At 39.7% G+C, this 57,671-nt stretch carries 47 protein-coding genes (1 of these 47 running past the window's edge); 25 read left to right on the top strand and 22 right to left on the bottom strand.

The window, feature by feature from the left end; all coding sequences use genetic code 11:
• From ACL9RF_RS13075 to ACL9RF_RS13060, 4 genes are all read right to left on the bottom strand, one after another.
• Window positions 1-528 carry the beginning of a BamA/TamA family outer membrane protein gene (locus tag ACL9RF_RS13075; RefSeq protein ID WP_422801081.1) on the bottom strand. Its footprint begins 1,788 nt before the window's first position, so the window shows 528 of its 2,316 coding nt (coding positions 1-528); its start codon is at window positions 526-528; its stop codon lies off the left edge, out of view.
• On the bottom strand, window positions 518-5,803 hold the full coding sequence (locus ACL9RF_RS13070) for a translocation/assembly module TamB domain-containing protein (protein ID WP_422801080.1): 5,286 nt from the start codon (window positions 5,801-5,803) through the stop codon (window positions 518-520). The genes ACL9RF_RS13075 and ACL9RF_RS13070 overlap by 11 nt, the downstream gene beginning before the upstream one ends.
• Before the next feature lie 340 nt (window positions 5,804-6,143).
• Window positions 6,144-7,637, bottom strand: a complete 1,494-nt coding sequence (locus ACL9RF_RS13065) for a TlpA family protein disulfide reductase (RefSeq protein WP_422801079.1) — start codon at window positions 7,635-7,637, stop codon at window positions 6,144-6,146.
• Window positions 7,638-7,698: 61 nt separating this feature from the next.
• Window positions 7,699-8,760 carry an aldose epimerase family protein gene (locus ACL9RF_RS13060; protein WP_422801078.1) on the bottom strand — a complete coding sequence of 354 codons (1,062 nt, stop codon included), beginning with the start codon at window positions 8,758-8,760 and terminating at the stop codon, window positions 7,699-7,701.
• A 198-nt stretch (window positions 8,761-8,958) separates the two neighbouring features.
• Between ACL9RF_RS13060 and ACL9RF_RS13055 the strand changes: the two genes are divergently transcribed.
• Genes ACL9RF_RS13055 through ACL9RF_RS13045 form a run of 3 tightly spaced genes read left to right on the top strand, consistent with a single transcriptional unit; the run spans window position 8,959 to window position 13,150 of the window.
• Complete coding sequence (locus ACL9RF_RS13055) at window positions 8,959-10,305, top strand: deoxyguanosinetriphosphate triphosphohydrolase (RefSeq protein WP_422801077.1); 1,347 nt, start codon at window positions 8,959-8,961, stop codon at window positions 10,303-10,305.
• A gap of 32 nt (window positions 10,306-10,337) precedes the next feature.
• Entirely contained in the window at window positions 10,338-12,449 is a 2,112-nt protein-coding gene (locus ACL9RF_RS13050; RefSeq protein ID WP_422801076.1) for a DNA topoisomerase 3, read from the top strand.
• Window positions 12,450-12,457: 8 nt separating this feature from the next.
• Window positions 12,458-13,150 carry a hypothetical protein gene (locus ACL9RF_RS13045; RefSeq protein WP_422801075.1) on the top strand — a complete coding sequence of 231 codons (693 nt, stop codon included), beginning with the start codon at window positions 12,458-12,460 and terminating at the stop codon, window positions 13,148-13,150.
• Between the two features lie 39 nt (window positions 13,151-13,189).
• Here ACL9RF_RS13045 and dctA read toward each other — a convergent pair whose 3' ends face one another.
• Complete coding sequence (gene dctA, locus ACL9RF_RS13040; protein WP_422801074.1) at window positions 13,190-14,437, bottom strand: C4-dicarboxylate transporter DctA; 1,248 nt, start codon at window positions 14,435-14,437, stop codon at window positions 13,190-13,192.
• A 227-nt stretch (window positions 14,438-14,664) separates the two neighbouring features.
• On the opposite strand from dctA, the gene ACL9RF_RS13035 reads away from it, so the two are divergent.
• From ACL9RF_RS13035 to ACL9RF_RS13025, 3 genes are all read left to right on the top strand, one after another.
• A complete protein-coding gene (locus ACL9RF_RS13035; protein ID WP_422801073.1) occupies window positions 14,665-15,648 on the top strand; it encodes a hypothetical protein in 984 nt (327 codons plus the stop codon).
• A gap of 94 nt (window positions 15,649-15,742) precedes the next feature.
• The gene (locus tag ACL9RF_RS13030; protein WP_422801072.1) at window positions 15,743-16,180 is read left to right on the top strand and encodes an energy transducer TonB; all 438 of its coding nucleotides are present in this window, start codon (window positions 15,743-15,745) and stop codon (window positions 16,178-16,180) included.
• A gap of 18 nt (window positions 16,181-16,198) precedes the next feature.
• Window positions 16,199-17,008: a suppressor of fused domain protein gene (locus ACL9RF_RS13025; RefSeq protein ID WP_422801071.1), complete on the top strand. Its 810-nt coding sequence runs from the start codon at window positions 16,199-16,201 to the stop codon at window positions 17,006-17,008.
• 93 nt (window positions 17,009-17,101) lie between these two features.
• On the opposite strand, the gene ACL9RF_RS13020 is transcribed toward ACL9RF_RS13025, so the two are convergent.
• From ACL9RF_RS13020 to ACL9RF_RS13005, 4 genes are all read right to left on the bottom strand, one after another.
• On the bottom strand, window positions 17,102-17,875 hold the full coding sequence (locus ACL9RF_RS13020; RefSeq protein WP_422801070.1) for a succinate dehydrogenase/fumarate reductase iron-sulfur subunit: 774 nt from the start codon (window positions 17,873-17,875) through the stop codon (window positions 17,102-17,104).
• Between the two features lie 43 nt (window positions 17,876-17,918).
• On the bottom strand, window positions 17,919-19,853 hold the full coding sequence (locus tag ACL9RF_RS13015; RefSeq protein WP_422801069.1) for a fumarate reductase/succinate dehydrogenase flavoprotein subunit: 1,935 nt from the start codon (window positions 19,851-19,853) through the stop codon (window positions 17,919-17,921).
• Window positions 19,854-19,878: 25 nt separating this feature from the next.
• The gene (locus ACL9RF_RS13010; RefSeq protein ID WP_422801068.1) at window positions 19,879-20,664 is read right to left on the bottom strand and encodes a succinate dehydrogenase cytochrome b subunit; all 786 of its coding nucleotides are present in this window, start codon (window positions 20,662-20,664) and stop codon (window positions 19,879-19,881) included.
• Between the two features lie 784 nt (window positions 20,665-21,448).
• Complete coding sequence (locus ACL9RF_RS13005; RefSeq protein ID WP_422801067.1) at window positions 21,449-22,042, bottom strand: porin family protein; 594 nt, start codon at window positions 22,040-22,042, stop codon at window positions 21,449-21,451.
• An 88-nt stretch (window positions 22,043-22,130) separates the two neighbouring features.
• Between ACL9RF_RS13005 and ACL9RF_RS13000 the strand changes: the two genes are divergently transcribed.
• The 6 genes from ACL9RF_RS13000 (at window position 22,131) to pruA (ending at window position 26,811) form a co-directional block, all read left to right on the top strand.
• The gene (locus ACL9RF_RS13000) at window positions 22,131-22,346 is read left to right on the top strand and encodes a hypothetical protein (RefSeq protein ID WP_422801066.1); all 216 of its coding nucleotides are present in this window, start codon (window positions 22,131-22,133) and stop codon (window positions 22,344-22,346) included.
• The gene (locus tag ACL9RF_RS12995; RefSeq protein ID WP_422801065.1) at window positions 22,346-22,693 is read left to right on the top strand and encodes a tRNA-binding protein; all 348 of its coding nucleotides are present in this window, start codon (window positions 22,346-22,348) and stop codon (window positions 22,691-22,693) included. Before ACL9RF_RS13000 ends, ACL9RF_RS12995 begins: the two co-directional genes overlap by 1 nt.
• A gap of 1 nt (window position 22,694) precedes the next feature.
• Window positions 22,695-23,168: a nucleoside deaminase gene (locus ACL9RF_RS12990; RefSeq protein WP_422801064.1), complete on the top strand. Its 474-nt coding sequence runs from the start codon at window positions 22,695-22,697 to the stop codon at window positions 23,166-23,168.
• Window positions 23,169-23,270: 102 nt separating this feature from the next.
• Complete coding sequence (locus tag ACL9RF_RS12985; protein WP_422801063.1) at window positions 23,271-23,879, top strand: superoxide dismutase; 609 nt, start codon at window positions 23,271-23,273, stop codon at window positions 23,877-23,879.
• 223 nt (window positions 23,880-24,102) lie between these two features.
• Window positions 24,103-24,972: an AraC family transcriptional regulator gene (locus tag ACL9RF_RS12980; protein ID WP_422801062.1), complete on the top strand. Its 870-nt coding sequence runs from the start codon at window positions 24,103-24,105 to the stop codon at window positions 24,970-24,972.
• A gap of 204 nt (window positions 24,973-25,176) precedes the next feature.
• Window positions 25,177-26,811, top strand: coding sequence for an L-glutamate gamma-semialdehyde dehydrogenase (gene pruA / locus ACL9RF_RS12975; protein WP_422801061.1), 1,635 nt, complete (start codon window positions 25,177-25,179; stop codon window positions 26,809-26,811).
• Between the two features lie 76 nt (window positions 26,812-26,887).
• Here pruA and metQ read toward each other — a convergent pair whose 3' ends face one another.
• From metQ to ACL9RF_RS12940, 7 genes are all read right to left on the bottom strand, one after another.
• Complete coding sequence (gene metQ / locus ACL9RF_RS12970) at window positions 26,888-27,700, bottom strand: methionine ABC transporter substrate-binding lipoprotein MetQ (RefSeq protein WP_422801060.1); 813 nt, start codon at window positions 27,698-27,700, stop codon at window positions 26,888-26,890.
• Between the two features lie 44 nt (window positions 27,701-27,744).
• Entirely contained in the window at window positions 27,745-28,398 is a 654-nt protein-coding gene (locus ACL9RF_RS12965; RefSeq protein ID WP_422801059.1) for a methionine ABC transporter permease, read from the bottom strand.
• 30 nt (window positions 28,399-28,428) lie between these two features.
• Window positions 28,429-29,184 carry a methionine ABC transporter ATP-binding protein gene (locus tag ACL9RF_RS12960; RefSeq protein ID WP_422801058.1) on the bottom strand — a complete coding sequence of 252 codons (756 nt, stop codon included), beginning with the start codon at window positions 29,182-29,184 and terminating at the stop codon, window positions 28,429-28,431.
• A 258-nt stretch (window positions 29,185-29,442) separates the two neighbouring features.
• Entirely contained in the window at window positions 29,443-30,483 is a 1,041-nt protein-coding gene (recA, locus tag ACL9RF_RS12955; protein ID WP_422801057.1) for a recombinase RecA, read from the bottom strand.
• Window positions 30,484-30,556: 73 nt separating this feature from the next.
• Window positions 30,557-31,222 (bottom strand): endonuclease III, encoded by a 666-nt coding sequence (nth, locus tag ACL9RF_RS12950; protein ID WP_422801056.1) that lies wholly within the window; start codon window positions 31,220-31,222, stop codon window positions 30,557-30,559.
• A gap of 108 nt (window positions 31,223-31,330) precedes the next feature.
• Window positions 31,331-31,516 (bottom strand): hypothetical protein, encoded by a 186-nt coding sequence (locus tag ACL9RF_RS12945; RefSeq protein WP_422801055.1) that lies wholly within the window; start codon window positions 31,514-31,516, stop codon window positions 31,331-31,333.
• A gap of 74 nt (window positions 31,517-31,590) precedes the next feature.
• Window positions 31,591-33,216: a S8 family peptidase gene (locus ACL9RF_RS12940; protein ID WP_422801054.1), complete on the bottom strand. Its 1,626-nt coding sequence runs from the start codon at window positions 33,214-33,216 to the stop codon at window positions 31,591-31,593.
• A 217-nt stretch (window positions 33,217-33,433) separates the two neighbouring features.
• Here ACL9RF_RS12940 and ACL9RF_RS12935 point away from each other — a divergent pair, with 217 nt between their 5' ends.
• The gene (locus ACL9RF_RS12935) at window positions 33,434-35,587 is read left to right on the top strand and encodes a S9 family peptidase (RefSeq protein WP_422801053.1); all 2,154 of its coding nucleotides are present in this window, start codon (window positions 33,434-33,436) and stop codon (window positions 35,585-35,587) included.
• A gap of 15 nt (window positions 35,588-35,602) precedes the next feature.
• Window positions 35,603-36,169, top strand: a complete 567-nt coding sequence (locus tag ACL9RF_RS12930) for a YceI family protein (protein ID WP_422801052.1) — start codon at window positions 35,603-35,605, stop codon at window positions 36,167-36,169.
• 201 nt (window positions 36,170-36,370) lie between these two features.
• On the opposite strand, the gene ACL9RF_RS12925 is transcribed toward ACL9RF_RS12930, so the two are convergent.
• Window positions 36,371-36,553, bottom strand: a complete 183-nt coding sequence (locus ACL9RF_RS12925) for a hypothetical protein (protein ID WP_422801051.1) — start codon at window positions 36,551-36,553, stop codon at window positions 36,371-36,373.
• Window positions 36,554-37,132: 579 nt separating this feature from the next.
• Here ACL9RF_RS12925 and ACL9RF_RS12920 point away from each other — a divergent pair.
• The 4 genes from ACL9RF_RS12920 (at window position 37,133) to argC (ending at window position 40,761) form a co-directional block, all read left to right on the top strand.
• Window positions 37,133-37,834, top strand: a complete 702-nt coding sequence (locus ACL9RF_RS12920; RefSeq protein WP_422801050.1) for a GNAT family N-acetyltransferase — start codon at window positions 37,133-37,135, stop codon at window positions 37,832-37,834.
• A gap of 144 nt (window positions 37,835-37,978) precedes the next feature.
• Entirely contained in the window at window positions 37,979-39,166 is a 1,188-nt protein-coding gene (argG, locus tag ACL9RF_RS12915) for an argininosuccinate synthase (protein WP_422801049.1), read from the top strand.
• The gene (locus ACL9RF_RS12910) at window positions 39,166-39,615 is read left to right on the top strand and encodes a GNAT family N-acetyltransferase (RefSeq protein WP_422801048.1); all 450 of its coding nucleotides are present in this window, start codon (window positions 39,166-39,168) and stop codon (window positions 39,613-39,615) included. Before argG ends, ACL9RF_RS12910 begins: the two co-directional genes overlap by 1 nt.
• Before the next feature lie 123 nt (window positions 39,616-39,738).
• On the top strand, window positions 39,739-40,761 hold the full coding sequence (gene argC, locus ACL9RF_RS12905; RefSeq protein ID WP_422801047.1) for an N-acetyl-gamma-glutamyl-phosphate reductase: 1,023 nt from the start codon (window positions 39,739-39,741) through the stop codon (window positions 40,759-40,761).
• 66 nt (window positions 40,762-40,827) lie between these two features.
• Here the strand turns inward: argC and ACL9RF_RS12900 are convergent, their stop codons facing one another.
• Window positions 40,828-43,377, bottom strand: a complete 2,550-nt coding sequence (locus tag ACL9RF_RS12900; protein WP_422801046.1) for an ATP-dependent Clp protease ATP-binding subunit — start codon at window positions 43,375-43,377, stop codon at window positions 40,828-40,830.
• Window positions 43,378-43,688: 311 nt separating this feature from the next.
• Between ACL9RF_RS12900 and ettA the strand changes: the two genes are divergently transcribed.
• The 7 genes from ettA (at window position 43,689) to ccoS (ending at window position 52,219) form a co-directional block, all read left to right on the top strand.
• A complete protein-coding gene (ettA, locus tag ACL9RF_RS12895) occupies window positions 43,689-45,371 on the top strand; it encodes an energy-dependent translational throttle protein EttA (RefSeq protein WP_422801045.1) in 1,683 nt (560 codons plus the stop codon).
• An 11-nt stretch (window positions 45,372-45,382) separates the two neighbouring features.
• The gene (locus ACL9RF_RS12890; RefSeq protein ID WP_422801044.1) at window positions 45,383-46,576 is read left to right on the top strand and encodes a PAS domain-containing sensor histidine kinase; all 1,194 of its coding nucleotides are present in this window, start codon (window positions 45,383-45,385) and stop codon (window positions 46,574-46,576) included.
• Between the two features lie 4 nt (window positions 46,577-46,580).
• Window positions 46,581-47,642, top strand: coding sequence for a response regulator (locus ACL9RF_RS12885; RefSeq protein ID WP_422801043.1), 1,062 nt, complete (start codon window positions 46,581-46,583; stop codon window positions 47,640-47,642).
• 200 nt (window positions 47,643-47,842) lie between these two features.
• Window positions 47,843-48,256 (top strand): lactate dehydrogenase, encoded by a 414-nt coding sequence (locus ACL9RF_RS12880; RefSeq protein ID WP_422801042.1) that lies wholly within the window; start codon window positions 47,843-47,845, stop codon window positions 48,254-48,256.
• A gap of 26 nt (window positions 48,257-48,282) precedes the next feature.
• The gene (gene hemN / locus ACL9RF_RS12875; RefSeq protein WP_422801041.1) at window positions 48,283-49,638 is read left to right on the top strand and encodes an oxygen-independent coproporphyrinogen III oxidase; all 1,356 of its coding nucleotides are present in this window, start codon (window positions 48,283-48,285) and stop codon (window positions 49,636-49,638) included.
• Window positions 49,639-49,649: 11 nt separating this feature from the next.
• Window positions 49,650-52,046, top strand: a complete 2,397-nt coding sequence (locus ACL9RF_RS12870) for a heavy metal translocating P-type ATPase (RefSeq protein WP_422801040.1) — start codon at window positions 49,650-49,652, stop codon at window positions 52,044-52,046.
• Between the two features lie 11 nt (window positions 52,047-52,057).
• Window positions 52,058-52,219 carry a cbb3-type cytochrome oxidase assembly protein CcoS gene (gene ccoS / locus ACL9RF_RS12865; protein ID WP_422801039.1) on the top strand — a complete coding sequence of 54 codons (162 nt, stop codon included), beginning with the start codon at window positions 52,058-52,060 and terminating at the stop codon, window positions 52,217-52,219.
• Window positions 52,220-52,229: 10 nt separating this feature from the next.
• On the opposite strand, the gene ACL9RF_RS12860 is transcribed toward ccoS, so the two are convergent.
• From ACL9RF_RS12860 to ACL9RF_RS12845, 4 genes are read right to left on the bottom strand one after another with little or no spacing between them, the layout of a single operon-like run.
• Window positions 52,230-53,207, bottom strand: a complete 978-nt coding sequence (locus ACL9RF_RS12860) for an FAD:protein FMN transferase (protein ID WP_422801038.1) — start codon at window positions 53,205-53,207, stop codon at window positions 52,230-52,232.
• 8 nt (window positions 53,208-53,215) lie between these two features.
• Window positions 53,216-55,420 carry a PepSY domain-containing protein gene (locus tag ACL9RF_RS12855; RefSeq protein ID WP_422801037.1) on the bottom strand — a complete coding sequence of 735 codons (2,205 nt, stop codon included), beginning with the start codon at window positions 55,418-55,420 and terminating at the stop codon, window positions 53,216-53,218.
• A gap of 5 nt (window positions 55,421-55,425) precedes the next feature.
• A complete protein-coding gene (locus tag ACL9RF_RS12850) occupies window positions 55,426-55,911 on the bottom strand; it encodes a DUF2271 domain-containing protein (RefSeq protein ID WP_422801036.1) in 486 nt (161 codons plus the stop codon).
• Window positions 55,912-55,916: 5 nt separating this feature from the next.
• Entirely contained in the window at window positions 55,917-57,404 is a 1,488-nt protein-coding gene (locus ACL9RF_RS12845; protein ID WP_422801035.1) for an ankyrin repeat domain-containing protein, read from the bottom strand.
• Window positions 57,405-57,671: the final 267 nt, after the last annotated feature.

Genomic DNA, 57,671 nt, shown 5'->3' with positions numbered 1-57,671 from the left:
AATATCCTTGCCGATATGGGAGAGGGAGTCTATGCTATAGTTGATGGCGTTTATGCGATAAATTTTACGCGGTACCGGATAGTAGGTTACACTTCCGAATTTCCCATCTATGCTGGTATCCGAAGTAACGGTTGTATTAAAGAAACCCAAGTTTTCCAACCTATTGCGGAGCAGGTTCTCATTATACTCGCGATTTACTGTGCTTAACAATACCGGTGCTTCCCCGCGTTTCTTGATAAAACGACGTACAAAATTTCGAGACGTATCGTAACCACCACCGAAATTCCACATCATAAGCTTCCAACGTACCCCCAATAACTTTTTGTTCGGTTTAGGAATTAATAAAGCCTCCAGGTTATCCTCATATGATTTCTTTCTATCTTTATTAATTGCAGAGTCCAAAATTAACTCTACTTTGCCTTCAGTATATATTTTTTCCCCTTCGGGCAAATATTTAGTTGTGCTACATGCACTAACAAGCAATACTATACTACTTACGATTACAAAGGCTATAGCACTATTTTTCATATTGTCTCCTTTCATCTTCCTCATTTCTTACGGCCGAGAACGCCACCACCTTATTTTGTTTGTTAGAGGTAGTATCCTTATGTGTCGAATCTGGCTTCGAATTATTCAGCTGCTCCTGTTTCTCTCTTTCCTGAGCCCTTTTGCGGTACGCAGGGTTATGAATCATTAAACTATCGCGAATTACACGCCTTACACTATCACGGTAAGTCGAGTCGACATCCATTCTTTCCACATCAAAACGCTTTCTAAAGTTGCTATTGTCTGGGTTATAGTATTGCGATAAAGCCTTAGAGCTCATAAACAACTCCTTAAATTTATTGTAGCTCATGTTTACAATAAAACCTATACCCGTTTCTACAAACTGCCCCTGTAAGGTTGCCTGGTATTGGTTTTTGCGGTATACCCTTGCAAAGTAACGCCCATCTTTAGACAGCTGATAATCCAACGATATATCACCAGCTATATTACTCGGGTTTTCCCCTGGTCGCGTATTGCCTTCCACCTCAAAGTTAGAGCCGATAGTTATTTTTAACCTATCGTCGAACAACATTTTGGAGATGCCCACATTCAAGTCCGTACGGTTTTGTCCGGATCCTGTGAGGTAATCTTGTTCCGATTGTAAGTTAAAATCCAGTTCTACACCCTTAATTAAGTCAGAAGCTAGGTTGTTTAGCTGGCTGGTTAAGAAAGAGCTTACCGAACTCCGTGCGATACCTTCGACACCGCCACCACCAGAAAGACTCTCAAAAGGATTAGCCGACATAAACCTACCCATAATAATCAAGGAGAATACCTGCTTATTTAACTCCGCAGGGTCATTGCGCAAGGCATCCAGAGCAATATTAACCTTAGAAACCACATCCTGTGAGGCGATAGCCTTATCTTCATCCAGTTCAATATCAAAGGCCAAGTCTGGTTTAAACAACTCGCCAGCTAAATTAAGTTTAACATTAAACGGAATACGTTGCTTGTATAAGTTCTGGCTTTCCGAACCAATCTGGTTGCTAATAAGTTCCAACGTCGGGAATTTTCCTTTGTACAATGCAGTAATATTCAAACGAGCATCCAAAGGATCCCCATTAAAGACAATAGTACTACCTTTCTGGAAGTCAAATTCTTTTTTTATAGGTCCAAAGCTGAAGGAGTAATTTCCTTTTTCCACCGTGAATGTTCCAGACATGGTAATCTTTTCGCTGGCATCGATGGCAGCATTGATTTCCGCAACCCCCTGAATATTTAAGGCATCTTGCGTTCCTTCATCGATTATAACCCTAAACTTCGCATCTCTACTCGTCGTAAGGTTCAAAGTCAGGTCAATTCCTTTTAAATGCGTTACCGTCGTCATAGAGTCCAGCTTCGCAAAAACGTTGCTCGCAACGGTATCACTTTTGTTAACAAACTTTACCACACCATCACGCTGTGCAACACCTGGATTTTCGTTGGGCACGATAAATGAAAAATCCGTATTCTCATTCGCCGATATATTACCATCAATTTCAGGCTTATCCAAATTTCCGCGGATACGTATACTAGAGGTAACATACAGTTTACCATAAAATAGATCATTGTTTTCACGCGTTGAATTGACAACGGCAAAATTGTCTGTCGTCAGATTCAAGTTAAAATCAAAATCACTATACGTTTTTGTTAGTATAGAACCGTTTAATGTAGCCGAATTATTTTTGGCATCCTTAAGTAGAAACTGGCGGAACGAAAGACCTTGATCATTAAAATATATCTTCTGGTTGTCCATTAAGAAGTCAGCATTTAACATAGCCACATTCAATCGCGCTTTTGTAAAGGTAAGATCGCCATTGATTTTAGGGGCATTTAAGGTTCCCGACAGGTTTAATACACCACTTAAATCACCCGTGCTATTCTGCAGCTGTCCGAAGCTAAAGGCTTCGATAGTTTTTATTTTCAGCGGCTTAAGGTTTAAGGAAGCCGTAAACGTAGCCTCCGTATTAGGTACTGCAATGTATTCACCCAATAGCTGCACATCGTTACCATTTTCCGTAATCCGTATATCTGCAGCATAAGTATTTTCTTTTTCATTGTTTACCTTAATCAACACATCACCAACAGTATCCTTACCGAAGAAAAATTGCTTAATGGCTATATCCGAAACAAATACAGGGGAGCTTTCAAATCTTGAAACAGTGGCCTTACCGTTGATACCACCACCAATGTTAAGCATCTCCGATTCCAACATTTTGGAAAATGTTTCAATCCGGAAGTTCGTAAAATCAAGATCTATAGGAGCGTTTAAGGTGCTGTCTTGCGAGTTTATACGCAGCTGCTGCCCCTTATTGCTCAACACGAAATTATGCGCTCTGACACCGTCTTTACCAAAGCTAAGCTGGTTGTCGGAAGCAATATTCCACTTGTCGTAGTTCAACATTAACCCATCCTCAAAAAGGCGGAGCATATAATTGCTTTCTTTTACCGACATTTGCGCCCCCAGGTGATACCGATCTTTGAGCTGCTTATCTTTAATCCACAGTCCAAAATCAAGGTTATTTTCAATAACTTTCCCACTGAAAGTGGTATTGTTCAGCTCTATATTATTTATTTTAATTTTATCAATAAGGGCAGAATAATACATGGTACTATCAACCGTAATAACCTCCATGCCCAGTTCTTTCACCTCAATACCATCATACAATAGCGACGGGGCCATCAGTTTGGCCATAATACTTTTTTCCTTGCTATCGAAGGTACCATCTAGGGAAATATCACTCATCTTCTCCAATTGCGGAAGGAAATCACGGATGAAACGCGAGTTGGTTAATGCTGCAGAAAATTCGAAACGCTGATCTTCATATGCTGTAGCTTGGGGAGGTTCATTTTTAGGGTTATAATATACACGTGCAATATCCTGTATGGCGGCACCCAATTCGGTAAGTTTATATTTACCCACCATATGAGCCTTCAGCAGTTCAGAGTTTAGGACCAGCAAATTACGGGCACTGTCTGATCTTGCAAGCAAGGTTATGGTATCCAATGTAAAGCGAGCATCATTGTACGCAATAGACGACTGGCTTATTTTTAGGGAACCATTAAGGTAGTTCATATCAGCAGTTTCAAAATCGGCAACAATACGACCATGGTAACGTAGATTCTGATCCATAAGCTTGAGATGCTGCAGATTTACCGAATCGATCAACATATCCATTTTTACCTTAGGATACTTATTATGCATATTGGCTGCCATATCCATATTAAAACGGATATTAGGGTCTGTACTTTTAATATTACCCGCAATATCACCATCTGCTGCGGTAAAATCCAGGTTAATGTTATGGTACGAATAGCCCATAGCATCTAAGCGGTTTAGTACCCCCTTCACATCGGCCTGCATATTTTTAGGGTTTAACCCTTTTCCTTTAACCTGTGCCTCAGCAGATATCAGGCCAAGTACAGAATCCTGGTGCAATAGATTGCCGAGGTTAAAATTATCTAAGGAAACGAAAGCATCGTAGGTGGTATCTCTGGCCGCCATATTAAGAAAACCATTGACTGTAGCGTTACCTTTTTCGGTATTTAGCCTAAGGTCTGCATTAAAACCAGTCATTCCACCTTTAAAAGTTCCAGCCAAAGAAATGGCGTTCGGAAACTGTATAGGCATATCCTTAGGCAGCATAGTAGGAGCTATCAAGCGGTCTAAATCACGCTTCCCCGTCGTCAATTTCTTTAAATCTAGGTCAATAAACATCTTATCGGGGTCAGGAAGCCCCTTAATATGCGCACGCGCGATTATATGCGTATTATTCAGCGTTTTAAACTCAATGTTTGGAATGCTAAGATTATTGACTTTTCCAACCACGCGGCCGTTGATATAAAACTTTTTGCTGAGTAAGGGTTTCATTACCTCCATCTGCTCCAGATCCGGTGCAAAGAAGCGTATATCCGACATATCAATCACACTTTTATTGATCTTAGCATCAATCTGCATAAGGCCAAGATCTTTATTCAAAGCATCCAGCGATGGGTAAGACAGTTGGATATAATCGCGAATAATAGTTTTAGGGGTTTCAGCTAATAAGTTTTTTAGGACAGCACCTGTATTATTGTATACAAAATCTGCTTTCAACTGTTTAATCTGGAAACCAGAATGGTCCTTTGCCGTCAGGTTTTTCAATGACCCAGAGATCGAATCCGAGGCGTAATAAAGGTCGTCCAAGGCACCTGCTAAATCCGAAATATCGATGTTGAAATAATCAAAACCCTTCATGCGAGGTTGATTGTTGTCCTTAAAAGCAACATGAGTTTTATTGATGCTTAATTTATCCGTAGAAACCACCCAATTAACAGGAGTAGTGTCAGCTTGAGATTTAGGTTTCGGCGTTGTTTTTCCGAGCGTTACGTACGCGTCCGTACCCTCCAGCATAACCGCCTTCAGTTTAACCACCTCCTTATTTAAATCGATCTGGTCGACATTCGCCGATAGATTTTTGATATCAAATTTAGTGTCTATAGCACTTTCGGAGTTTTGATACTTCACATAAATATCCTTCAGCAATAAAGTCTCTGTTGCCAAGTTCGGGAGGAGCGAAGCTGTGGCCTCCTTATTAACCGGCACGCCAAAATTTTCAGGCTTTGGTGCTGTCAAAGAATCTGCTAAGGCCCATTGTTTTACATACGCCGTAAGGCCTTCAATATTAATTTTGGGCAAGTTAAAAGACATGTTGCTATTTAAGTCAAACGTCTTTATACGCGTATCAAAATGTTTTAACCAAACATCTGCCGAAGTACCAATCATATCGTCGTGATACGCAAAACGTATACGATCTAATTTAACCTTGTCCAGGTTGATCACCAAAGCCGAGGTGGTATCCTGCGGTTTAGGATCTTTTTCTTGTTCTGAGGCAAAGGCTTTAACAATATAATCAAAGTTAAATTCTCCATTTGGTGCGGTACGTTTTATCTTAGCCGTGATACCTTCAAGTTCAATTTCTTGTACCTGTACCGTATTTTTTAGCAATTTAAACATATCAATATCTACCGCAAGTTTTTCACCCGCAATTAGGGTGTCTCTCGATTGATCTTCAAAATATACATTTTCCAAGACCAGTTTTTTGGGGAAGGTAATATGTACATATCCGATATTAACAGGAGTACCAATTTTATTTTCAAGGTAATGGGTAACCTTACCAACAACAAAGTTTTGAACCGATGGTAAACGAATTAAAAATATGAGTAAAAGTAATAGGGCTATTACTGAACCTACTACCCATAAGAATATGCGAATAAATACGCGTGCAAATCTATTCAAACCTAAAATTTATAATGTATGATTCCTAAAATAGAAACGTAAAAATAATGTAAATGTTTGCTATTATTTAAATTTTGTTACTTGAATTTCAATAAAAATGTAGTTTAACATTTATAAAAAAGTAGGAATAGGGTAAAATAAAGGTTAGATTATCTACCAAGTTAAACATTAGCCATCTTTTTCCTATAGAAATATTTCGAAATGACTTCCACATACTGTGTTTTGAATGTCGGCATAGTAGAGGTAAGTTACGCAGCGAATACTGAAATAAAAGTTGAAAAAAGCAATGCCCCCAAAAAGTTAAACACCTTCTGGGGGCATTGGCAACACATCTTAACCGTTAACCTTTTCTTGCTAATTCGATTTTTGTTTCCATTTCATTGACAATTTTTTCCACATCTGCCGATCCACCAGAAGCTTCGAAGCGAATAAAGCCCTCTTTGTCGATAACCACCTTATGTGGAATACCCTTCACCCCATATGCCGTAGTAATAGCCTTACTGCGGTCTTTCATTTCATCAAATAAAACGTGGAAGGTATAATTATTTTCGGTAATAAAGTTTTCCACCAGTTCCTTATAATTCTCCTCACGCTGCCAAGTGTCTATAAACAAGAAAGCGACCTCCTTATCCTCCTGATACTTGTTTACGGCAGCCTGCATCCCCGGAAACGAAATCTTACAGGGCCCACACCAGGTAGCCCAGAAGTCTATAACCACGACCTTACCCTTATAATCTGCCAAAGACACCGTTTTGCCATCACGATCTAAAAGAGCAAATTGAGGAGCTTCTTTTTTGATCATTTCACCCTTGTATTTAACGATTAATGCCTCCTTGGCCTGTTTATTGAAGCTGACAAGATAATCGTTGAAGTCCGCTTTATTATGGTTTAGTTTGGAATAGAGTTCGGTCATTTCCTGCAGCATACCCTCGTTTTTACCATTCTTGAGCATAAACTTCTCCAGCAACAAAAAAGCGTTAAGCTCTTTTCCTTGTTTTGCTATCGCTTTTGCCAGGTAAAGATTCAGGACAGGATTGTAGGTTGTATTCGGAGCCTTCGCAAATAAACCCTCTACTACCATAACCGCATTGTCAGGCTGCTCATCAGCAAGTAAAGCCTGGGCATAAAGTCCCGCTATTCCACTAAAATACTGCGCATCTAAACTTTTATTTTCTGCCTCATTGGTAGCGGTAAAAGCCTTTTCAGTTTTCGCATAAGCCATGGCTAACAGGGGTAACACCTGCTTACTTTGATTTATTTTAGAAAGCTCATTACCTAAGGTATAAGCATTAGCAATAGCGTTTGTAGATCCCTTAATATCCTCCACTAAAGCATTGGCTTTGCTGTTATTATTTTCTTTAAAATATAAAACGGCAAGTTTTACTTTACCTTGATCAATAATTGCTTGCTCTTTGGCTGTATAAGTTGAAGCGGAGAATTTTTTCAGCCAGGCATTATAGGCCAGTTCTGCAGCAGAAGCCGATTGATCTGTTTTTTCGAAGATAGCATTAAAAGCCTGCTGCCGTGCTGCGATGCCTTTAGGAAAACGCTTTGTAATCGATGCTTGGATTGCGTTAACCTTATCTTCCTTGCCAAGGTATTGGTACAGCCTGCCCGCCAGGCTAACAAAATCCTCATTTTTACTGGCCGCTAAAGCATTCGCTTCTATCTCCAGCTGTTTTTTAGACTCCTCGTCCCCCTTTGCAGCTAAGGCATTAATTTCTTTACCGATTTCCTCCAGAGAGATATTTTTTTTCTTTGCTAACTGTGCATTTGCTGTTTGTAGTGTTAATCCTGCAGCAAACAGATATAGCAGGGCTGTATTTTTTTTCATGAGGTTAAATTAGAATAGTGCAAGTATAACAGCTTTTTTCGTTTTGAAACTACATTTCACCTTATTTAACAAGGCCAAATTTATAAATGGTCGTACTCTCAAAAACAGCTCCTGGTTTTAAAACGACACTCGGAAAGTTGGAGCGGTTGGGGCTATCCGGAAAATGCTGTGTTTCTAAGCAGAATGCAGACTGTGAAAGATAGCGGTTGCCCGATTTCCCTGTATCCTTGCCGGAAAGGAAATTTCCGGTATAAAACTGAATACCAGGTTCTGTCGTGAAAACATCAAGCTTTATGCCTGAAACCTCCGAGTATACGGTGGCGGCAACTTGCGTTAGGGGTTGTTTATTAACAAAAGTATGGTCATAACCATGCCCACGTTGTATTTGCTCGTCTTCAGGATTTAGTGCCTCTACAATTTTCCTGGCCAGTCTAAAGTCGAATGCTGTCTCGTCAACAGGCGACTCAAACCCGAAAGGAATAGCATGTTCGTCTATAGGCAAATACGTTTCGGCCGGTATTTCAACCATATGACTTAAAATATCGCCGTCGCCTTCCCCGTTAAGATTAAAGTAAGTATGGTTAGTTAAGTTCACCACAGTTGTTTTATCTGTTGTCGCCCTGTAATGGATAATTATTTCATTATCATTGCTCAATTCATAACTTACATGCACATTTAACGTTCCCGGAAAGCCCTCCTCCCCATCGGGAGAGGTATAATAAAAGTCAACTTTTTTTTGCATGCTCACCTGGCGGTCCCAAACTTTATTGTGAAAGCCCTGGGGGCCACCGTGCAAACTGTTCGGGCCATTGTTCTGCTGTAAGGTATAAGTCTTGCCCTCGAGTTCAAAGCGGCCATTAGCAATCCGATTGGCATAGCGCCCAACACTGGCACCGTGATACTTTTCATCGGCGGCGAAATAGTCGTGGATACTTTTAAACCCCAATGCCACATCGATTAAATTTCCATTTTTATCAGGTACAAGAATACTCACAATACGTGCACCAAAGTCTGTAAAGGCAACTTCCATACCGGTTCTATTCTTCAGTGTAAATAGATGGGTGTTTTTCGCGTTTACTTGTCCTTCAAAGTCAATATGTTTCGGAAGCGTATAGATTGTCATAATAGTCAGGATTTAATACTTAAAAATACAAATAAAAAAAGGGATACAAAAGTTATAGGTCGTATTTTTTAATGCTAAATTTATAATGTCGAATTTTTCTAAGGGCAGGTAGGCAGGCTAAGGGCCGATCTTTATGGCGCGGCACCGACTGTTCTATTCGAGAAAATGTATATTTGTGTTTGAAAACCCAAAAATTTAATGAACTGGAAACAACTGTTATCTGCAAAAAGGTGGGGATATGAACTCCGTGAAATCAACGAACAATTTGATGCGCGATCTGAATTCCAACGCGATTACGATCGGTTGATATTTTCGTCACCATTCCGACGTTTACAGAATAAAACACAAGTATTTCCTTTGCCGGGAGCGGTTTTTGTTCATAATAGGCTTACCCATAGCCTAGAGGTCGCGTCGGTGGGGCGGTCTTTAGGTCGTTTATTTTACAACCGCATAAAAAAGGTTAACCCGGATATCGACCACGAGGTGCCCTTTTTGCAAGAGGTTGGGAATATAATTTCGGCAGCATGCCTGTCGCATGATTTGGGAAACCCTGCTTTTGGGCATTCCGGTGAAGCTGCGATATCTTCTTTTTTTACCGAAGGGAAAGGGCAGAAGTACCAAGATAGGATGAGCAGAGAGCAATGGGAAGATTTAACACATTTTGAAGGTAATGCCAACGCTTTACGTATTCTTACGCACCCTTTTCGGGGTAAAGACCCTAAAGGTTTTGCCTTAACCTATACCAGTTTGGCTGCGATTGTGAAATACCCCTGTGCCGCTATTGATGGCCATGTTACCGGTATACATCACCGTAAGAAGTATGGTTTTTTTGAAACGGAAAGGCAGACTTTTGAGAAGATAGCGCAGGAATTGGGGTTAAAAAAAGACCCTGGTAATGCCAATGGCTATGTGCGGCACCCTCTAGTATATTTGGTGGAGGCTGCAGACGATATATGTTATAATATCATCGATTTGGAGGATGCCCATCACCTGAAAATCCTAAGTTACGAGGAGATTGAGCAACTGCTACTTCCTTTATGTGGAGCTGAGGACTTGAAAAAACGCCTTGCCGATCTTGATGATCGTGCTAGTCGGGTATCCCTACTACGTGCTAAAGCCATAAACACCTTAATAAATGGTTGTGTAGAAGTTTTCGTAAGGGAGCAGGAGCGGTTTTTGAACGGTACCTTTGATAAGGCACTCCTGGATGCTTTGGCACCCGATATTGTAACGCAGTTGAAGGTTATATCCGATATATCGGTCAGAAAAATTTATAATGCTCCTGCAGTTGTGCAGATAGAAATTGCAGGGTTTAAGGTTATGAACGCTCTTTTGGAGGAATTTATTCCGGCCTATACCAAAACGAGGAAAACCATGTTTGACAAAAAGGTGGTCGCCATGATACCACAGCAATTTCATACCGACCAGGACGATACTTACGCTAAAATCAGAGCCGTATTGGACTTTGTGTCTGGCATGACCGATATTTACGCAATGGATCTGTACCGCAAAATTCAAGGAATATCTATTGCCTCTTTGGATTAAAAGCAGGCAGTAGGAAATTTTTATTTTAACGCATGAAATTAGTAATAGCAGAAAAACCTTCGGTTGCGAGAGATTTGGCACGTGTAATGGGAGCGAAGGAGGTAAAGGATGGTTATATGGAAGGCAACGGTTTCGCTTTTACCTTTGCCTTTGGGCATTTAGTGCAGTTGTGTACACCACAGGCTTATGGTTATACAAGTTGGTCGGTGGCTAATCTGCCTATAATTCCGGAAAAATTTAGTCTTGAGGTAAAAAAAGTCCGTAAAGATGGGAAGCAGGTAGACGATGGGGGTGCTCTGAAGCAGATTAATATTATCAAAGGCCTTATGGATAGAGCCGACGAGATTATTGTGGCAACAGATGCGGGACGTGAAGGGGAGCTTATCTTCCGTAATATTTATTATTATTTAGGCGCTAAATTACCGTTTAAACGACTATGGATTTCATCACAAACGGATAAAGCCATTAAAGAAGGTTTCGCCAATCTTAAAGAAGGCACCGAATACGATAGCCTTTATATGTCGGCACGATCGCGTTCCGAATCCGACTGGCTTATCGGTATTAACGCTACCCAAGCCATAACCTTAGCCGCAGGAAATAAGGGTTTGTTGTCTTTGGGGCGTGTTCAAACCCCGACTTTGGCGATGATATGTTCACGATACATCGAAAATAAAGACTTTAAGGCGCAGACATTTTATAAAATTCAGGCGAGTTTTGAAAAGGATAATATCAATTTTAAAGCTACCTCAGAAAGGATAGATAAAAAAGAAATTGCCGAAGAAGCACTGGCTAAAATTACAGTAGGTACTAATGCTAGAGTGGTGAAGGTGGAGGCTAAGGAAACAAAGGAGCCACCACCGTTATTGTTTGATTTAACTTCGTTGCAGCAGGATGCGAATAAAAAGTTTGGCTATTCTGCGGATCAAACGCTCAGTATTGCACAGACCTTGTACGAAAAGAAGGTTATTACCTACCCGCGTACGGGCTCTCGTTATATCGGCGAGGATGTTTTTGAAACTATAAACGATCTTTTTCAACACCTAGCAGATAACGCCGATGAAGGTATTGCAGCGATTGCCGGCAACCTTATTGGCGCGAAGCTGAATAAGCGTTCTGTAGATGATAAAAAAGTAACGGATCACCATGCCCTGTTGGTTACGGATGAAAAACCCGGACATATGCTTAAGGAGCAGCAAAATATCTACAATATGATCGCCAAGCGTATGGTAGAAAGTTTTTCTGAGCAATGTTTAAAGGATATTACTACCGTGGTTATTGATGCCCATAATGTAGAGCTTATAGCTAAAGGTACCGTTATAAAGCAGTATGGTTGGCGCTTATCGCCGGAGCAGATTGAAGCGCCTGATGAGGATAAAAATACCGATGATCAGGATAATGAAAATGCACAGTTACCCAAACTTACTGCTGAGGAGCTACTGCAAATTCTTTCCGTAGAATTGGCTGAACGTTTTACAAAGGCAAAACCGGTACATACCGAAGCCTCCTTATTGAAGGCCATGGAAACCTCGGGTAAGGAAATTGAAGACGAGGAGATGCGGCAAGCGATGAAAGATTGTGGTCTGGGTACACCGGCAACACGTGCCGCAACAATTGAAACCTTGTTTCAGCGCGAGTATATCAAAAGAGAAAAAAAGAAACTTATTCCTACAGAAAAGGGCTTAGCGGTTTTCAATTTGGTTAAAGATCGCTCTATCGCCAAGGTTACCCTTACTGGAAAGTGGGAACAGAAGCTGGAAGAGATGCGCGCCAATAAGGTGTCGTATGCTGTGTTTATGAAACATATTAAAGATTATACGGCCAAGATTACCAAAGAGTTGTTGCAATTGCGCATCGCATTGACTCCCGAAGAAATAAAACCTCAACAAAAGGGGAAAATCAAATGCCCGAAATGTGCTTCAGGAAATATTTTGTTGTACGAAAAGCTGGCGCAATGTGATCATTATGCCCGCGGATGTGATTTTAAAATCTGGCGTACTTTGAATGGGGTGTTTCTCGAAGAAAAGGAAATGAAAAATCTGCTCGAAAAGGGGAAAACCTCCGAACTAAAGGGCGTCAAAAATAAGGAAGGGCATTCCGTTAATGCAGCCTTGGTATTTCAAGATTTTAAGGTTAATATTGGTTAGTGCAAAGGATGGAGAAGCTATTTTTATTTAGTGGTTTAGGTGCCGATAAAAGAGTATACGCTCCACTTCTCCATCATTTAGGACTTAACGATGCCGCAGATGGATATCAAAAATTAACCGCTAGATTTGAATTCGTACACATAGAATGGCTACCACCAGGCGCTGCAGAAAGCCTATCGTGTTATGTGCAGCGCCTGGCAAACCATTATCAGATACCCAAAGAAGGCGCCAAAGTTATAGGCGTTTCTTTTGGTGGAATGTGCATCAGTGAGTTATCCAAAACATATAATTTCGGGAAGATTGTCTTAATATCATCGGCAAAAAACAAGTATGAGCTTCCCAAAAGTTTACCCTTATCTAAATTTTTCCCCCTACACCGGCTTATTCCCGATAGGTATTTCCTTCAGCCTACTATGCTGTTGAACTGGTTGTTTACCCTCGGTAGTACGGAGGAGAAGCAGTTGTTAGCGGAAATTGTGAAAGACAGCGACCCTAAATTTTTACGCTGGGCTATAAACTGTATTGTAAATTGGGATCATACAAGTATACCCCTAAATTGCATGCATATCCATGGCGATATGGATAGGGTTATCCCAATTCAGAATGTCGATTACTCGATAAAAATTGCCCGTGCGGGGCATTTTATGATACTTAACAAAGCTGCAGAAATAGCGTTTTCCGTAAAAAATTATCTCTATTAGGGAAAGCCCCTCATCAAATCAATAGCTCCTATTATTTTATTAGCCGACAACCTTTTTATAGGTTTCCATATCCAAAGATTTTTCTGATTTGGACATAATAAGGGTAGCTGATGCATTTCCAATTATGTTGGTTATTGCCCTCGCCTCACTCATAAATCGGTCTATACCAAAGACAATAGCGATAGACTCTACTGGAATATGCCCTACAATAGGTAAAGATGCTGCTAATATAATAAAACCACTACCCGTAACACCTGCGGCTCCATTGGAAGTAATGGTTAATACAAATACTAAAAATAGTTGCTCGCCTAACCCCATAGGTTGATTGATGGCCTGTGCCAGAAACACCGACGCCATGGTGAGGTATATCGCTGTACCATCTAGATTAAAAGAGTAGCCGGTAGGAATTACAAGCCGTACAACAGAACGGTTGCAGCCTGCTCGCTCTAACTTATCCATAATGGCGGGAAGTACCGATTCTGAGGATGAGGTGCCCAAAACAATCAATAGATCTTCTTTTATGTACAGTAAGAATCTCCATATACTCATATTATATCGCCACAATAAAAGGCCTATAAAAACAAATATATATAGCAGACAGGCTACATAAAACCAAAGCATCATTAGACCTAGGGATTTTAAAATATCGATACCAAACATTCCTATCGTAAAACCAATCGCCCCCATTGCACCAATTGGCGCTACCTTCATTATCATTTTTATGACGACGAAAATGCCATCCAAAAAAGATTGCATAACGACTTTTACGGGGTCAGCTCTGTGTCCTAGCTTTGAAAATGCCAAACCCAACAGCACAGCGAAGAATAATACCTGTAGAATATTGCCTTCCGCTAATGCACCAAATATATTGTTTGGAATAATGTCCAAAATAAAAGCAACGATTCCTTTATGTTGTTTGCCTGCTTCGATATAGCCATCGACCTGGGAGGTATCTAAGGTCTTTACATCTACATTCATGCCCGAACCTGGAGCAGCTAAATTGACCACGAGCAGCGCTATACCCATGGCGACGAAGGTGGTGAATTGAAAGTATAGCATAGATTTAACACCAATTTTCCCTACTTTCTTGACATCTTCCATCCCCGAAATTCCCAATACAATACTGCAGAAAATTAAGGGCGCAATAATCATTTTTATTAATTTTATAAACCCGTCGCCCAGGGGTTTTAATTGGATGCCTATCGCTGGGTATAGATGGCCTAATAAAATACCGATGAGGATAGCAAGGATAACCTGAAAATACAATAGTTTAAATAATCGTTTCATAAATGGTTTATTAAAGTTATGGTCCAATTGGAAGAGCTCCTTTAGCCACAACAGGTTTTTTGGTAAGTGAATGTCTTAAATATAAGATTGTTTAGGGCTAAATACCAAGTTATTAAAGATTTTTTTTCCCATAAAGCATTGCGGGATCCGTTCTTGCTCCGTCAGATTTTAGTCAAGAGCACATTCCATGGCGAATAAATCTGGTTAAACCCTTACATTTGCAAGCTATGGCAACAAAACTTTACAACCCCTTTCAGGCATTTACATTCGACAATAAAACTTGTTTTTTAACCGGGAAGGAATTACAATCTGTGGAAGAGAAAATACAGGTTTTCCCGGTATGGATGATGCGTGCTTTCGATTTAGAAGATAAACCTTTTAAAATGCTGGATGAAAGTATGTTGACTTATAAAAAGCTGCAGCTGCCCTGTTCTATGGAGGCAGCAATGGCTTTTGAAAAAGTGGAATCGGCCGTAGAACGTGCTATGCAGCAGGGCTATGCTGCAGTAAAACAGCTCGACGAGCAAATACTCTTTTATTGGGTAGCTAAAATATTATACGGTGTAGTATTTAATGAAATACAGGTAGGAATACGTCAATCGGTTTTATCGGGCGAGGAAATGAATTTCTCACAGGCACTGGTGCAGAAATTCCGCAATCTACATTATATGTTACAAGCGATTAGTGTGCCCATGGAGTTTGAGCATAAAAATCCATATAGCATCGCTGTATTTCCGGTCGATAATGCAGCGGAAACATTTATGTACCGCGACGAAATCAATACCTTAATTTTTTCGTTGCGTATGAACGATTTTGCTATTGTTGCTACTTTGCAGGATAATGGTACCCATGCAATTTATCATGAAGATGTGTTGAAGCAGGTAGCGGGGCATACCCTGCACCCGATTCAGTTTGAAGAAATCTGTGCGCGTTATTTTTATTCGGCCTATCTTTTTAATCGATTGCCAGAATATACGTATATGGAAACACCTCAAAAGGTATTTGTGGAGCCTATGCCTCTGAACGATTGGACATTGAAGCCCATATTCGATGACTGGCAGGTAAAAACTTATGGTCAGGTGCTCGAAAATTTTTGGAAGCCTTGGGGATATACCTTGTTTGAGATTATTAAGGATCCGCAGCGTCCAATGTCTTTTATAACAGACGAAAATGGAGACTTTAATGTAAATATTGAATTGCCTAAAGCATAATATTTTTATAAACATTCCGTATAGGCAAGATATTTGTTTGTATGCTAATCGGTATAAATGACGAATTGCATACAAACAAATTTGACCCTCGTATATGAGACTCTATTTTTACGTACTTACTTTCTTTTTGTGCACGACAAATCAAATTTCGGCACAAACCATTTCCCAAACTAACGTGGATACTACTGCGCAATTGAACGTCGATGTTGTCCCTCAATTTAAAGGTGGCGTTCGTGGTTGGCAGAAGTTTATAACCCAAAATATCGACCTTAGCCGTGCAGCCAATAATCTCGACAGTGCTGCTTATGTAAAATATGGCCTAAGGCAGGAGGCGCAGTTTGAATTTATGGTATGCCAAGATGGCGAGATCTGTGACATCAAACTTTTAAACGCCGATAAAATTAGTCCTGATTTTGCTAAGGAGGCCCTTCGCGTTATGCGTAGATCACCAAAGTGGACACCTGGATTAATCGATGGAAAGCCGGTGAGAACACGATTTAGGCAGGCTATTGTTGCGTTTTTTGATAATTAAACTATAAAATAATGGTATATGAGTTTTTGGGAAAAGGTAAAAAAAATTATTCAGTCGGGTGCGGAATTAGATAATGGGTCACCAGCAACACCAGCAACACCAGCAGCAGGTCCGGAAATAACAAATGGAGGGTCTACCGTGTATCGTTATGAAAACAACGAGGCTACGACGGAGGATAAGAACATATTGCCTGTAACTAGGAGTGAATATCTGCCGGAAATTGAACAACATATAGCCACTTATATAGGCAGTCCCGACCAGGTGTTTCATGAAATAGTATCGGAGTTCGTGCATATTGATGTGCACTGGGTAAAACCTTCCGCAAAATATCCGTATCATATTTTGATAACCTCGGGGATGAGTGACCTGCCCATGCATGTGCCGGAGGGTTTGGAAAATCCGAACGACTATGAGCGTGCCGAACTGATGGTACTATTGCCGGCAGATTGGAAAATATCGGAAGCAGATTTTCAAGACGACGACAACTATTGGCCGCTTTATTTTTTAAAGATGTTAGCGCGTTTTCCACATCAATATAAAACCTGGTTAGGGTATGGGCATACCATTCCGAATGGGCTGGACGCTGATCCTATTGCCAATACGAATTTTGGCTGTATGCTGCTGCTGCCACCGATGTTATCCATCGATAAAGACTTCTTAAGGTTACACACAAAAGATGGGAAGTTTATTAATTTTTATGCTTTAATTCCGATTTATAAGGATGAAATGGATTACAAATTGGAAGAGGGTACGGATGCCTTGTTGGATCGTTTTGACGCTACTGGCCTTACTGAGGTTATTGATATTTCTAGACCTTCAGTGTTATAGTTTTTGGAATAAAAGAGCCATTATTTAAGGTAATACTGGCCTAAAGAATAGGTAAAAAATAAAGCCTTTCCATTTCGGAAAGGCTTTATTTTTTTAGTTATGTACATCCTCCTGACGGAAGATTTTTGCAGTCAGATATTCTCGGTTTAAACGACCAATATTGGTAAGTTTAATTCCTACTGGACATTCAGCTTCACAAGCACCTGTATTGGTACAGTTACCAAAGCCTTCGGCATCCATTTGATCTACCATGGCTTGAGCACGCTCATAGCGTTCCGTTTGACCTTGCGGAAGTAAGGCAAATTGCGATACCTTTGCCGATACGAACAACATCGCTGATGCATTTTTACATGCTGCCACACATGCTCCACAACCAATACATGTTGCCGATTCGAAAGCCTCATCTGCAATACGTTTAGGAATAGGAATGGTATTGGCATCTGGCACACCACCCGTGTTTACATTTACGTAACCACCAGCCTGCTGAATACGGTCGAACGAGGTACGGTCTACTGCTAAATCTTTCAGCACAGGGAATGCTGCAGCACGCCATGGCTCAATAACAATAGTTTGTCCGTCGTGGAAACTACGCATATGCAACTGACAGGTTGTTGTGCCTTCCATTGGTCCGTGTGGGCGACCATTTATCACCAATGAACACATGCCACAGATACCTTCGCGACAGTCGTGATCGAAATATATAGGGTCTTCACCTTTACGTGTTAAATCTTCATTTACTACATCCAACATTTCTAAGAAAGACATGTCGTCGGCAATTTCCTTCGCTTGAATAGTAACGAATTGACCTTTTGATTTATCATTTTTTTGACGCCAAATTTTTAGCGTTAAATTCATGTGATTGCTCATATCTGTATATGATTTGGGTACTTAGATCTAGAATCTAACTAGCCTATTTATAACTTCTTTGTGTTAACTTAACGTTTTCGAATACCAATTCTTCTTTATGAAGTACTTCTGGCTGGCCTTCACCTTTGTATTCCCAAGCCGCAACGTAGGTGTAATTTTCGTCATCACGTTTTGCTTCACCCTCTTCAGTTTGAGACTCCAGACGGAAGTGACCACCACAAGACTCATTGCGGTTTAAGGCATCGTCTACCATTAATTCACCCAATTCCAAGAAATCTGCTACACGGCCAGCTTTTTCCAAAGACATGTTCATCTCTTCGTTTTCGCCCAACACTTTCGTGTTTGTCCAGAATTCTTTAATTAAGTCCTGAATAAGGCCCTTCGCTTTAGTAAGACCTTCTGCTGTACGCGCCATACCACAGTATTCCCACATAATAAGACCCAACTGTTTGTGGATATCATCTACCGTTTTTTCACCTTTTAAGCTTAGTAACTTATTGATGTTGTTCTCCACATTTTTGCGCGTTTCTTCAAATGCAGGATGGTTTTTGTCAACAGGAGCAAAGGTACCTAAATTAGCCAGGTAATCCCCTACTGTATACGGAATTACGAAGTAACCATCGGAAAGACCTTGCATCAATGCAGAAGCACCTAAACGGTTTGCACCATGATCCGAGAAGTTCGCTTCACCCAAAGCATATAATCCAGGTATTGTAGTCATTAAGTTATAATCTACCCATACACCACCCATTGTATAGTGTACTGCCGGGTAAATCCGCATCGGTTGTTTATACGGGTTTTCGTCTGTAATTTTAGCATACATGTCGAATAAGTTACCGTATTTTGCACGTACAGTATCTTCACCTAAACGCTGTATAGCATCTTTAAAGTCCAAGTAAACGGCAAAGCCTGTTTTACCTACACCACGACCATCATCAACAGCCTCTTTCGCATTACGCGAGGCCACATCACGTGGAACCAAGTTACCGAATGATGGATATTTACGTTCTAAGAAATAATCTCTGTCGTCTTCTTTAATGTCGTTTGCTGTAATTTCGCCTTTACGCAATCTTGCTGCAACCTCCTGTGATTTAGGAACCCAAACACGACCATCATTACGCAATGATTCAGACATTAACGTTAATTTCGATTGGTGGTCGCCCGTTACAGGAATACATGTAGGGTGGATCTGCGTGTAACAAGGATTCGCAAAGAAAGCGCCACGTTTATGTGCTCTCCATGCTGCCGTTACGTTACATCCCATAGCATTTGTTGATAAGAAAAATACGTTTCCGTACCCTCCAGTACACAACAATACGGCATGTCCTTCGTGCGATTCAATTTTTCCGGTTACTAAATCCCGTGTAATAATCCCTTTAGCCTGTCCATCAATTTTTACGATGTCCAACATCTCGTGGCGGGTATAAGATTGTACTTTTCCTTTTTGAATCTGACGGTTCAAAGCCGAGTAAGCACCTAATAATAATTGTTGCCCGGTTTGACCACGTGCGTAAAATGTACGGGATACCTGAGCACCACCGAACGAACGATTATCTAAAAGACCACCATACTCACGCGCAAATGGTACCCCCTGTGCCACACATTGGTCGATGATATTTACCGATACCTCAGCTAAACGGTAAACGTTAGCCTCACGAGCACGGTAATCTCCACCTTTGATGGTATCATAAAATAAACGGTAAACCGAGTCACCATCATTTTGGTAATTTTTTGCGGCATTGATACCCCCTTGTGCAGCGATAGAGTGTGCACGACGTGGAGAATCCTGGTAACAGAAAGTTTTTACATTATACCCTAGTTCGGCAAGGGAAGCCGCTGCCGAAGCACCTGCTAAACCCGTTCCTACAACTAGGATGGTAAATTTACGTTTGTTTGCTGGGTTCACCAGCTTCATATTGAATTTATGTTTGGACCATTTTTCGGCCAATGGGCCTGCAGGTACTTTTGAATCTAACATATCTTACGCTCTTTAAACTTCGGTACTAAAAACTTTTGAAATAAAAATATAAAGGCATAGCTGCAAATGCTATAGGGATAATAACCCCAAATACCCAAATACCTATTGATCTGATAATACCAATATATCTTCTGTGATTAAATCCTATTGTTTGGAATGCCGATTGGAAACCATGAATCAGGTGAAAGGCTAATGCTGCCATAGCAACAACATATAACAATACAATAAAAGGATTTTGGAAAGTATAAGCTACTTGCTTATAAAGGTCTTTTGTTTGAATGATTTCTAAGCCTTCATTCTCAATTTTCTTGTAACCATTGTAAGTCGCAGGGATGTCATCCGAAGCTACCGTTTGGCGGTTTTCAGTAAGTAAATCCGTCGTATACTCAATATATGGAGTAGATCCGAATTTGTACTGATACCAAAAGTTTTGCATGTGTGTAGCTAAGAATACTAAAATTACAGTACCCAAAATTCCCATGTTGCGCGAGTTCCATTTGCTGTTTACATTTCCGCTACCTTGATCGTAACCTACAGGCCTTGCCGCTTTGTTTTTCAGTGTTAATACCAATGCATACACCGCGTGGATGATAACAGAAGCATACAATAAATACGAAACGATTTTAATTGGTGCGAAATGCGTCATGAAATACGCATAATTGTTGAATGCATAGCCTTCGTCATTCTTAAACAACTGTAAGTTACCAATTAAGTGAACGATCAAGAACGTACATAAAAACAGTCCTGTTAAGCTCATGATTAGTTTCTTACCAATCGAAGAATTAAATAGTGGCTTTGATTTACTACTCATTATCCTTTAGATTTTAAAATTTTATTGCAAAAGTACCCATTCATTTATTAATTTGACTTTAAATCCATAAAAAACGTACAATTTAGAATTATTCTAAACCTTGGGCTCTACTGGGCCCTAGGTGCATTTTGTGGCCTTGTTAAGGCCTTGTATTATAGTCTATAATATGGCTTGTTTAAATTTTTAACCTTTCCTATACGTTTGGTAATTTCTTGAAAAAAAACCAATTAACAGTTGGCTGCTGCTGAGCTTATGTTGCCATCGTTTGCAGCTGGAAAGCGAATCCATAATTAGGAACAAGTTTATACGATACAGTTTGTGAATAGGCTGCATGGCAAATTCGGATAACTACCCGGTTAAAAGATGCGTTAGTGCTGTGTATATCGAATAAGGAGCAGTGGCATATCGTCGGGTTTGATATAGGGCACGCATACTTGCGGTATCCGTATCGATTTATAATCAGTTTAACTCATTCGTTGAAACCATAGGCCATTAGGCTTACTTAGCTTTAGGCTGGCTTCTTTTAATTGGGGCCGGGGCGGCCGCACGGTTATGGGGTAGAGCTGGTATTTTAATGGATGGATTGTTGCTGAAACCCTGCTGCTGTTGGCCTGTTTTTTTACTTAACAGTGAGCGGCGTGTCAGAATGCAAAATGGGCTATTTCTGTTTTCTAAAGCTGTCAAAAAAAAAGTGGTCTTTTACAATAAGATTTTTAATAGCAAAAGGCTGTATTTTAGCTTTTATAGTGCATAAAATACAGCCTTTTTTTATTCTATGTATTCCTTAGATTTTAAATAGGCGGTAACCTAAACCTATGCTCCACATATTAATTTTTTGACTCGTACCATTTCCTTTCGCCAAGTCGTTTAACCCAAGCTCATAGCGTAAATCTACACGAAGGCTGGATACATCCAAGCCCGCACCAAAAGCCCAGGCTGTCGAACTTTTTTTGTATTCAGAAAAGTGTAATAGATTTTCGACTTTAGTATTATATTTATCATTAACGATAAATGAAAAAACGGGACCTGTTTGTAAACGTGCTCCGACAGGGCCAAAGCCAAAACGTTTTCCTAATAATACAGGTACATCAATAGAGGTAAACTTTAAATCTTCTTGTGCGTTATCTATAGTTACAGAAGTGTTTTTTCCAGTAACATAAACTTCAGGTTGTACATGGAAACCTAAAATACCGATACGCGAGTATAAACCAGCCTGATAACCGGCCTTGCTGTCGGAACTGAAATATTTTCCGCTTTCGCGAAGTTTGGCATAATTAAGCGCACCTTTAACACCCAACTCGAACGATGGTAATATTTGAGCCTGTGTGGTTGTAATACCACCAATTACAAGTAGGAATGCGGGTAAAAACTTTTTCATATTTATTAATTTATGTAAATTTGTTAAGCATGTAATGGTAATAATTATTACTTGGGACCATAAAGATACACAATTTTAAGGCTAAATTATGAGTACAATCAAAATTAATGAACAGGATTGGGCGATTGCTAAGTTGAAATTGCTGCGAAAATACAATCACTTAAGTGATGCAGATTTGGACTATAAAAATGGACAGGAAGAGGAATTGATTGATCGTTTAGCAAAGCGCTTACATCGGGATCGAAATTATATTCTGTTTACCTTGTCGAAACAATTAACGGATGTAAAAAGTAATAGATTGTAATGATTGAAAAACAAGAAATAAGTTGGGCAGACTTTGAAAAGGTTGATTTACGCGTGGGAACGATTATTGCGGTCGAGGATTTTCCGGAAGCGCGTAAGCCTGCGTACCAGTTGACGATAGATTTTGGCGAATCAATTGGGCTGCGCAAATCTAGCGCACAGATTACGAAACATTATACCAAAGAAGAGCTGTTGGAAAAACAGATTGTTGCGGTGGTAAACTTCCCTAAAAAACAGATCGGAAAGTTTATGTCGGCTTGTTTGGTAACTGGTTTTGCCGACGATAATGGCGATATTGTTTTAACAGCGGTGGAAAGACCGGTGCCCAATGGGGCAAAATTGATGTAGCATGTTGGTATATACGTTTGATGATGAGCCAACAACGTCGGCAAATACCGATGTGTTTTTTATGAAAGAAGCTTTACGCCTCGCTAAAATAGCTTTTGATGAGAATGAGGTTCCTATTGGTGCCTTAATCGTATCACAAGGCAAAATTATTGGAAAGGGCTATAACTTAACCGAGCGGTTGAATGATGTGACTGCGCATGCGGAAATGCAGGCTTTTACGGCGGCAGCCAATTACTTGGGCGGTAAATACCTGAAAGACTGTACCCTTTATGTTACTGTAGAGCCTTGTGTTATGTGTGCTGGTGCTTCCTATTGGACACAGATTTCCCGTATTGTGTATGGTGCTAAGGATGTCAAGCGGGGGTACTCCGTTTTTCATGATCGTATTATACATCCTAAAACCGCTATCGTTGGTGGCGTGATGGAGGAGGAGAGCGCTCAATTGATGAAGGATTTTTTTAGAAATAAACGCTAATTTTTTCCACAAAATGGCAATAGTATGAAACTTTACGCATACAGATTTGTTATATTCGTATTGTTTTTACTGAAACACTAAAACATTAAAATATTAAAGATTATGGCATTTACATTAGAAGCATTACCGTACGCAAATGATGCGTTAGAACCTAATATTGACAAAGAAACTATGGAGATCCACCACGATCGCCACCACCAAGCTTATGTAGATAACTTAAATAAAGCGATTGCTGGTACGGACGCTGAAAATGCATCTCTGGAAGATATCCTAAAAAATATCAGTAAATACCCTGCTGCTGTTCGTAATAATGGCGGTGGTCACTATAACCACAAATTGTTTTGGACGATCTTAAGCCCTAATGGTGGGGGTAAGCCTACAGGCGAATTGGCTGAAGAAATTAATGCTACATTCGGTTCTTTTGAAGAGTTGAAGAAAAAACTTCAAGAGGCTGGTGCTACTCGTTTCGGATCGGGATGGTCTTGGTTAATTGTTGGTGCTGATGGTAAACTAGCGGTTACTTCGACGCCGAATCAGGATAACCCTTTAATGGATGTTGCCGAGGTAAAAGGTACGCCGATTTTAGGTATTGATGTATGGGAACATGCGTACTACTTAAAATATCAAAATAAGCGTCCAGCCTATTTAGATGCTATTTTTAATGCGATTAATTGGGAGGCTGTAGCACAAAATTATGCGGCAGCAAAATAATTAACCCGCTTATCATAAGGCTTTAAAGAGCTATCCGTTATTGTTACGGGTAGCTCTTTTGCTTTTGCCCTTGCTAGTACCTCTTATCTGGGTTTAAGGTTAGGCAGGGCAGTATTTAACTTTAGCCTTACGTTTTGTAGCTTTGTATTTGTTTTTTAGCGTTATAGATAGATGGTACTAAGAATAATGACGCTGGAATGGACTGTGTAGAAAAAAGATAATTATGAAACCAATACAATTTACTGTTCCGGTGTATGGTGAGGGTGTATTTGCCATATTAGAGGATAAAAAGGATAATTTTTATAATTATTATCACCGCCACGATGAGGCACAGATAACTTATATTCTCAAAGGTAAAGGGACAGTGATGGTTGGTAATATATTACAGGCTTTCCAGTCGGGAGATGTTTTCATCTTTAAGGCTAACGAGCCTCATATGTTCGATAGGGATATGGACGATGAGGAGGAGATTGGCGATATACACGCTATACATATTTTTGTGAATCAGGAGCGCATGAAAAAATTGTACCATATCCCGGAGTTTGAGCTGGTGCGTGACTACCTGGACAATTTGGATTTTAGTAAACAGGTCGATCGATCTCACTCGGAGTCTTTGTTGCATTATTTTACCAACCTTTTGGTGAAAACGTCTATGCCGCGTTTTACAGAGTTTTTGTCTTTGTTATACACTTTGGCATTACATGATGCTGATGCTATATCGTTGTACTCGGGCGTACGCAATATGACCTATTCCGACAAGGATGGCGTACGTATAAGTCAGGTGTATAAGTATACGTTTGATCATTATGCCGAAGAGATTACTGTAGATCAGGTTGCTTCCGTGGTGCATATGACCCCAACTTCCTTTTGTAAATTTTTTAAAAAGCATACCATGAAAACCTATATTAGCTTTTTGAATGAAGTGCGTATAGAAAAGGCCTGCCAGTTGCTTGTGAATCATAAAACAGAGAATATTGCAGAGGTGGCTTTTCAGGTAGGTTTCAATAATGTGGTCCATTTTAATAGGGTCTTCAAAAATGTTACCCATAATTCTCCCCGGAAGTATATCGCCGTTCATACGCATATGAACTAACATAATTTGTGTATACCTTTTTGTCGTAAAACGTTTTTGTTTATCGGTATCTTGTTTATTTATTGGTGATTATATATTGGTTTGCGTGGTTTTTTACGCAGATTGTAAACATTTGTAGAGCAAAATACGTTTATATATGGACAATTAGCGTGTAGTATTTGGCTGCAATTTTTTGTTAATTTACGATATTAAAAATTTTAGATTATGTTAAAAGGATTTTTTAATGTTCCGGCTCCAACCAACGAGCCTGTTTATGCATATGCCCCAGGCAGCGCCGAGCGTGCTTTATTAAAACAAGCAATCGCCGATGCGCGTGCACAAGAAGTTGATGTACCGATGTATATTGGTTCGGAAGAGGTGAGAACGGATAAAAAGGTAAAACTTACGCCTCCTCATGATCATAAACATGTTTTAGGATACTACTCTTCGGGCACAAAAGATCATGTTAAAGATGCTATTGATGCGGCCTTGGCGGCAAAAGATAATTGGGAAAATTTACCATGGGAGCAACGTGCTGCTGTGTTTTTGAAAGCAGCGGAATTAATTTCTACAAAATACCGTTATAAGCTGAATGCTGCTACGATGCTTGGGCAATCTAAAAACCCTTTTCAGGCAGAGATAGACTCGGCATGTGAGCTTATCGACTTCTTACGTTTTAACGTGAAGTATATGTCGGAAATTTATCAGCAACAGCCACCGGCAAACAGCAAAGGGGTATGGAACCGTGTTGAGCAGCGCCCATTAGAGGGTTTTGTATTTGCGTTGACACCGTTTAATTTTACTGCAATTGCAGGAAACTTACCTACATCAGTAGCCATGATGGGTAATGTTGTGGTATGGAAACCATCGAATACACAGATTTATGCTGCTAATGTATTGATGCAGATCTTCAAAGAGGCAGGTCTTCCAGATGGTGTTATTAACTTAGTGTATGTATCTGGTCCAGATGCCGGTGATGTTATCTTTAAGCACCCTGATTTTGCAGGTATACATTTTACGGGTTCTACAGGGGTTTTCCAGGATATCTGGAAAACAATTGGGGAGCATATTCATGTGTATAAAACCTACCCACGTATTGTTGGTGAAACCGGCGGTAAAGATTTTATTATTGCCCATCCTTCTGCGGATCTTAAAGTATTGAATACCGCTTTAGTGCGTGGTGCTTTTGAATATCAGGGACAAAAATGTTCGGCTGCTTCGCGTGCTTATGTGCCAAAATCGTTATGGCCTGCTTTGAAAGAGTCTATGGAAAAAGATCTTAAATCTTTCAAAATTGGTGGAACAGAAGATTTTGGGAACTTTATAAATGCCGTAATCGACGAGAGATCGTTCGATAAGATTACAAAATATATTGATAACGCTAAGGCTTCTCCAGATGCTGACGTGGTAATTGGCGGGGATTACGATAAAACGACGGGTTACTTTATTCACCCTACAGTTATTGTAGCTTCCAAACCTGATTACGAAACGATGACGGAGGAGTTGTTCGGCCCTGTATTAACGGTTTATGTGTATGAAGACGAAAAATGGGCTGAAACATTAAAAGTAGTGGATAGCACCTCAATTTATGCTTTAACAGGAGCTATTATTGCGCAGGATCGTTACGCTATTCAGGAGGCTACGCATGCTTTACGGAATGCTGCGGGTAACTTCTATATTAATGATAAATGTACAGGAGCTGTAGTAGGTCAGCAACCGTTTGGTGGTGCTAGAGGTTCAGGTACCAACGATAAAGCGGGATCTATGATCAACTTGTTGCGTTGGGTATCGCCACGTACCATAAAAGAAACCTTCACACCTGATACCGATTACAGATATCCGTTTTTAAATGCAGAATAAATAAGGGTTTAAAGACAGCTGTAATGCGGCTTAGGCATACATAAAAAATGGGCGTTTATTAACGCCCATTTTTTATTTACCAGCCCTTTACGGCTCCCCCTTTAAATTCTTTTTCCGCCTGTGCTTCAACCTCGGCAGATTGGTAGGCTTCCACAAATTTCTTTACCTTTTCATCGTCTTTATTGTCCTTACGGCTTACGATGATATTGACATAAGGCGATTTTTCATCTTCCAAAAATATACCGTCTTTTTTTGCAATAAGGTTATTTTTTGCTGCAAAATTACTGTTTATTATTGCTGCAGTAACTTTATTGTCGTCTAATGTACGTGGTAATTGAGGCGCTTCAATTTCAAGAATCTCTAGTTTTAATCTGTTTTCCTTGATATTTTGTTTTGTAGGTAATAGTCCGATATTATCGTCTAATTGTATTAACCCCACTTGTTGCATTAAGAGGAGTGCACGACCGAGGTTACTCGGATCATTTGGAATAGCAATTACATTGCCTTCTTGTAGCTGATCAATAGATTTGATTTTTTTTGAGTAGGCAGCCATAGGGTATACAAAAGTATTTCCTAAAACTTCAAATTCATAACCTCGCACGGCCGACTGTCCTTCCAGGTAGGGGCGAGTTTGGAATACATTAACATCAATATCATTATTTTTTAGCGCTTCGTTGGGCATGATATAATCGGTGAAGGATACGAGTTTGACGTCCAGGTTATATTTTTCTTTTGCCACTTTCTGTGCTGCTTCTGCGAGGTTATATTCCGGTCCGGCTTCCACGCCAACGCGTAAAACATTAGGGTCGTTATTGCCCGCTGAACCACAGGCGCCCAAAATTAAGGTCAGTACCAGTGCTACTATTGTATTTTTAAATTTGTATTTCATATTTACTCCTTTTACTTTGAATGTATAATTTGTGTGAATAAGCGTTAGCGGTGGTTGACATATTTCGATACCTTATCGCCAAAATACTGAATCGCAAAAACAATGAGTATCAATAATACGATCACCGTATTCATTATCGTGGCATCGTATCCGATGTATCCATATTGGTATCCGATATGGCCCAAGCCTCCGGCGCCGACAGCGCCACCCATGGCTGAGTAACCTACTAAGGTAATAAGTGTTAAAGAGGCATTATTAATAATAGAAGGCAGTGCTTCTGGAATAAGTACCCGGCACACAATTTGTAATGTTGTTGCCCCCATAGCTCTTGCAGCTTCAATAATACCATAAGGGATCTCTAGTAAACTGTTTTCGATTAAACGTGCTACAAAAGGTGTAGCTCCGATACTTAGTGGTACTATTGCGGCATGCATGCCTATAGACGTTCCAGCGACTAATCTTGTAAATGGAATCAGCCAAACTATTAATATAATAAATGGTATAGAGCGGAATACATTTACAAAAAAAGCGGTGACAGCATTTAAACCCTTATGCTGCAGTAATTGTTTGTCGCGTGTTAAAAATAGGAATATTCCTATAGGTAATCCTAATAGAAAACTAAAAAAACCTGCGGCAAATGTCATGTATAAGGTTTCTCCGGTTCCGGATAATAGTAAGGATAGTGTAGATGATGACATAAATATAGTTAGGGAATAGAAGGATAACAATTAGGCCTGGATTTCCAAGAATAGTGAAGGGTTAAGGAGTTCCTGAGTAATCTCCGATTTCGGGCTTTTAAATAATACCTGCGTCGATTCTTCCTCAATAATTTCGCCATGAGAAATTACGGCCACGCGGTTACATATAGCGCGTACAACCTCCATTTCATGGGTTATTAGAATAATGGTAATCCCTAATTCCTGGTTTATTTTTTTTAATAACGAAAGTATTGAACGCGTAGTTTGAGGGTCCAATGCCGATGTTGCCTCATCGCATAGTAAAATCTTTGGGTCTGTTGCTAAGGCACGAGCGATGGCAACGCGTTGCTTTTGTCCGCCAGATAAACTTGCTGGGTAATCATCTTTTTTATTAACCAAGTCTACTAAGGTTAAAAGCGCATTAACTTTAGTTTTAATATCGTCTTTATTGTGGCCGCTTAGCTGAAGTGGAAACGCAATATTTTCGTATACCGTAGCAGAGCTCAATAGATTAAACTGCTGAAATATCATACCCATACTTCTACGGTAGGGTATAAGGTTTTGGTCGCTTAAAGCTGTAATATTATTTCCTTCCACAAATACCTGTCCCGAGGTAGGGCGTTCCAAAAGGTTTATGCAGCGTACTAATGTACTTTTTCCAGAACCAGAATATCCTATAATACCAAAAATATCACCTTTCTCAATATGTAAGTTTACCTTCTTTAAGGCCTGCACCTCGCTCTTCTTTTTATAGAAAGTTTTATAGATGTTTTCTAGTCTGATCATGAATACAAATGTGTTCTTTAAATGGATAAGGGTCTCTTATCAGCTAACTTGAGGTACAAATATAGAGAAAAATGTTATTACCTCCTTATGTTGAATGTATATTATCTACTAACATAGTAGATTTTATTACAGTGAACGCTAAAACTAGGATATGGTAAAAGTATTTAGCTGCAAAAAAAAAGAGTTATGCATTTTTTTAACCCAATGCATAACTCTAATTATATAATTAAATCTTGCCCGCAAGCAATCAGATAGTCCTTAATTCTCTTCGATTGCCAAAGGATCTTGTTCTAAACTTTCGCCAGTAACAATTGCTCTAATCTTGGTTTCTAATTCGTCCATTAAATCTGGATTATCGAGAAGCAGGTTTTTAACAGCATCCCGACCCTGCCCCAGTTTCGTGTCGCCGTAGCTAAACCAGGAGCCCGATTTTTTAATAATATTATATTCAACCCCTAAGTCAATAATCTCACCGACTTTAGAAATACCTTCACCAAACATAATATCAAATTCGGCAATACGGAAAGGAGGGGCTACTTTATTTTTCACGATTTTTACTTTAACCCGATTACCGGTTACTTCATCGGTATCCTTAATCTGTGAAGCACGGCGGATGTCCAAACGTACTGAAGCGTAAAATTTAAGTGCGTTACCACCAGTTGTTGTCTCCGGGTTACCAAACATTACACCGATTTTCTCGCGTAACTGATTGATAAAAATACAACAACAGTTTGTTTTTGAAATCGTTCCTGTAAGTTTACGTAACGCTTGAGACATTAAACGAGCCTGAAGACCCATTTTTGAATCCCCCATTTCGCCTTCAATCTCTCCCTTAGGAACAAGAGCTGCAACAGAGTCAATAACGATAACATCAATTGCTCCGGAGCGGATTAAGTTGTCAGCAATTTCTAAGGCCTGCTCACCATTGTCCGGCTGCGAAATCAATAAGTTCTCGACATCAACGCCTAATTTCTGAGCATAGTATTTATCAAAAGCATGTTCAGCATCAATAATGGCTGCAATACCACCTTTTTTCTGTGCTTCAGCAACGATATGCGTGGCTAACGTTGTTTTACCTGAAGATTCAGGTCCATAAATCTCAATTATACGACCTTTAGGAACACCACCTATGCCTAAAGCAATATCTAAACCAAGAGATCCTGTAGAAATAGATTCGATTGGCTCTACAGCAGAATCGCCTAATTTCATTATGGTACCCTTACCATATGATTTTTCTAATTTATCTAATGTAAGCTGTAATGCTTTCAGTTTATCTGGATTTTTATCTGTAGTGCTCATATTTTTAGTATTGATATGTCAAAAGTAAAATTAATAATTCGGATTACAAAATAAATTGCTAAGAATGTTAGTTTTAAGGGTTTGTAAGCACGGCTGTAGTTTTGAAGTTTTTTTCAAAGTATTTACAAAAATACGTAATCTCACATTGCTCACATTTAGGCTTACGCGCTAAGCAAATATAGCGGCCATGTAAAATAAGCCAATGATGGGCTACAGCAATGGTATTTTGGGGCAGATGTTTTACCAGTTGTTTTTCCACCGCTAGTGGCGTTGTTGCCTTACTGGTTAAGCCTAATCTATTGCTTACGCGAAATACATGCGTATCTACCGCCATAGCAGGGTTATCGTAAACTACCGATGAAATAACATTTGCGGTTTTTCTACCCACGCCCGGCAGTTTCACTAATTCCTCCATCTTTTCGGGCACGACGCCCTGAAACTCACTTAACAGCTTTTGTGCCATGCCAACTAAATGTTTAGCCTTATTATTCGGATAACTCACGGATCGTATGTACGTGAAAACCTCATCCGATGAACTTGCTGCTAAACTTTCTGCATCGGGGAAGCGCTCAAATAGTGCCGGTGTTACTTGATTGATACGTTTATCGGTGCATTGTGCTGACAAGATTACTGCTACTAATAACTCATAAGGATTACGGTAATGAAGCTCTGTTTGTGCATCGGGTTGATGCGATGAAAAATAGTCAACAAAGGCTTTATAGCGATCTTTTTTTAGCATTCCCAAAGATAAGAAATTGTTTTAATTTAGGCTGTAGGCATTACACGATTAGCGGGAAAGAAGATCGAAACAACAAAGCCAAAAAAAGCCGCCTCTAGGGCGGCTTTTTTAAGCTTTGTTGTACGATTTCGAATAGAGGAGAATAGTGTCAATGCAAGTTTGACTTGGTTCCTTCAGTAAGCTTTCGGCATGTTGTTTAATGAAATCCTCTACAGGAATCTCCATTATTTTACTATTTTCTTTCAAGTCGCTATCGTAAGTTTCGTCAGTAATTGTAGTAGAATTTTCAACCATAAGCGTCTTATTTAATGTTGTTTAGATGATAAACGCAAAATAAGAATTATTATTATTAAAAATTTAACATTTTTTTACTTTTTTTTACCGATGTACTTATTTGCTTGTACAACAGCTTCGTAAGCGTTTACAATACCTCCACTGGTAGAAATTTCGTCTAAGTATACTTTTTTGCTGTTTCCGTCTTTTTTAATTTTAACCTTTTGATCCACTTTGGTAACCGATTTTAGAATAATCTCTTTTACCTCTTGTGCGGTAAGCTGTGGGTAATAGGAGCGTAACATTGCCGCCAGACCGGCAACTACCGGTGCTGCCATACTGGTGCCTTGCTGTTCTTTATATTGATTTTCTGGCATGGTAGAATATATGGCCACACCCGGGGCAAAGACATCTACGGACTTATACCCATAATTTGAAAATCCAGCTAACAAATCGCCGTCTAATTTCCAGGCAGTAGCACCCACCGTAATCCAATTTGAGGCTTCACCAGTAACCGCATTTAAGCTATCGGTAAAATACTTGTTGGGGTAGTTTGGCGTTATATCGATATCCTTACCATCATTCCCAGCAGCATGAATTAATAAAACATCTTTTTCTTGGGCATACTTCACCGCATCGTCTACTATTTTTTTAGTGTTGGAATAACCTTTACCAAAGCTCATGTTAATAACCTTGGCGCCATTATCTACGGCGTAGCGAATTCCATTTGCCACATCTTTGTCCCGCTCATCCCCATTAGGGACAACACGTACAGCCATAATCTGCACATGGTCGGCCACACCATTTATTCCGATATTGTTGTTTCTTTTTGCACCAATAATGCCTGCAACATGGGTGCCATGTTCTGCATCGGGGCCTTTAACATCAGGGTTGCCATAGTACCGCTCGCTTACATCCTCATACTTGTCGCCAACAATAGATCGCGGGTTAAACTCCTTATTTAAATGGTATTTAACCTGAGCGCCAAAGTAATCGGCTGCATCTTTAATATCGTCATAAAACTTTGAAAAAGAGCCTCCTTCGACTTCTTTTTTCGCAATACGAAGGGCCATTTTTTGCTGGTCATTATCGGCTTTGTACGCATCGAGGTCACTTTTGCTGATATCCTTCGGGGCTTTGCCAATGCTAGCAATAAGTTTGTCGATATTAGCTTTCAGTCTACTGTAATTTTGGTCTCCAAATTGCGCTTCATCCAGCTTGCTGGTATAATCAGAAACCATCCCTTGGTAAGCTACAAATTCGCGACGTTCTGCTTCGGTAAGATTTGTGCTGGGTAATACAGCGCTATATTTTGGTTCATATTTAACAATTTGCCGGGTAACCTCCAGGTTATCGTAGTTTACATTCTCCCCGTTAGCATTACCAATAAAGTTCCAGCCGTATTTATCGTCGATATATCCATTGCCATCTTTATCTTTACCGGTCTTTTGTTCTTCCTTTTTATTGATCCAAAGTACATCTTTAAGATCCTCATGATGAACATCCACGCCACCATCAATAACGGCAACAATAACCGGTGTAGCTTTACGGCCTTTGAGCAGTCCATAAGCTTTTTCTGTACTAATGCCCATAACGCCATCGGTTTTATAGTCTAGATTAAACCAATTTGCCGGTGCGGCATCTTTTTTTTCCTGTGTAAAACCACTGAAGGGTAATATGCTTATTCCCAGAAGGGCAATAAATAGCTTAGATTTTTGCATACTTTCTTTTTTGTTTCAATAGCAAATATAAGGTTGTTTACGAGTTTAAGAAGTTAAATAGATGTGAAAATCTTTCTTTTAAAAAGAATTTATCTTTATATATACGTTTTTTTATTGTTTATTTTAAAAAAAAAGGTGGGTAGCATACCCGCAGATTGTTTTACAATTATTAATTGTAATTTTAAGCATTAATTCAATTCAATTAACGTAAAAAAGTATGAAAATAAAAGCTGTTTTTTCTTTTATTTTGTTGGGTGTAGTGCTAACTTCATGCACTGAAATAAAGGAAAAAAATATGATGAAATGGCCGGATGTGAATGCGCCTGTGGCGACGATAAAGCCTTATACACGTATTATCCATGGGGATACGGTGGTAGACAATTATTATTGGTTAAACGATTATTTTAAAAAAGGACCCGATTCCGCCGCTGTGTTGGCCTATTTAGAAGCAGAGAACGCCTATACCACAGCTATGTTAAAGGATACCGAAGGGTTACAGGCTCGGTTATTTGATGAGATGAAGGCCCGTATTAAGGAAAAAGACGAGTCGGTACCTTATTTGGATAATGGTTATTATTATTACCGCCGTACAGAAGACGGTAAACAATATTATAAATTATGCCGTAAAAAAGGAAGTCTGTCTGCACCTGAAGAGCTGCTGTTAGATATCGATGCTTTGGCGAAGGGGCATGCCTATTATTCGGCCACAGGCTTTGCGGTAAGCCCGGATAATAAATTTATAGCCTACGGCGTAGATACAGTTTCCCGTAGGGAGTATGTGCTTCATATTAAAAACCTGGAAACTGGTGAGGTGATGAAAGACCGTGTTCCACGTACCACAGGTGAATTTACCTGGGCTGCGGATAACAAAACCTTATTTTATACGGCAACAAATCCGATTACCTTGCTCTCAGAAAAAATTATGCGTCATACTTTAGGCTCCAATCCGGAGGTCGATGTGGTGGTATACGAGGAAAAGGATAACAGCAACTATATTGGTGTTTATAAGTCTAAAAATGGTACGTATATTTTTATTCAGTCGGAGGGTACTTTAAGCAGTGAGGTACGCTACCTGAAGGCTGACGATCCTCAGGGTAATTTTCGTGTTTTTCAGCCGCGTATGCATAACGTGTTGTATACGGTTACTGCGCTGGAGGATCGTTTTTTAGTGACGACGAATAGGGATGCCCAAAATTTTAAAGTGGTGGAAACACCCTTGGATAAAACTTCGGTGCAGCATTGGAAAGATTATATTCCGCACCGTACGGATGTATTGGTGCAGGGCATAGACGAGTTTAAGGATTTTCTTGTGCTGTCTGAACGTAAAAATGGCTTAACGAATCTGGCTATTCATGACCTGCATTCGGGCCATACTTATGACCTTGATTTCGGGGAGGCGGCATTCACAGTATACCCAAGTGTAAATGCTACGTATAATACGCATATCGTACGTTATGGTTATAGCTCGATGGTTACGCCGCCATCGACCATCGATTTTAATATGCAGACTAAGGAGAAAACGCTGTTAAAACAGCAGGAGGTTTTAGGCAGCTATAAACAAGAAAACTATGTGACCGAACGGGTGTTTGCGAAAGCGCAGGATGGTACTGAAGTTCCTATTTCGTTGGTCTACAAAAAAGGAACCGCAAAAGATGGTACCGCTCCGTTGTATTTATATGCTTATGGGTCGTATGGAATGTCTATGGAGCCCACATTTAGTTCGGTACGTTTGTCGCTGTTGGATAGAGGTTTTATCTATGCTATCGCACATATCCGTGGTGGCGAGGAGATGGGAAGACAGTGGTACGAAGATGGTAAGATGATGAAAAAGATAAATACTTTCACCGACTTTATAGACTGTGGAAAGTATTTAATCGATCAAAAGTATGCGGCGAAAGGAAAGCTGTATGCCGAAGGTGGTAGTGCTGGCGGCTTGTTGATGGGCGCTATCTTAAATATGGCTCCTGATTTATGGAATGGCGTAATTGCTGCGGTACCTTTTGTGGATGTTGTAAATACCATGTTGGATGATACTATTCCGTTGACAACAAATGAATACGATGAGTGGGGGAATCCCAACAATAAGGAGGCGTATTTTTATATGAAATCTTATTCGCCGTATGAAAATATAACAGCAAAATCGTATCCAAACCTTTTAATAACAACAGGACTACACGACAGTCAGGTGCAATATTTTGAACCCGCAAAATGGGTCGCTAAATTGCGGGCAACAAAAACGGGAAACAATGTGGTTTTATTAAAAACAGATATGGATTTTGGTCATGGTGGTGCTTCAGGAAGATTCGATTACTTAAAGGATCAGGCTTTGGAATATGCTTTTGTTCTTAAACTCGAAGGAATACGTAACTAAATATAATATGAAGTAATGAAAAAAGGAGTATTAATGCTGCTGCTTGCCTTCCTAATGGGAGTAGTGCAGGCACAAAAAAAAGATGATTTTATTATAGATCCTCTAAAAAGTTCGGTTAAGTGGGCGGGGAAAAAAGTTGTCGGTGGAGAAACGGAAGGTACGATTGGTATTAAACAAGGTAGTTTACAGGTATCGAACAATAAGCTTGTGGCAGGTGATATTTTGTTGGATACCAAAAGTATACAGTCAAAGACAGCCTCTTCGAAGTTAATTGACCACCTTAAAAATGAGGATTTCTTCGATGTAGAGAAATATCCTTCTGCAGGGTTTGTCATGACGGGTTTAAATGGAAATACTCTTTCTGGAAAAATTACAATTAAAGGAATTACTAAAACGATATCCTTTCCTGTAAAAATTAGCTATGCTAAAGACTTGGTTCTGCTGGAAGCTGCTTCTGTTAAAGTCGACAGAACTCAGTTTGGCGTGCAATATAGCTCTGGATCTTTCATTTCAGGTTTAGGCGACAGGGCCATTGATGATACGATAGTATTGCAAATAGCGTTGCAGGCTGTAAAGAAATAAGAGCGTTGCCTGTAGCTTTTAAACAGCGAAATAACGTTGTAATAGGGCTCCCTTAAAAAAAGGAGCCCTATTTTATTTGGGGGCACCGGTATGCTTTGTGTAGGTATCTATCAGTGTTTAGCGCTATCCTCAAAATATGCCGCGTATAGGGTAGGGGGTAAGCTTGCCAAATACGTTTAGAACTGCACCCACGGTATAGGCTTACTGCTGTTGTTCTCTCTCCTCTTTTTCAATCTCACGGGAGTCTAACTGATGCTGTTTGTAGTTTTCGATGGCATTTTTGCTCGCTTTTAGTGATATATAAATAGCAAGAATCGCTAGTAAGGTTACGATAGTGATGCCCCATGCATACTTGCGTTTATCTTGTTTAACCAACCAATACATGACGAAAATGTATGGAACGGCGAAAATAATAAAAAATATAATGCTTGGTCCTACCATGATAAAGTGTTTTATGTTCTTGTGCAAAAGTACCGTATTTAAAAGGATATACAAAAAGACGATGCCTTTAAATAGGCTGTAAAGGTATATTTTAACGTTAGCTTTTAAACCTTTTGAAAAATTAAACGTCTAAATTGATAGATTTAAATGGAAACTCTATTGTTTGTATCTATAATTGAAAAAAAACTCTATATTTTTTGCGTAAAAGAAAAAATAAATTTTATACTTTTGCGCTGTCAGATTTAAGAAAGAAACATATTAATATTTAATGTATAGTAAAAACGGAAATAGCAAAGCAAATCCTCAGACCTTCAATAGGTTTGTCGCTTTTTTATTGTCTGGTTTTTTTACGTTAAATTGTCCAATTCTGCGATTTCGACGACCTATACTGCCTCGAGCTTGATTTTATAGAGGCAGGCCAATTCTAATTCATAGTAAATTCATCCAGCTCGATGAATTTCTTAATCCGTAGTAGTTATTTTTAGCGCACGTAAGTGTATTAATTTTTAGGTCGCATCTTAGATGACAATTTCAGATTTTTTTATTATCCCAGCCACTGCTGCCCATGTAGGGTATGCCAATCAAATCTGTGACGAAATGTTTGAATCTGCCAAAGCCCGTGGTACGGGGATTGCACGCAGAAAACCAGAGTATGTCGCTAAAAAGATGGAGGAAGGCAAGGCTGTAATTGCTTTACACAAAGATGGAAGATGGGCAGGTTTCTGTTATATTGAAACTTGGGGGCATGGTGATTATGTTGCTAATTCGGGATTAATCGTCAACCCGGAATTTCGTAAGGTGGGTTTGGCCAAAGCTATTAAAAAGCGGGTCTTTGAACTCTCGCGGGAGAAATATCCGAAGTCCAAAATTTTTGGACTTACTACCGGGCTTGCGGTTATGAAGATAAATTCGGATTTGGGTTACGAGCCGGTTACGTATTCCGAACTGACACAAGACGAGGAGTTTTGGAAAGGATGCCAGAGTTGTATAAACTATGATATCTTAATGAGCAAAGACCGCAAAAACTGTATGTGCACGGCCATGCTTTGGGATCCCGTTGAAAAGGAAAGGGAGCTGAAAGAAAAAATTCAGCGTAGGGCCGAAGCCAAAGAGAGGTTAGAGCGCATAGCGAAAAAACAATCTTTACTGAAGAGGATTGAAGCGAAACTGTGGAAATCTACCAAAAAGATAATGGGTACTGTAGGGCTTAGATTTGGCATTTAATCGGAGTACCTTAACTTTACCAAACGGAGGATGCTGTGGTCGTTTTTCGTTTTTAATGTTTGTATTTTCGTATAATAATAGTAGTAAAGAATTATAAATCGCGGAGGTTTTTATACCATCCGCTTAAAATAAAATAATAAAACCATGAAAAAAGTAGTTTTAGCATTTAGTGGAGGCTTAGATACATCTTTTTGTTGTATTTATCTTTCGAAAGATTTAGGATTGGAAGTACATTCTGTGGTGGTAAATACGGGAGGTTTTTCGGACGAAGAGATTAAAAATATCGAAACACGCGCATATGAGTTGGGTGTTAAATCGCATACCACTATTGATGAAACAGAAAATTACTACCGCGAAACTATTAAGTTTCTGATTTTCGGAAATGTGTTGAAAAATGCTACTTACCCGCTTTCAGTGTCTGCAGAACGTGTGTGTCAAGCTACAGCAATTGCGAATTATGCGAAGAAAATCGGTGCCCAAAGTGTCGCACATGGTTCAACAGGGGCTGGAAATGATCAGGTTCGTTTTGATATGATCTTCAATACCCTGATTCCTGGTGTAGAAATTATTACGCCAATCCGCGATTTAAAGCTCTCTAGAGAAGCTGAAATTGAATACCTAGGTAAGCATGGTTTTCCTTATAGTGCCGAGAAGGCAAAGTATTCTATTAACAAAGGTTTATGGGGTACATCAGTTGGCGGTGCAGAGACCTTAACGTCAAACCAGTATCTTCCAGAGTCTGCTTGGCCTACAGCGGCAACAGAAACTGCGGTGCAGCAGATTACCATTGATTTTGTAAAAGGGGAGCCTGTTGCTTTAAATGGCGATAATATCGGTGCTGTAAAGGTTATACAACAGCTACAAGATTTGGCACAACCTTACGGAATTGGCCGTGATATCCACGTTGGTGATACCATTATCGGTATTAAAGGTCGTGTAGGTTTTGAGGCTGCAGGTCCGTTGATTATCCTTAAAGCACACCATGCTTTAGAGAAACATACTTTAACGAAATGGCAGCTGTCCTGGAAAGACCAGATTGCTGGATTTTACGGTAACTATATGCACGAAGGGCAGATGCATGACCCGGTAATGCGGGATATAGAAGCATTCCTGAGTTCAGCGCAAGAAACGGTAACCGGTCGGGTGATCGTTGAGTTGCACCCGTACCGTTTTGTTATTATTGGCGTGGAGTCGGCACATGACTTAATGAATACTGCATTCGGTAGCTACGGTGAAATGAATGAAGGATATACCGGAGATGATGTAAAAGGTTTTTCTAAAATCTTTGGTAACCAAACTATTATCTGGCATAAAGTTAATAGCCAAAATTAATGGATATACAGCAGGCCACCCTTGTCCATCTAACGCAGCTGGTGCCGTTATTTGATGCGTATCGTGTTTTCTATAAACAGGATAGTGACCCTATACGTGCACGAGCTTTTTTAAAAGCGAGATTTGAAAATAAGGAATCAATTGTTTTTATCGCCTTTGTGGATGGGGAGGCTGTAGGTTTTACACAACTATATCCTACATTTTCGTCTATGCATACGGTGCGCAACTGGATTTTAAATGATCTTTTTGTAAGCCCTGCTTTTCGGAAACGAGGAATTGCGGAGGCCTTAGTGCAGCATGCTTTGCAGTTTGCAAAGCAGCAGGATGCGGTCTTTGTACAGTTGGAAACGCAGCTCACTAATCTTACGGCACAGAATCTATATAAAAAGATAGGTTTTGAACTGGAAAGTAAGGGCAGTGAGTTTTTGCTCTTTAAAAAGACAGTTTAACCTGAAATCTAGTGTATAGCGGGCTTTGTTGCGGGCAGATTTGGTAAAGGGGTAATACATAAATAGTTTATTTAACCCATATTGGTGTTATTGTAAGCTTTAGGATTTCATAAATTATATAGTATGGGAAAAATAAAAGTAGGTATTATAGGTTCGGCAGGATATACGGGTGGCGAGTTGCTGCGCATATTGATTTATCACCCTGATGTTGAAATTGTATTCGCTAATTCAGCTTCGAATGCTGGCAACAAGATATCGGCGGTGCATAATGACCTTTTTGGCGATACCGAATTAACCTTCACTTCCGACTTTCATTCCAATATCGATGTTTTGTTTTTGTGCGTAGGCCATGGCGATGCGCGTAAGTTCTTAGAGGCAAATGAAATTGCTGATACGGTGAAAATTATTGACTTGTCACAAGATTATAGGCTGCGCCATAATACAGCATATCAGGGTAAAAACTTTAGCTATGGCTTGCCAGAGTTAAATAAGGAGCAAATTAAAAAAGCGCAATATATTGCCAACCCAGGTTGTTTTGCGACTAATATACAGCTTGCTTTGCTGCCGCTTGCAGCAAAAGGGTTGCTGGGCGACCAGATTCATATTAATGCAACAACTGGCTCTACTGGTGCCGGACAAAAACCGACGGCAACATCACACTTTTCATGGCGTAATAATAACCTTTCAGCTTATAAATCTTTTGACCATCAGCATTTACAAGAGATTTCTGAATCCTTGGACCAGCTGCAGCCTGGATTCTTACCACAATCTGCGGAGAAGTCCTTGATTGAGCGTGCTGCTGAGCGCATTAATTTTGTGCCACAACGGGGTGATTTTACCCGTGGTATATTTTCGGCTATTTATGTTGAATCGGACTTAACTATTGCCGAGGCATATGCGCTGTATGAAGACTATTATGCCGCTCATCCTTTTACAGTAGTGTCAACTGAAAATGTCGATTTAAAACAGGTAGTAAATACAAATAAGAGTATTATACATTTAGAAAAACACGGGAATAAATTGTTTATTATAAATGTTACCGACAACCTTCTTAAAGGCGCCTCAGGGCAGGCGGTTCAAAATATGAACTTGATGTTTGGACTCGAGGAAAGGGCTGGATTAAACCTTAAACCCGTAGGTTTTTAGACCTGAAAAATACATTCTTACTATTGAAAAAAAAACGCTACTCCATTTGGAATAGCGTTTTTTTTATTATTGTCCGTTTTCTTCGGTGATATCAGAAGAGACAGAGTTGTCATTATTGTCTGGATTATCTCCTTTCACAATAATTTCTTTTTTCTCTTCGTCCAAATCGACGGTAATGTTAGCTTTAGCTTTCATTTCACCTTTTAGCAGCTCTTCCGCAATAGGGTCTTCCAGATACTTTTGTATCGCACGTTTTAGAGGGCGTGCGCCAAAGTTCGTGTCGTAACCTTTTTCCGCGATATAATCCTTGGCTTTATCCGTTAACGAAATGGTATGCCCCAATGTCTCAATTCGTGCAAATAACGATCGTAGTTCAATATCAATAATTTTAAAGATATTATCTTTTGTTAACGAGTTGAAGACAATTACATCGTCAATACGATTTAAAAACTCAGGTGCAAAAGCACGTTTTAATGCGGTTTCAATCACACCTCTAGAGTGTGCATCCGCTTGGTTTTCTTTTGCTGCAGTCGTAAAACCTACACCTTGACCAAACTCTTTCAACTGGCGAACACCAATATTTGAAGTCATAATGATAATGGTGTTTCTAAAGTCTACCTTACGGCCTAAGCTATCGGTCAACTGCCCTTCATCTAAAACCTGTAACAACAAGTTAAAGACATCCGGGTGTGCTTTTTCAATCTCATCCAATAGTACTACAGAGTAAGGCTTACGGCGTACTTTCTCAGTTAGCTGTCCCCCCTCTTCATAACCGACATAACCCGGAGGCGCACCGACTAATCTAGATACCGCAAATTTCTCCATATACTCCGACATATCCACTTGAATCAAGGAGTCCTCAGAATCAAACATAAAACGCGCTAACTCCTTCGCAAGCTCCGTTTTACCGACACCTGTAGGGCCTAAAAAGATAAAGGAGCCAATTGGTTTTTTCGGGTCTTTCAATCCGGCACGCGTACGTTGAATTGCCTTTACCAACTTCTGTACGGCATCATCCTGGCCTATGATACGCCCCTTCATAGAGTCGCCCATATTTAACAGCTTTTGGCTATCCGTTTGGCTTACACGTTGTACAGGAATACCCGTCATCATAGAAACGACTTCGGCAACATTATCTTCGCTTACCGTATACCTTTTGGTTTTCGTTTCAGCTTCCCAAGCAGCCTTTTCACGTTCAAGTTCTTCCAGAAGTTTTTTCTCGGTATCCCGTAGTTTTGCGGCCTCTTCATATTTTTGCGAGCGCACGACTTTATTTTTTTCTACCTTAACTTCTTCAATTTTTTCCTCAATATCAATAATGGTTTGAGGCACATGAATATTCGTTAAGTGTACGCGAGAACCTGCCTCATCCAATGCATCGATTGCCTTATCTGGTAAGAAACGATCGGTAATATACCGTGTTGTCAACGTTACACAGGCTTCTATTGCCTCTGGCGTATAAATTACATTGTGATGCTCCTCGTACTTATCTTTTATACGGTTTAAGATTTCAATGGTTTCATCGTGTGATGCCGGTTCGATCATCACCTTCTGAAAACGACGATCTAAAGCCCCATCTTTCTCAATAAACTGCCTGTACTCATCTAAGGTTGTAGCACCAATACATTGGATTTCGCCACGTGCCAATGCGGGTTTAAACATATTGGAGGCATCCAGCGAGCCTGAGGCCCCTCCAGCACCAACAATGGTATGAATCTCGTCGATAAATAAAATTACATCAGGAGATTTTTCCAATTCGTTCATCACCGCTTTCATGCGTTCCTCAAACTGTCCGCGGTATTTTGTACCCGCAACAAGAGACGCTAAATCTAATGTTACGACACGTTTATTGAAGAGCACACGTGAAACCTTACGTTGCACAATGCGTAGCGCCAACCCTTCAGCAATGGCTGATTTACCAACACCAGGTTCACCAATTAGAATAGGGTTGTTTTTCTTTCTTCGCGATAAGATTTGAGATACACGTTCAATTTCTTTTTCACGCCCTACAATAGGGTCAAGTTTACCCTCCTCAGCAGCACGTGTGAGGTCACGCCCGAAGTTATCTAATACCGGAGTTTTAGACTTAATATCAGACACCTTTTTTGGTGCAGCAAAGTTTTCTTCTTCAGCGAAGTCATCATCAGGCGTAGACGATCCCGTTGCCTCATCGGTAATGGTCGTCTTACTTTGTTCGACTTCATTTTTGAACATATCGTAATTAACGTTATACTGCAGCAGAATCTGTGAGGCTATATTATGCTCGTCACGAAGTATGGCCAGCAACAAATGTTCCGTACCAATAATATCGCTTTTAAAAATTTTAGCTTCTAAATATGTTATTTTAAGAACTTTTTCAGCCTGTTTTGTTAGCGGGACCGAACCTACAGGTGCTCTAGATATAGACGAGCCTTTTACGGCATCCTCAATAGACTGTCGAATAGCGGCCGTATCTATATTCAGATTCCTTAGAATTTTTATCGCCACACCGTCACCTTCTCGAATAAGTCCTAGCAAAAGGTGCTCTGTACCAATATAATCATGGCGAAGGCGTAAGGCTTCTTCGCGACTATAGGAGATGACATCTTTTACTCTGGGTGAGAATTTTGCTTCCATGAATGTTACCTTTCTTTGTTTAATGAGTTAGGATATTATAAATGTATGAAATTATTAATTACCCAAACTCAATAATTTTCTATTATTTTATCAACAATCAAGCCATAACCATAAAAAGCCAAAATGGCAGATTTTAACTTTTTTTCTTTCGTAAAGGCGATGCACACGGTAGATATCGATGTTTCGGGTATTATTTTTTTTCGCCCTGCCATTTCGCTGCACTTCTACATTCGCCGTTTCTCATTTCGAAAGGGATTTGGTATCTTTGGGAAGAACAGTTAAATTACTAGAATAAAGGCTTAAAATAACCTATGTCAGACGAGAAAATAATTTTTTCAATGGCTGGAGTAAGTAAAATTTACCCACCACAGAAGCAAGTTTTAAAAAATATCTATCTATCTTTTTTTTATGGGGCAAAAATCGGAGTAATCGGTTTAAATGGCTCTGGAAAATCATCTCTACTTAAAATTATTGCAGGTTTAGATAAATCCTACCAAGGGGAAGTTGTATTTTCTCCGGGGTATTCTGTTGGCTATTTAGCGCAAGAACCGGAACTGGATCAACAAAAAACTGTTAAGGAAATTGTCGAAGAAGGCGTTGCAGAAATTACCGCCGTGCTTCAGGAATATGAAGAGATAAATGAAAAATTTGGCCTTCCCGAAGTCTATGAAAATGCCGACGAGATGGACAAATTATTGGCTAGACAGGGGGAGCTACAGGATAAAATTGATGCCACGAACGCGTGGGAATTAGACGCTAAATTAGAGCGTGCCATGGATGCCTTGCGCTGTCCGGAACCGGATGCTATAATTGCCAATTTGTCAGGGGGAGAACGCAGACGCGTGGCTTTATGTAGATTATTATTACAAGAGCCTGACGTTTTATTGCTGGATGAGCCTACCAACCACTTGGATGCCGAATCTATAGATTGGTTAGAGCAGCATTTACAGCAGTATAAAGGTACTGTTATTGCCGTTACCCACGATAGGTATTTCTTGGACAACGTGGCGGGTTGGATCTTAGAGTTGGATCGTGGTGAAGGAATTCCATGGAAAGGAAATTATTCTTCCTGGTTAGACCAAAAGGCAAAACGATTGGCGCAGGAGGAAAAACAAGAAACAAAACGTCAGAAAACTTTAGAGCGGGAATTGGAGTGGGTGAAAATGGCGCCCAAAGCACGCCATGCAAAGTCTAAGGCGCGTTTACATAATTACGAGAAGTTAGCTTCCGAAGAAACAAAGGAAAGAGAAGAGAAATTAGAGCTTTTTATTCCGCCGGGGCCGCGTTTAGGAAATGTGGTAATTGAGGCATCAAATATCAGTAAATCCTATGGCGACCGGGTATTATTTGAAAACTTAAGCTTCTCTCTACCTCCTGCAGGTATTGTCGGCATTATCGGTCCGAACGGGGTTGGTAAAACGACGCTATTTCGTTTAATTACCGGCCAAGAGCAACCCGATACGGGCTCCTTTCGGGTGGGTGAAACGGTCGCGTTGGGCTATGTTGATCAGATGCACGATGACCTGGATCCCGAGAAATCCGTTTGGGAAAATATCACCGAAGGAAATGATACTATTATATTAGGAAATAAAGCTATTAACTCTAGAGCCTATGTTTCGAAGTTCAACTTTAACGGCGCAGATCAGCAAAAGAAAATTTCCGTTTTATCGGGTGGGGAGAGAAATCGTGTGCATTTAGCGATTACGTTGAAAAAAGCTTCGAACGTATTATTACTTGATGAGCCAACCAATGATATTGATGTAAACACCTTACGTGCGCTGGAAGAAGGATTGGAAAATTTTGGTGGTTGTGCGGTTGTTATTTCCCACGACAGATGGTTCTTGGATAGGATATGTACCCATATTCTAGCCTTTGAAGGCGATTCGCAGGCTTACTTCTTTGAAGGTAACTATACCGAGTATGAAGAAAACCGTAAAAAACGCCTGGGGGATATTGGTCCTAAACGAGTGAAGTACAAGAAACTAGTTAAATAAATATTGAAATTTTGGATTCAGCGCGATTATTAGAAGCAATTATAGATACGGCTATTGATGGAATAATTACCATTGATGCAGGTGGGGAGGTCGAATCTATCAATCCCGCTGCCTTGATGTTGTTTGGTTACGACGCCGATGAGGTAATCGGGAATAATATTTCCATGTTGATGCCGGAGCCGGATAGGGGTAGGCACGATTCGTATATAAACAACTATAAAGAAACCGGAAATAAAAAGATTATCGGTATAGGCAGGGAAGTAAGGGGCAAGAAAAAAGATGGAACCACCTTTCCGTTTCGATTGGCAGTTTCAGAGGTTTTTTATCAGAATAAAACTATTTTTACTGGTTTTATTCACGACCTTTCGAAAGAGAAAGAGGCTGAAGATCAACTGCGTAAGCATACACTCGAGCTCGAGGAAAAGGTGCGTCATAGAACCAAGGATTTAATAACTTTGGTTTCCGAGCTGGAACGCGCAAAGGCTGATGTGAGTAATTCCTTGGAAAAGGAAAAAGAACTTAACCAATTAAAATCGCGTTTTGTTTCCATGGCATCGCACGAATTTAGGACGCCTTTAAGTTCGGTACAGTTGTCTGCCTCCTTAATCGATCGTTATGTACAGAAGCCAGATTTGGAGTCTGTATCCAAGCATACTGCGCGTATACGAAGTTCGGTACAATTATTGAATAATATTCTCAACGACTTCTTATCGTTGGAAAAATTGGAAGCAGGCGTAGTATTTGTAAATAACCAGCGGATAAATTTGGTGCATATAGGTGAAGAGATTACCGAGGAAATGCAAATGATATGTAAGAAAAACCAACATATTGTATACCAACATACGGGTTTGGTGGCCGACTTTGTTATAGATCCGCATTTAATTAAAAGCAGTATTATAAATTTAGTTTCTAATGCGGTTAAATATTCCGGTGAAGATACGTTTATCGAGTTCTCTACCGAAATATCCGACAATGTATGTACCATTATCGTAAAGGACAACGGTATTGGTATTCCAGAAGAAGATCAGAAGAATTTATTTGAGCCTTTCTTTAGAGCTCACAACACCGGAAATATTCCGGGAACGGGCTTGGGGCTTAATATTGTAAAACGTTATGTTCAACTTATGGATGGAAAGATGGAGTATTATTCAGCAGTAAATCAAGGAACCATGTTTAAAATGACTTTTAAAAATAATTTAGTTTAACATCATGGAGAAAAGGACGATTCTAATTATTGAAGATAATCTAGAAATTAGAGAGGGCACACAGGAAATATTAGATCTTACAGGGGATTATAACGTTATCGTAGCGGAAAATGGTAAATTAGGTGTTGAATTAGCGATTAAACATCATCCTGATCTTATATTGTGTGATATCATGATGCCTGAATTGGATGGCTATGGAGTGTTATACATGTTAAATAAGTTTGAAAATACTGTAGATATACCCTTTATTTTCCTCACTGCAAAATCAGAACGTTCGGATATGCGTAAGGCCATGGAAATGGGAGCCGACGATTATCTAGTTAAACCCTTTGATGATATAGAATTACTGAATGCCATTGAGAGCAGACTTCGCAAGCGTGATCGTATGCTGTCGGCAAAAGGACCTAATGGTTTTTTAAGTTTGGATGACCAGGAGCAGCAATATATTCTGGATGAGTTGGTAAAGGAAGCGCGTGTTAAGGTGTTTAAGAAAAAACAACTTATTTACGAAGCTGGCGATAACCCTATCTTTTTGTATTATGTGTTACGTGGTAAAATAAGAACGTTTTTATATTATCAAGATGGCCGCGAATTGTCTACAGGTATTCAGATTGAAAACCAGTTTTTTGGTTACGAATCTATACTGTTAAACGATAAGTACTCCGATAATGCTGCCACTTTAGAGGATTCCGAAATTGCGCTGATACCGAAAGATAAATTTTATGAGTTGCTTTATAAAAAACCAACCATCGCTAATAAATTTATTGAGCTTTTATCCGGAAATATTAAAGAGAAAGAGGAGCAGATGTTAGGTTTTGCTTACGACTCTGTACGCAAACGAGTAGCGAATACTTTGGTGCAAGTGGCGCTGAAATCAGCTGATTCTGAGTTGCAGGATGAAGTGCTTATACGCATCTCTAGAGACGATTTAGCTGCTTTAGCGGGCACAGCAAATGAAACTATTAGTCGAATGCTTGCCGATTTTAAAGATGAAAAACTTATCGTTAAAGAAGGAAACGCCATTCGTATCTTTAGTGTTGAAAAATTAAAAAATATTAAACAATAGCCCTACTTCTTTATTGTAGGTTCTTATAGCCGTAAGCTAGTCGTTTTTTAAACGATTAGTTTACGGCTTTTTTTGTTAGGCTGCTAGACCTGCTGTTCTGGCTAAAAAAGTGATCAAAGTTACATATTTTGCTGATTACCTACATTGCTTGCATAGGCTGCTAAAATTAACTTTGTTATGTTTTTAGCTTGAAGATGGTCATGAAAGTTGTTGCATATAATATTAAAGAATTTGAAAAGGAATTGTTGGCAAAGGCAAACGCTAAGGTCCATGAGTTGACCTTAATTTCCAACGATTTAAACGTAAGTACCTTACATTATGCTATGGGGAAAGACGTTATTATAGTTTCTTCAAGAGATCTACTGAATTCACAAATTCTGGATGAATTGAATCATATAGGAGTTAAAAAAGTTATTACCCGGTCGCAGTCTATAGACCATATTGATGTAAAATACGCCAGTCAGCTTAATATTGATGTCGCAAACACCTCACTCGCCGATAATACTCCTGAAAGTATAGCGCAACAAACTATCAAATGTTTAAATGATTGGATTAAAGGGGAGGGGAAGTATAATGTTAAAAAAAATAACTCCGATTTCAGGTCCAAAATTTAAATATCACCCTATCATATTTCAACACCATGCATCAGTCTTCGCTTATTGAAAAATACAATGTGGCAGCACCGCGATACACCAGCTATCCAACTGTTCCATTTTGGGAAAATAACCTATTTACAGCGACCGATTGGAAGGTTCGCGTAGCTCAACGCTACCAAGCGTCTAAAAAGCAAGGCATAAGTTTGTATATTCATCTGCCCTACTGCGAAAGTTTATGCACATACTGTGGCTGTAATACCCGTATCACGAAAAATCATACCGTTGAAAACCCCTATATTGATGCGGTACTGCAAGAATGGGCGATGTATAAATCGATACTGGCGGAGGAAGAGGTTTGTATAAGTGAGATACATTTAGGTGGCGGTACCCCAACATTTTTTGCCGCAGAAAACCTGCATAGGTTAATAAGCGGTTTACTTGCGGGCAACATCGTAGTAGAAGGAGCCTCCTTTTCGTTTGAAGCACACCCCGCGAATACCACAAAAGAGCATCTGGAGGTTTTATATGCCTTAGGTTTTAGGCGTTTAAGTTTAGGTATTCAAGATTTTGATGCAAAGGTACAGCATATCATCAACCGTAAACAGTCGGTCGCGGATGTACAACGTGTTATGCAGCAGGCACGAGCCGTTGGTTTTGAGTCTATAAATTTTGATTTAATTTATGGTTTACCCTTGCAGACTTTAAGATCGGTGGAGTATACTATCGCACTAGCGATGGAAATGGAACCCGATCGCATCTCTTTTTACAGTTATGCGCATGTGCCTTGGTTAAAACCGGGGCAGCGGAGTTTTACGGAGCATGATTTACCGGAAGGGCAGGATAAACTTAACTTGTATACGTTGGGTAAAGAAATGATACAGGCGGCAGGTTACAAAGATATTGGTATGGACCATTTTGCCCGCGAAGAGGATGCCTTATTTAAAGCAGCACAAGCCGGAAAATTACACCGTAATTTTATGGGATATGCGGATAGATATACACCGCTGATGATTGGTTTAGGGGTATCTTCAATCAGTGACTCCTGGACTGCATTTGCACAGAATGTAAAATCGGTAGAAGAATATTACGCTTGTATTGATGCGGGTAAACTTCCTGTTTTTAAGGGACATCTTTTAGATGCCGAAGATGCTGTGGTGCGCCAATATATTTTGGATATGATGTGTCGTGGAGAGGTAGCGTTTAAAAAGGGGTTAGCCGTGAATACATATATTCTGGAGCGTTTGCAGCCTTTACTTGCGGACGGCTTGGTTGTTGTAAACTCAGAGTCTGTCAAGATTACAGAGACAGGTAAATCCTTTTTACGGAATGTATGCCTGGCATTTGATGCGCGTTTACATCGGGTAAAAGAAAGAGAGCATTTATTTAGTCAAGCTATTTAGGAGGTATTTTTATGCTGGCAGATACAAAAATTACAACGCATACCGCCTGTTTCCATTGCGGAGATGCGGTAACGGATACGTCTTATATACTCGATGCACATCAATTTTGCTGCTTGGGCTGCCAAACCGTATATCAGATCTTAAACGACAATAATTTGAAGAGCTATTACCGGTATAATACCCATCCAGGTAAGGCACAAAAGACTAAAAAAGAAGATTTATCCTACCTAGACGAACCCAATATTATGGCTAGGTTGGTAGACTATCAAGATGATAAGATAGCATTAATCACCTTTTACATCCCTGCAATTCATTGTAGCTCTTGTGTTTGGTTGTTAGAAAACCTCTATAAACTGAATCCAGCTGTAAAACGTGTAACGGTTGACTTTATGAAAAAGCAGGCCAATATAACTTTTGAAAAGACCGACTTTTCTTTACGTTCTTTGGTCGACCTCCTATACAAAATTGGTTACGACCCAAAAATTACACTTCAAGATGTTGTTAAGGAGAGTAAAAAAATAAACCAGAATAGTCTTATTGCAAAAATTACCGTAGCCGGATTTTGCTTTGGAAACTCCATGATGATTAGTTTTCCGGAATATTTCGGTATGGATGCTTTCGAGAGAGAATATGCCCAATTCTTCGGGTATATGAATTTAGCTTTTGGTATTCCGGTGCTTTTATACAGTGCCTCCGATTATTTTAAATCGGCCTGGTATAGCCTCAAGCAACAAAGGCTAAATCTGGATGTACCGTTGGCATTGGGTATTCTTGTGCTTTTTATGCGCTCGGCATTTGAAATTCTCTCCCAAACGGGGGCTGGCTTTATGGATACCTTATGTTCGTTGGTTTTTTTTATCCTTATCGGAAAATATGTGCAGCAGCGAACATATCATCATATTTCCTTTGAGCGCGATTATCGTTCTTATTTTCCAGTCGCTGTAACCTTGTTAAAGGAGGGTAAAGAAAAACCAACACCGCTTGGCGACTTAAGGGTTGGAGATCGGATTATGGTTCGAAATAATGAAATTATCCCTGCAGACGCTATCCTGCTTAAGGGCACTGCAGCAGTAGATTTTAGTTTTGTAACTGGCGAGAGTAAACCCGTAAGCAAGGTGCTTGGAGAAATTGTTTATGCTGGTGGAAGACAGCTGGGGGAAGCTATAGAGTTGGAGGTTATAAAGGCAGTATCGCAAAGTTACCTTACAACGTTGTGGAATAATGAGTCTTTTAAGACGTACGAAAAGAAGTTTGATACCTTTGTCGGTCTTATCAGTAAGTATTTTACCGTAGCGCTCATAAGCATTGCTCTGCTGTCGGCTTTAATTTGGTTTAACGCGGGCGATAGCACGAAAGCATGGGCGGCTTTTACGGCCGTTTTGATTATTGCTTGTCCCTGTGCGTTAGCATTGAGCTCGCCTTTTACGCTGTCTGCAGCATTGAGTATTTTTGATAAGAATAAGATGTATATCAAAAATACGGGTGCCATAGAACAAATGGCGGCAATTGACACCCTGGTGTTTGATAAAACCGGTACAATTTCTTCTCCGAATGTTTCGAGTATGTATTTCGATGGTACCTTGACTGCTGTAGAAAAGAAACTGCTCTATTCGCTATGTCGCAACTCCATACACCCCTTAAGTCGTGAAATATTAAAGTGGTTAGGTTCCTGTGAGGCCTTGCAGATCACCGCTTATACGGAGGTCGTGGGTAAGGGGCAATATGGAGAATTTCAAGATTACAAAATTTGGGTCGGCAGTGCAGCGTTTGTTGGGGCCACGAGCTCAGCCATAGACGGTTCGGTTATCTACGTTAAAATTAACCAGGAAATAAAAGGCTATTTCTCCCTGGAGCAATCCTGGAGGGAAGGGTTAAATGAAGTGGTAAACAATTTTAAGAAGCATCGTTATGACATGCATTTGATATCTGGTGATAATGAACGTCGCGGAGATGCTTTACAGCTTATATTTCCTGGGAATGCAAGTTTGCGCTTTAACCAAAGCCCAGCAGATAAGCTGGAAAAAATAACGCAATGGCAGCAGGAAGGAAAACGTGTGTGTATGCTTGGGGATGGGCTGAACGATGCTGGCGCATTACGTAAAGCAGATCTTGGTATTGCTGTTTCCGACGATATTAATAATTTCTCGCCGGGATGTGATGCCATTTTGGATGGAATATCCTTCCGCAAGCTACCTCAATTTTTTGCTTTCAGTAAAGATGCTGTAAAAGTTATAAAAATGAGTTTTATAATCTCCATATTATATAATATCGTAGGGTTAAGTTTCGCTGTTCAAGGTACCATGTCGCCTTTATTCGCCGCGATACTAATGCCTATAAGCACGGTAACGATTATTTCATTTACTAGTTTAATGACGCGCCAATATGCTAAAAAGCGTGATTTATTGTAAAAATTAAAGTTATGAATATATTATTTTTGTTGATTGGCTGTTCGGTACTTATTGCTTTGATATTTTTAGGCGCTTTCTTCTGGGCAAATAAAACAGGGCAGCATGAGGATACCTACACGCCATCGTTGCGTATATTATTCGACGATGAGGTTAAAGAAAAACCAAAAGAGTAAGCGTTGCATCTTAATTTTTTTTAACTTTTCCTTGATCCGTTTGGATTACGTATTTATAGGTAGGGTTTTTCTTCAACAGTTCGGTTCCTTCTATTAATCCCAAAACCATGACCGAGGTACTTAGGGCGTTGGCATATTCGGCAGAAGGGCCGTATATAGTAACACTGGTTATGCCAGTAGCGGGGTAACCTGTCTTAGGGTTTATAATATGCGCATAACGTTTACCATTTATTTCTGCATATTTCTCATAACTACCCGATGTCGCTATAGCACCATCTGTAAGTTTTATTGTTTTTAGTATACGATGATTTTTAAAAGGGTTATTTATACCGATAGCCCAAGGTTTACCGTTAGGCTGTGTTCCCCAGGTGGCAATATCACCAGAAGCATTTACGATACCCGCAGGAATATGGTTATGTAACATCAATGCTCTTCCCATATCGGCAGCATATCCCTTTCCAATAGAACCAAAACCTATTTTCATACCCTTTTTGCTTAAGAAAATTGTTTGCTGTATGCTATCCAGTATAATAAATTTATACCCTACATTTTGAACAGATTGCTGCACGGCCTCCGCTGTAGGTAAAGTATCCATGCTACCATCGAAAGACCATATTTTATCCATTGCAATAATGCTGATGTCAAAAGCACCATGAGTCATTTCAGCGTAGGCTATAGCCCGTGCGGTAAGGTCAAAAACCTCCTTATCGACCTTAATGGGCCGTATACCGGCATTGCGGTTTACTTCAGAAATTTGTGTATGCGGTCGCCATTCCGATATCAGGTTTTCTATGCGTTCAATTTCATCTATTACCGCAGAAATATGCTGCTGTGCTAAAGTGCTATCTTGGGCAACAATAGTGATTTCGAATACCGACCCCATTAATGTCGTTTGTCGGCTTTGCAGTACCTGAGCACATCCACAAAAGGGGAGAATCAAGATGAAAAAGGCAAGTATCACCTGCCTTTTAATAATACTATTTTCCATATTAACCATTAATAACAATCCGATAGAATTTGTTTTCTGTTCTTATAGTAGCTTAAGGGTTTATTGTATTTATCTAAAGACATATTCTCCAGGATTTCCTCCACATCGCGTTGCATATTTAAGGATCCACAAATCATAATTGTACCCTTATTTTCCAGTAGGTCAATAAAATACGTAACGTCTTTTTTGAGGAGATCCATTACATATTGTTTCTTTTCTTCCCTGGATAATGCTATTTCAAATTTTGTTAAATGGTCTTTGCGGATGTATTCAGCAGCAAACTGTTTATAGTGTTGCGTTAAGGAGTTGTTATTTCTAAACCCTGCATAAAGGCATATGGGTGTTTTTTTACTGTTGCACGCTACCATGCCTAAAAATGGTGCTATACCCGTTCCGTTCGCAATCATCGCAACTTTAGGGGTATTTTCAGGGAAATGAAAATTAGGGTTACACATAACACGGGCAGTAATTTTCTGGCCCACTTCCAGCTGGTACAGGTAGCTAGAACCAAATCCATCTGTATAGAGTTTCACCATCAGTTGTATAAATCCATCCTTACGCCCTATAGAGTAAAAACGTTCCCGGTTATCGCTTGCTGGATAAATCGCCAACAGGTCTCCCGATTGGAATTTTAATCCATCCGATGGTTTTAGTAAAATTTTGAAGGTACTATTATCTGCCGATACGCAGGTTTTTTCGACAACGGTAAATTTTTTTAATCCATCAATTTTTAGATTATAAAGCGCTGCTGCCGTAGCTAAAGGCATAAGCGATTTTTCACTCCACTGCTGTACCCACTGGGTAAACTGCTCCGCAGATTTGTCATTAACCGTATATACAGGTAGAAAGCTATGCGCCCAGCTTTGTTTATGAAGCTGTTGGTCTATATGAAAAGCATACGCGCAAAAGTCGGGGTAGGAGTCGGAGCCAAAGCCAATAACCGAAAACTTTACGCTATGGTCTTGCGGGTATTTTTCTAACAATTTATCAAAATGTACCGCATTGCTAGGCGCTGTCCCCAAGCCATAGGTAGACGTAAATAGCAATAGATGATCAGCCTTCGGATAGCATTGGTATTTATTCATTTCTCCAATAAAGGCGATTTTTCCATCGGCTAACAACTGCTTATAAATCTGGTTGGCAAAATAAAGTGTGCTTCCGTTTTCAGAACCTACAAGAATAATAATTTCTGCTTCGGAGTCTTTGTACTTGTTTTTAATTTTCGTGCGACTACGTTTAAAGGTAATTACAAAACCCGTATATATAAAGAATACAATATTTAAGGAGGCGATACCTAAAATAGCCGCCCATATTATATTCGTACGGCCGGTATGTAAATCCAAACTTAATTTATCTAGAACCGTTGCGGTAGCATACTGCGTTTCCTCCACAACTTGGCCATTAATTTGGTTTATGATGCTGTTTTTAGCTTTTGTTTTTATAACAAAATACTCTTCAGGGTCATCTTCCATAAATGGAAATTCAATCTTTTCTACATCTTTAAGCATTATCTCCTTAAAAATGGGGAAGTCGGGAATGGCCAATCGCGGTGCATCCGCATCAACCGAAACCGGAGGGAAGGTTACCTTTTTTTCGGTTGTATCTAGCAATTCCATGCGCATCATAAACAAATATGTTCCGGTAAGGGCAATCATTATAATAGGAATCAACAAGATTCTACCGCTTACTATATGGAAATACTGACTGAAATACTCTTTGTTTATTTTGGCAAAGAAATGCCGTACGCCCTGCTGCCGTTTAATAATTAAAATAACCCCGCTAATGGTAATTAATAGCAGGATAAATGAAATAACGCCAACAAGAATTCGACCTGTTTCTTTTAAAAATAGGGAACGGTGTAAAGCGGTAATCCATTGTATAAACGAGCTTTTAGGTTTTATGGGGCCAAGGATTTTGCCTGTAACAGGGTCAATATAGCCTTTTATAGATTCTCCCTCCTCGTTGAAGGCGTCGATTGCCACAAATCCATTATGGTCGACAGATAGGTCTACAATTTCGGGATAAACGTTTCGCAAGCCGTTGAGGACTTGCGAAACGCTGATTTCATTAAATTCTTGTGTGCGATATGCGGGTAGTTTTTCCTCTATAGCGTCATAAGCCAATAGTACTCCGGTAATCGATAATACAAGTAAAAATACTGAAGATACAATGGCTAAAGCTAAATGTGCATACCGCCATATAGATAAAGTCATACGTTTTATTGCACTTTATTTAATTTTACAAAACGTATATACCCTTTTCCATTTGTTCTTTCGGTTATCGCTTCGGTTGTTAAAGGTATTTCTACATCAGTAACATGGTATTTTTGCTCTTCAACGGCCGATTCAAAACGTAATTTGTAACCCTTATTTAATTTGGAATCTTCAATTTCCAAGGTCCGCATTGCTCGATCGCCACCTCCAACAGAGGCTCCAGTAACAGCACTTAGTTTTTCTTTCGTTTTTGATTGAAATTTATACCAGTCTTTTAAGGTGTTGTACCACTGCTTATCTGGGCCTAATACAGAAATGGTTTTCTCGTATTCGCCCTTAGGATTTATTAAGGATACGACTACATAAGCTGCTTCGCCCTGATAGCTAATCATTTGGATCATGCATTTATATTTACTCGTTTGTGCAAAGCTGCTTGCTGAAAAAGCTACAGCAATAAAAGTTAACAGCAAGTATTTAAAGGAGATTTTCATTATGCTTATTTTAGGAAATCTAAAGAAATATTATTTTTTGTAAGAAAGTCATTTTCCTTGGCCAAATCATATGCCGTTTCGTCAAATTCTGTCTTCAATTGTTTATCGGCACCTAGCGCTACCAAAGATTTTAAGAAGGTATCGTCTTTAGCGATTAATGCTGCGCGGTGTAGCGCAGTATTACCTTCGTTATCTTGGCTATTAATATCAACACCCAATTCTTTAGCTTTTTTCAAAAGCTGTTCATTTTCACGTGCTACAGCCAAGTGATATAAGGTATTTCCATTTTTTTGTGGTGCAGTAATTGTTAATCCATGCGCTTTCAAGAGCCCTAGCTTCTGCTCAAAATCCTTCTCCTGGTCATTGGGCTGCCCCGGTCTAGAATCTCTATACGAGTTAAACCAATAGTAGGCTAGATTATTTCCATCCTTATCTACAACTTTGCTATCGGCGCCATTTTTGAGGAGCAACGCTACAACTTCTGCAGAGCCATTGGCTACAGCTTTTGTTAATGCCGATTCTCCCTTGTCGTTTTGTGCGTTAATATTTTTAGTTTTCCCTAATAAAGCCTGTACTAAAGCCTCATCTTTTCCGGATGTAGCCTGTATTAAAACCGTATTTCCTTCGTTGTCGGTTTTATTGACGTCAACAGCCTTGCTTAGGAAGTAATTGATAACCTCCATATCTGGGCGACGTACCAAAGGGTGCAAAATTGTAGCCCCATCTTTGCTAATCGCTTTCGGGTCTAATTTTAAATTTTCTACTAAATAGGTATAGGTAGTTATACCATTGGAAGCATTCCGCGATCCCTGCGTAGCAAAGAACAAAGCATGATTTGTAGGTTTTATACCTCTTTTAATGAGTTTATCCATTAACGCAGTATCCCCCAACTTCGCAGCGTAGTCGGTCACCGTACGGCCATATGCATCTTTATCCTGTAACGAAAGTCCTTTCGATACCAGATAATCCACTACTGCCAAGTCGGTGTTATGTGGCGCAGCAAGCATAATTAAGGTGGCACCGTCTTCATATTTTTGTTTCGGATCTACACCTGCTTTAAACAAAGCATCAAATACTGCCGTATTCTGGTTCCCTGTAGATGCAGCATAAGCAGCAATAGGAGTACCATAACTGTCGGCATAATTTACATCAGCTCCTTTTTTAATAAGGTATTCTACAATTTCTACATTACCAGAAGAAGCTGCCCAATGAAGATAGCTACGGCTATGGTGAGTTTTTTTAGATACACTATTACCTTCCTGATCTATTAAATATTTAATAACATCATTTGGCGCTTTATTATTAATCGCAATGGTTACAGGGTCAAAGGAAGCAGCATTTGGTTGTGAAGGACTATTCCCTTTTGTTATTTCTGCTTTTACCGCTGTAATATCTGGTTTGGTTTTCCAAAAGTCTGCAGTCATTAATGTGTTTGTCTGTGCATGGCCAAATAATGCCGCAAATACAAATGCCGTGAGAAGCGTTTTTTTCATGTTAGTTACTAAAAGGATGTGTAGTTAAATTTTATTTATACCAAATCTAAATAACAAAAGTAATCATTTTAACCGAATACCGAAACTTTATTACGAAAACTATGTGCGTATATGATGTTTGTATGAAAATATACTGTGCATAGGATCTATATTCAGGTTTGATGATCCAGAAATAATCAATAGCTTGACCTTGTTTTCATTTTATTCCGTCTCATTTTTAGCAGGTTAAGCTTATATTAAAAAATATACGCAGCAAAGGCTTGGAAG

This window comes from Sphingobacterium sp. Mn56C, from assembly GCF_049319645.1.
Classification (GTDB): Bacteria; Bacteroidota; Bacteroidia; order Sphingobacteriales; family Sphingobacteriaceae; genus Sphingobacterium.
Note: the sequence above shows the minus strand (reverse complement) of the source record. Positions and strands in the feature narration are given on the sequence as shown.

Bases quoted from the DNA above. Each gene is read 5' to 3' on its own strand.
- argG (WP_422801049.1), top strand. From the start codon at position 37,979: ATGAAAAAAGTAGTTTTAGCATTTAGTGGAGGCTTAGATACATCTTTT.
- ACL9RF_RS12925 (WP_422801051.1), bottom strand. From the start codon at position 36,553: ATGTATTGGTTGGTTAAACAAGATAAACGCAAGTATGCATGGGGCATC.
- ACL9RF_RS12855 (WP_422801037.1), bottom strand. From the start codon at position 55,420: ATGACTTTATCTATATGGCGGTATGCACATTTAGCTTTAGCCATTGTA.
- ACL9RF_RS12990 (WP_422801064.1), top strand. From the start codon at position 22,695: ATGTTGGTATATACGTTTGATGATGAGCCAACAACGTCGGCAAATACC.
- ACL9RF_RS13025 (WP_422801071.1), top strand. From the start codon at position 16,199: ATGAGTTTTTGGGAAAAGGTAAAAAAAATTATTCAGTCGGGTGCGGAA.
- ACL9RF_RS13050 (WP_422801076.1), top strand. From the start codon at position 10,338: ATGAAATTAGTAATAGCAGAAAAACCTTCGGTTGCGAGAGATTTGGCA.
- recA (WP_422801057.1), bottom strand. From the start codon at position 30,483: ATGAGCACTACAGATAAAAATCCAGATAAACTGAAAGCATTACAGCTT.
- ACL9RF_RS12985 (WP_422801063.1), top strand. From the start codon at position 23,271: ATGGCATTTACATTAGAAGCATTACCGTACGCAAATGATGCGTTAGAA.
- hemN (WP_422801041.1), top strand. From the start codon at position 48,283: ATGCATCAGTCTTCGCTTATTGAAAAATACAATGTGGCAGCACCGCGA.
- ACL9RF_RS12945 (WP_422801055.1), bottom strand. From the start codon at position 31,516: ATGGTTGAAAATTCTACTACAATTACTGACGAAACTTACGATAGCGAC.
- metQ (WP_422801060.1), bottom strand. From the start codon at position 27,700: ATGAAATACAAATTTAAAAATACAATAGTAGCACTGGTACTGACCTTA.
- ACL9RF_RS12960 (WP_422801058.1), bottom strand. From the start codon at position 29,184: ATGATCAGACTAGAAAACATCTATAAAACTTTCTATAAAAAGAAGAGC.
- ACL9RF_RS12965 (WP_422801059.1), bottom strand. From the start codon at position 28,398: ATGTCATCATCTACACTATCCTTACTATTATCCGGAACCGGAGAAACC.
- ACL9RF_RS12930 (WP_422801052.1), top strand. From the start codon at position 35,603: ATGAAAAAAGGAGTATTAATGCTGCTGCTTGCCTTCCTAATGGGAGTA.
- ACL9RF_RS13060 (WP_422801078.1), bottom strand. From the start codon at position 8,760: ATGACAATCTATACGCTTCCGAAACATATTGACTTTGAAGGACAAGTA.
- ACL9RF_RS12885 (WP_422801043.1), top strand. From the start codon at position 46,581: ATGGAGAAAAGGACGATTCTAATTATTGAAGATAATCTAGAAATTAGA.
- ACL9RF_RS13015 (WP_422801069.1), bottom strand. From the start codon at position 19,853: ATGTTAGATTCAAAAGTACCTGCAGGCCCATTGGCCGAAAAATGGTCC.
- ACL9RF_RS12900 (WP_422801046.1), bottom strand. From the start codon at position 43,377: ATGGAAGCAAAATTCTCACCCAGAGTAAAAGATGTCATCTCCTATAGT.
- ACL9RF_RS13055 (WP_422801077.1), top strand. From the start codon at position 8,959: ATGAACTGGAAACAACTGTTATCTGCAAAAAGGTGGGGATATGAACTC.
- ACL9RF_RS12850 (WP_422801036.1), bottom strand. From the start codon at position 55,911: ATGAAAATCTCCTTTAAATACTTGCTGTTAACTTTTATTGCTGTAGCT.
- pruA (WP_422801061.1), top strand. From the start codon at position 25,177: ATGTTAAAAGGATTTTTTAATGTTCCGGCTCCAACCAACGAGCCTGTT.
- ACL9RF_RS12920 (WP_422801050.1), top strand. From the start codon at position 37,133: ATGACAATTTCAGATTTTTTTATTATCCCAGCCACTGCTGCCCATGTA.
- ACL9RF_RS12870 (WP_422801040.1), top strand. From the start codon at position 49,650: ATGCTGGCAGATACAAAAATTACAACGCATACCGCCTGTTTCCATTGC.
- ACL9RF_RS12880 (WP_422801042.1), top strand. From the start codon at position 47,843: ATGAAAGTTGTTGCATATAATATTAAAGAATTTGAAAAGGAATTGTTG.
- ACL9RF_RS12980 (WP_422801062.1), top strand. From the start codon at position 24,103: ATGAAACCAATACAATTTACTGTTCCGGTGTATGGTGAGGGTGTATTT.
- nth (WP_422801056.1), bottom strand. From the start codon at position 31,222: ATGCTAAAAAAAGATCGCTATAAAGCCTTTGTTGACTATTTTTCATCG.
- ACL9RF_RS13000 (WP_422801066.1), top strand. From the start codon at position 22,131: ATGAGTACAATCAAAATTAATGAACAGGATTGGGCGATTGCTAAGTTG.
- ACL9RF_RS12995 (WP_422801065.1), top strand. From the start codon at position 22,346: ATGATTGAAAAACAAGAAATAAGTTGGGCAGACTTTGAAAAGGTTGAT.
- ACL9RF_RS12860 (WP_422801038.1), bottom strand. From the start codon at position 53,207: ATGGAAAATAGTATTATTAAAAGGCAGGTGATACTTGCCTTTTTCATC.
- ACL9RF_RS13030 (WP_422801072.1), top strand. From the start codon at position 15,743: ATGAGACTCTATTTTTACGTACTTACTTTCTTTTTGTGCACGACAAAT.
- ACL9RF_RS13045 (WP_422801075.1), top strand. From the start codon at position 12,458: ATGGAGAAGCTATTTTTATTTAGTGGTTTAGGTGCCGATAAAAGAGTA.
- argC (WP_422801047.1), top strand. From the start codon at position 39,739: ATGGGAAAAATAAAAGTAGGTATTATAGGTTCGGCAGGATATACGGGT.
- ACL9RF_RS12935 (WP_422801053.1), top strand. From the start codon at position 33,434: ATGAAAATAAAAGCTGTTTTTTCTTTTATTTTGTTGGGTGTAGTGCTA.
- ettA (WP_422801045.1), top strand. From the start codon at position 43,689: ATGTCAGACGAGAAAATAATTTTTTCAATGGCTGGAGTAAGTAAAATT.
- ACL9RF_RS13010 (WP_422801068.1), bottom strand. From the start codon at position 20,664: ATGAGTAGTAAATCAAAGCCACTATTTAATTCTTCGATTGGTAAGAAA.
- ACL9RF_RS13065 (WP_422801079.1), bottom strand. From the start codon at position 7,637: ATGAAAAAAAATACAGCCCTGCTATATCTGTTTGCTGCAGGATTAACA.
- dctA (WP_422801074.1), bottom strand. From the start codon at position 14,437: ATGAAACGATTATTTAAACTATTGTATTTTCAGGTTATCCTTGCTATC.
- ACL9RF_RS12910 (WP_422801048.1), top strand. From the start codon at position 39,166: ATGGATATACAGCAGGCCACCCTTGTCCATCTAACGCAGCTGGTGCCG.
- ACL9RF_RS12845 (WP_422801035.1), bottom strand. From the start codon at position 57,404: ATGAAAAAAACGCTTCTCACGGCATTTGTATTTGCGGCATTATTTGGC.
- ACL9RF_RS13020 (WP_422801070.1), bottom strand. From the start codon at position 17,875: ATGAGCAATCACATGAATTTAACGCTAAAAATTTGGCGTCAAAAAAAT.
- ACL9RF_RS12940 (WP_422801054.1), bottom strand. From the start codon at position 33,216: ATGCAAAAATCTAAGCTATTTATTGCCCTTCTGGGAATAAGCATATTA.
- ACL9RF_RS13035 (WP_422801073.1), top strand. From the start codon at position 14,665: ATGGCAACAAAACTTTACAACCCCTTTCAGGCATTTACATTCGACAAT.
- ACL9RF_RS13005 (WP_422801067.1), bottom strand. From the start codon at position 22,042: ATGAAAAAGTTTTTACCCGCATTCCTACTTGTAATTGGTGGTATTACA.
- ccoS (WP_422801039.1), top strand. From the start codon at position 52,058: ATGAATATATTATTTTTGTTGATTGGCTGTTCGGTACTTATTGCTTTG.